This window comes from Enterococcus sp. AZ040, from assembly GCF_050499185.1.
GTDB classification, from domain to species: Bacteria; Bacillota; Bacilli; order Lactobacillales; family Enterococcaceae; genus Enterococcus_D; species Enterococcus_D entomosocium.
This window is the reverse complement of sequence record NZ_JBMHEW010000001.1, coordinates 1560001-1617671: the sequence shown is the minus strand read 5'-3', so window position 1 is coordinate 1617671 and position 57671 is coordinate 1560001. Positions and strand designations below refer to the sequence as shown.

54 protein-coding genes and 1 riboswitch (2 of these 55 only partly in view) are annotated in these 57671 nt (G+C 41.6%); of the genes, 14 read left to right on the top strand and 40 right to left on the bottom strand.

The genetic code is table 11. From position 1 onward, the window contains the following. On the top strand, positions 1 to 231 hold the 3' portion of the coding sequence (gene trpS / locus IGK63_RS07435) for a tryptophan--tRNA ligase (protein WP_275626131.1). It extends 777 nt beyond the left edge of the window; only the last 231 of its 1008 coding nucleotides appear in the window; the start codon falls outside the window, past its left edge; it ends in the stop codon at positions 229 to 231. A gap of 401 nt (positions 232 to 632) precedes the next feature. On the opposite strand, the gene pheT is transcribed toward trpS, so the two are convergent. The 6 genes from pheT to lepB all read right to left on the bottom strand — a co-directional run bounded on the left by pheT (position 633) and on the right by lepB (position 12808). Continuing rightward, positions 633 to 3053 carry a phenylalanine--tRNA ligase subunit beta gene (gene pheT, locus IGK63_RS07430; protein WP_016612124.1) on the bottom strand — a complete coding sequence of 807 codons (2421 nt, stop codon included), beginning with the start codon at positions 3051 to 3053 and terminating at the stop codon, positions 633 to 635. Further along, on the bottom strand, positions 3054 to 4100 hold the full coding sequence (gene pheS / locus IGK63_RS07425) for a phenylalanine--tRNA ligase subunit alpha (RefSeq protein WP_005236117.1): 1047 nt from the start codon (positions 4098 to 4100) through the stop codon (positions 3054 to 3056). Between the two features lie 359 nt (positions 4101 to 4459). Then, positions 4460 to 4780: a winged helix-turn-helix transcriptional regulator gene (locus IGK63_RS07420; protein ID WP_005226192.1), complete on the bottom strand. Its 321-nt coding sequence runs from the start codon at positions 4778 to 4780 to the stop codon at positions 4460 to 4462. Positions 4781 to 4847: 67 nt separating this feature from the next. Further along, entirely contained in the window at positions 4848 to 8525 is a 3678-nt protein-coding gene (gene addA / locus IGK63_RS07415) for a helicase-exonuclease AddAB subunit AddA (protein ID WP_422708702.1), read from the bottom strand. Next, positions 8518 to 12135: a PD-(D/E)XK nuclease family protein gene (locus IGK63_RS07410; RefSeq protein ID WP_016612122.1), complete on the bottom strand. Its 3618-nt coding sequence runs from the start codon at positions 12133 to 12135 to the stop codon at positions 8518 to 8520. The genes addA and IGK63_RS07410 overlap by 8 nt, the downstream gene beginning before the upstream one ends. Before the next feature lie 124 nt (positions 12136 to 12259). Next, positions 12260 to 12808 (bottom strand): signal peptidase I, encoded by a 549-nt coding sequence (gene lepB / locus IGK63_RS07405; protein ID WP_005236123.1) that lies wholly within the window; start codon positions 12806 to 12808, stop codon positions 12260 to 12262. Positions 12809 to 13023: 215 nt separating this feature from the next. Between lepB and IGK63_RS07400 the strand changes: the two genes are divergently transcribed. Together IGK63_RS07400 and IGK63_RS07395 are read left to right on the top strand one after the other, a co-directional pair. Then, entirely contained in the window at positions 13024 to 14475 is a 1452-nt protein-coding gene (locus tag IGK63_RS07400) for an NAD-dependent succinate-semialdehyde dehydrogenase (protein ID WP_005236125.1), read from the top strand. Positions 14476 to 14588: 113 nt separating this feature from the next. Continuing rightward, positions 14589 to 15185 carry a nitroreductase family protein gene (locus IGK63_RS07395; RefSeq protein ID WP_034872000.1) on the top strand — a complete coding sequence of 199 codons (597 nt, stop codon included), beginning with the start codon at positions 14589 to 14591 and terminating at the stop codon, positions 15183 to 15185. A gap of 68 nt (positions 15186 to 15253) precedes the next feature. Here IGK63_RS07395 and IGK63_RS07390 read toward each other — a convergent pair whose 3' ends face one another. Continuing rightward, the gene (locus tag IGK63_RS07390) at positions 15254 to 15748 is read right to left on the bottom strand and encodes a hypothetical protein (RefSeq protein WP_005236128.1); all 495 of its coding nucleotides are present in this window, start codon (positions 15746 to 15748) and stop codon (positions 15254 to 15256) included. Between the two features lie 137 nt (positions 15749 to 15885). Between IGK63_RS07390 and IGK63_RS07385 the strand changes: the two genes are divergently transcribed. After that, entirely contained in the window at positions 15886 to 16413 is a 528-nt protein-coding gene (locus IGK63_RS07385; RefSeq protein ID WP_008381929.1) for an HdeD family acid-resistance protein, read from the top strand. Positions 16414 to 16533: 120 nt separating this feature from the next. Beyond that, positions 16534 to 16977 (top strand): hypothetical protein, encoded by a 444-nt coding sequence (locus IGK63_RS07380; RefSeq protein ID WP_008381931.1) that lies wholly within the window; start codon positions 16534 to 16536, stop codon positions 16975 to 16977. A 31-nt stretch (positions 16978 to 17008) separates the two neighbouring features. Here IGK63_RS07380 and IGK63_RS07375 read toward each other — a convergent pair whose 3' ends face one another. Then, the gene (locus IGK63_RS07375) at positions 17009 to 18943 is read right to left on the bottom strand and encodes a heavy metal translocating P-type ATPase (RefSeq protein ID WP_429972469.1); all 1935 of its coding nucleotides are present in this window, start codon (positions 18941 to 18943) and stop codon (positions 17009 to 17011) included. Between the two features lie 184 nt (positions 18944 to 19127). Here IGK63_RS07375 and rsxC point away from each other — a divergent pair, with 184 nt between their 5' ends. From rsxC to IGK63_RS07360, 3 genes are read left to right on the top strand one after another with little or no spacing between them, the layout of a single operon-like run. Beyond that, entirely contained in the window at positions 19128 to 20465 is a 1338-nt protein-coding gene (rsxC, locus tag IGK63_RS07370) for an electron transport complex subunit RsxC (RefSeq protein WP_008381935.1), read from the top strand. Beyond that, positions 20458 to 21528 (top strand): RnfABCDGE type electron transport complex subunit D, encoded by a 1071-nt coding sequence (locus IGK63_RS07365; protein WP_016612117.1) that lies wholly within the window; start codon positions 20458 to 20460, stop codon positions 21526 to 21528. Before rsxC ends, IGK63_RS07365 begins: the two co-directional genes overlap by 8 nt. Positions 21529 to 21551: 23 nt before the next feature. Next, a complete protein-coding gene (locus tag IGK63_RS07360) occupies positions 21552 to 22124 on the top strand; it encodes a hypothetical protein (RefSeq protein ID WP_008381938.1) in 573 nt (190 codons plus the stop codon). Positions 22125 to 22160: 36 nt separating this feature from the next. On the opposite strand, the gene IGK63_RS07355 is transcribed toward IGK63_RS07360, so the two are convergent. Next, the gene (locus IGK63_RS07355) at positions 22161 to 22358 is read right to left on the bottom strand and encodes a hypothetical protein (protein WP_005236143.1); all 198 of its coding nucleotides are present in this window, start codon (positions 22356 to 22358) and stop codon (positions 22161 to 22163) included. Positions 22359 to 22493: 135 nt separating this feature from the next. On the opposite strand from IGK63_RS07355, the gene IGK63_RS07350 reads away from it, so the two are divergent. Further along, entirely contained in the window at positions 22494 to 22766 is a 273-nt protein-coding gene (locus tag IGK63_RS07350; RefSeq protein ID WP_005226206.1) for a hypothetical protein, read from the top strand. An 89-nt stretch (positions 22767 to 22855) separates the two neighbouring features. On the opposite strand, the gene IGK63_RS07345 is transcribed toward IGK63_RS07350, so the two are convergent. The 3 genes from IGK63_RS07345 to IGK63_RS07335 form a co-directional block, all read right to left on the bottom strand. Beyond that, positions 22856 to 23227, bottom strand: a complete 372-nt coding sequence (locus tag IGK63_RS07345; protein WP_005236147.1) for a hypothetical protein — start codon at positions 23225 to 23227, stop codon at positions 22856 to 22858. A gap of 173 nt (positions 23228 to 23400) precedes the next feature. Then, a complete protein-coding gene (locus tag IGK63_RS07340; protein ID WP_016612116.1) occupies positions 23401 to 23946 on the bottom strand; it encodes an ECF transporter S component in 546 nt (181 codons plus the stop codon). After that, positions 23930 to 24349, bottom strand: a complete 420-nt coding sequence (locus IGK63_RS07335) for a DUF4430 domain-containing protein (protein ID WP_016612115.1) — start codon at positions 24347 to 24349, stop codon at positions 23930 to 23932. The genes IGK63_RS07340 and IGK63_RS07335 overlap by 17 nt, the downstream gene beginning before the upstream one ends. Positions 24350 to 24514: 165 nt before the next feature. Here IGK63_RS07335 and IGK63_RS07330 point away from each other — a divergent pair, with 165 nt between their 5' ends. Together IGK63_RS07330 and IGK63_RS07325 are read left to right on the top strand one after the other, a co-directional pair. Then, positions 24515 to 25915, top strand: coding sequence for a C69 family dipeptidase (locus tag IGK63_RS07330; protein WP_005236152.1), 1401 nt, complete (start codon positions 24515 to 24517; stop codon positions 25913 to 25915). Between the two features lie 185 nt (positions 25916 to 26100). Next, a complete protein-coding gene (locus IGK63_RS07325; RefSeq protein WP_005236154.1) occupies positions 26101 to 26271 on the top strand; it encodes a hypothetical protein in 171 nt (56 codons plus the stop codon). Positions 26272 to 26334: 63 nt separating this feature from the next. Here the strand turns inward: IGK63_RS07325 and IGK63_RS07320 are convergent, their stop codons facing one another. From IGK63_RS07320 to IGK63_RS07305, 4 genes are all read right to left on the bottom strand, one after another. Then, the gene (locus IGK63_RS07320; protein WP_008381945.1) at positions 26335 to 27495 is read right to left on the bottom strand and encodes a MalY/PatB family protein; all 1161 of its coding nucleotides are present in this window, start codon (positions 27493 to 27495) and stop codon (positions 26335 to 26337) included. Between the two features lie 30 nt (positions 27496 to 27525). Further along, positions 27526 to 29088: a maltose/glucose-specific PTS transporter subunit IIBC gene (malX, locus tag IGK63_RS07315; RefSeq protein ID WP_034871995.1), complete on the bottom strand. Its 1563-nt coding sequence runs from the start codon at positions 29086 to 29088 to the stop codon at positions 27526 to 27528. A gap of 103 nt (positions 29089 to 29191) precedes the next feature. Then, positions 29192 to 29974 carry a MurR/RpiR family transcriptional regulator gene (locus IGK63_RS07310; RefSeq protein WP_016612108.1) on the bottom strand — a complete coding sequence of 261 codons (783 nt, stop codon included), beginning with the start codon at positions 29972 to 29974 and terminating at the stop codon, positions 29192 to 29194. A gap of 170 nt (positions 29975 to 30144) precedes the next feature. After that, positions 30145 to 30327: a hypothetical protein gene (locus tag IGK63_RS07305; protein ID WP_016612107.1), complete on the bottom strand. Its 183-nt coding sequence runs from the start codon at positions 30325 to 30327 to the stop codon at positions 30145 to 30147. Positions 30328 to 30491: 164 nt separating this feature from the next. Here IGK63_RS07305 and IGK63_RS07300 point away from each other — a divergent pair, with 164 nt between their 5' ends. Next, positions 30492 to 31157: an NAD(P)H-dependent oxidoreductase gene (locus IGK63_RS07300; RefSeq protein ID WP_016612106.1), complete on the top strand. Its 666-nt coding sequence runs from the start codon at positions 30492 to 30494 to the stop codon at positions 31155 to 31157. Further along, positions 31157 to 31330 (top strand): hypothetical protein, encoded by a 174-nt coding sequence (locus IGK63_RS07295; RefSeq protein ID WP_016612105.1) that lies wholly within the window; start codon positions 31157 to 31159, stop codon positions 31328 to 31330. The genes IGK63_RS07300 and IGK63_RS07295 overlap by 1 nt, the downstream gene beginning before the upstream one ends. Before the next feature lie 98 nt (positions 31331 to 31428). On the opposite strand, the gene dat is transcribed toward IGK63_RS07295, so the two are convergent. The 20 genes from dat to IGK63_RS07195 form a co-directional block, all read right to left on the bottom strand. Further along, a complete protein-coding gene (dat, locus tag IGK63_RS07290; RefSeq protein ID WP_008381954.1) occupies positions 31429 to 32283 on the bottom strand; it encodes a D-amino-acid transaminase in 855 nt (284 codons plus the stop codon). A 129-nt stretch (positions 32284 to 32412) separates the two neighbouring features. Beyond that, positions 32413 to 33513, bottom strand: coding sequence for an AI-2E family transporter (locus tag IGK63_RS07285; RefSeq protein ID WP_008381956.1), 1101 nt, complete (start codon positions 33511 to 33513; stop codon positions 32413 to 32415). 161 nt (positions 33514 to 33674) lie between these two features. After that, complete coding sequence (locus IGK63_RS07280; RefSeq protein ID WP_008381958.1) at positions 33675 to 34103, bottom strand: hypothetical protein; 429 nt, start codon at positions 34101 to 34103, stop codon at positions 33675 to 33677. A gap of 73 nt (positions 34104 to 34176) precedes the next feature. Next, positions 34177 to 34593, bottom strand: coding sequence for a GNAT family N-acetyltransferase (locus IGK63_RS07275; RefSeq protein ID WP_016612103.1), 417 nt, complete (start codon positions 34591 to 34593; stop codon positions 34177 to 34179). Between the two features lie 200 nt (positions 34594 to 34793). Further along, entirely contained in the window at positions 34794 to 35717 is a 924-nt protein-coding gene (locus tag IGK63_RS07270; RefSeq protein ID WP_008381960.1) for an LCP family protein, read from the bottom strand. A gap of 1 nt (position 35718) precedes the next feature. After that, a complete protein-coding gene (locus tag IGK63_RS07265; RefSeq protein ID WP_016612101.1) occupies positions 35719 to 36372 on the bottom strand; it encodes a phosphatase PAP2 family protein in 654 nt (217 codons plus the stop codon). Then, positions 36369 to 37562, bottom strand: coding sequence for an FtsW/RodA/SpoVE family cell cycle protein (locus IGK63_RS07260; RefSeq protein ID WP_008381962.1), 1194 nt, complete (start codon positions 37560 to 37562; stop codon positions 36369 to 36371). The genes IGK63_RS07265 and IGK63_RS07260 overlap by 4 nt, the downstream gene beginning before the upstream one ends. After that, positions 37540 to 38694 carry an FtsW/RodA/SpoVE family cell cycle protein gene (locus IGK63_RS07255; protein WP_008381965.1) on the bottom strand — a complete coding sequence of 385 codons (1155 nt, stop codon included), beginning with the start codon at positions 38692 to 38694 and terminating at the stop codon, positions 37540 to 37542. Before IGK63_RS07255 ends, IGK63_RS07260 begins: the two co-directional genes overlap by 23 nt. A gap of 126 nt (positions 38695 to 38820) precedes the next feature. Next, positions 38821 to 38996: riboswitch (M-box (ykoK) riboswitch) on the bottom strand. A 288-nt stretch (positions 38997 to 39284) separates the two neighbouring features. Further along, complete coding sequence (locus IGK63_RS07250) at positions 39285 to 41180, bottom strand: endonuclease MutS2 (protein WP_429972468.1); 1896 nt, start codon at positions 41178 to 41180, stop codon at positions 39285 to 39287. Between the two features lie 359 nt (positions 41181 to 41539). Continuing rightward, complete coding sequence (ahpF, locus tag IGK63_RS07245) at positions 41540 to 43069, bottom strand: alkyl hydroperoxide reductase subunit F (protein ID WP_008381970.1); 1530 nt, start codon at positions 43067 to 43069, stop codon at positions 41540 to 41542. A gap of 9 nt (positions 43070 to 43078) precedes the next feature. Beyond that, the gene (gene ahpC / locus IGK63_RS07240; RefSeq protein ID WP_005226227.1) at positions 43079 to 43642 is read right to left on the bottom strand and encodes an alkyl hydroperoxide reductase subunit C; all 564 of its coding nucleotides are present in this window, start codon (positions 43640 to 43642) and stop codon (positions 43079 to 43081) included. A 308-nt stretch (positions 43643 to 43950) separates the two neighbouring features. Next, a complete protein-coding gene (locus IGK63_RS07235) occupies positions 43951 to 44154 on the bottom strand; it encodes a hypothetical protein (protein ID WP_034871989.1) in 204 nt (67 codons plus the stop codon). A gap of 152 nt (positions 44155 to 44306) precedes the next feature. Next, positions 44307 to 45266: a permease prefix domain 1-containing protein gene (locus IGK63_RS07230; RefSeq protein WP_008381974.1), complete on the bottom strand. Its 960-nt coding sequence runs from the start codon at positions 45264 to 45266 to the stop codon at positions 44307 to 44309. Next, positions 45263 to 45595 carry a PadR family transcriptional regulator gene (locus IGK63_RS07225; protein ID WP_016612097.1) on the bottom strand — a complete coding sequence of 111 codons (333 nt, stop codon included), beginning with the start codon at positions 45593 to 45595 and terminating at the stop codon, positions 45263 to 45265. Before IGK63_RS07225 ends, IGK63_RS07230 begins: the two co-directional genes overlap by 4 nt. Before the next feature lie 185 nt (positions 45596 to 45780). Continuing rightward, positions 45781 to 46752, bottom strand: coding sequence for a siderophore ABC transporter substrate-binding protein (locus IGK63_RS07220; RefSeq protein ID WP_034871987.1), 972 nt, complete (start codon positions 46750 to 46752; stop codon positions 45781 to 45783). A 25-nt stretch (positions 46753 to 46777) separates the two neighbouring features. Further along, positions 46778 to 47536: an ABC transporter ATP-binding protein gene (locus tag IGK63_RS07215; protein ID WP_008381979.1), complete on the bottom strand. Its 759-nt coding sequence runs from the start codon at positions 47534 to 47536 to the stop codon at positions 46778 to 46780. Next, a complete protein-coding gene (locus tag IGK63_RS07210; protein WP_016612095.1) occupies positions 47533 to 48477 on the bottom strand; it encodes an iron chelate uptake ABC transporter family permease subunit in 945 nt (314 codons plus the stop codon). Before IGK63_RS07210 ends, IGK63_RS07215 begins: the two co-directional genes overlap by 4 nt. After that, positions 48474 to 49424, bottom strand: coding sequence for an ABC transporter permease (locus IGK63_RS07205; protein WP_008381981.1), 951 nt, complete (start codon positions 49422 to 49424; stop codon positions 48474 to 48476). The genes IGK63_RS07210 and IGK63_RS07205 overlap by 4 nt, the downstream gene beginning before the upstream one ends. 635 nt (positions 49425 to 50059) lie before the next feature. Then, complete coding sequence (locus IGK63_RS07200; protein ID WP_016612094.1) at positions 50060 to 51424, bottom strand: FAD-dependent oxidoreductase; 1365 nt, start codon at positions 51422 to 51424, stop codon at positions 50060 to 50062. Then, positions 51421 to 52890 (bottom strand): helix-turn-helix domain-containing protein, encoded by a 1470-nt coding sequence (locus tag IGK63_RS07195; protein WP_034871985.1) that lies wholly within the window; start codon positions 52888 to 52890, stop codon positions 51421 to 51423. Before IGK63_RS07195 ends, IGK63_RS07200 begins: the two co-directional genes overlap by 4 nt. Before the next feature lie 162 nt (positions 52891 to 53052). Between IGK63_RS07195 and IGK63_RS07190 the strand changes: the two genes are divergently transcribed. Continuing rightward, positions 53053 to 54156 (top strand): SLC13 family permease, encoded by a 1104-nt coding sequence (locus IGK63_RS07190; protein ID WP_016612092.1) that lies wholly within the window; start codon positions 53053 to 53055, stop codon positions 54154 to 54156. Between the two features lie 131 nt (positions 54157 to 54287). Here the strand turns inward: IGK63_RS07190 and IGK63_RS07185 are convergent, their stop codons facing one another. From IGK63_RS07185 to IGK63_RS07170, 4 genes are all read right to left on the bottom strand, one after another. Further along, positions 54288 to 55001 (bottom strand): class I SAM-dependent methyltransferase, encoded by a 714-nt coding sequence (locus IGK63_RS07185; protein ID WP_429972467.1) that lies wholly within the window; start codon positions 54999 to 55001, stop codon positions 54288 to 54290. Continuing rightward, positions 55002 to 56009 carry a zinc-binding alcohol dehydrogenase family protein gene (locus tag IGK63_RS07180; protein WP_016612090.1) on the bottom strand — a complete coding sequence of 336 codons (1008 nt, stop codon included), beginning with the start codon at positions 56007 to 56009 and terminating at the stop codon, positions 55002 to 55004. It abuts the gene before it with no gap. Positions 56010 to 56081: 72 nt separating this feature from the next. Continuing rightward, positions 56082 to 57137, bottom strand: coding sequence for a hypothetical protein (locus tag IGK63_RS07175; RefSeq protein ID WP_185932227.1), 1056 nt, complete (start codon positions 57135 to 57137; stop codon positions 56082 to 56084). After that, on the bottom strand, positions 57106 to 57671 hold the 3' portion of the coding sequence (locus tag IGK63_RS07170; protein ID WP_005236214.1) for a hypothetical protein. It continues 349 nt past the right edge of the window; only the last 566 of its 915 coding nucleotides appear in the window; its start codon lies beyond the right edge, outside the window — the gene reads right to left on this strand; its stop codon occupies positions 57106 to 57108. Before IGK63_RS07170 ends, IGK63_RS07175 begins: the two co-directional genes overlap by 32 nt.

Genomic DNA, 57671 nt, shown 5'->3' with positions numbered 1-57671 from the left:
TTAAAAGAACATTACACCCGTGGTGGATTAGGCGATGTCAAAATCAAACGCTATTTGATCGATGTTCTGGAAGCCGAATTTGCACCCATTCGTGAGCGCCGTGAAGCTTTTGCCAAAGATCCCGGTGAAGTGATGAACTTACTAAAACTTGGTAGTGAAAAAGCTGAACAAGTTGCCGCTCAGACGCTAGCTGAAGTCAAAAATGCAATGGGCATCAATTACTTTACTTAAAAAAACAAGCCTTTACGGCTTGTTTTTTTGTTTACAAATCGGAATGAATTCTTTCATGCAAAACCTATGTACAAACTCTGTGTTAGATTTCACGAGAACACTTCCTCCCAAGACTGACACTTTGTGTATTTTGATTTAATGCTGTTTCTTGCGCAAAAATCGAGGAGCTGTCCTAAAAAATAACTTCATAAAACGCTGATTAGAAAATGCATTTTTTCAGCCTAGCCAGTGTTTAAAAAAGGTTGTACCAAAAAAGCTGGAATGCCTTCTATAGAGAAATCTTTTAAGGCTTTCACTCAACTCCTAACATTCTTGTGTCATCTGAGCATCTATTATAATAGTAGAAAACGTTCCCCACCCAACTTCTTTGTATGGTGGAGAACGTTTTTCTACTTATTTGATTAGCGGATTTCTGCTTGAACGTTTTCTTCTAAGTTACGAGTAATTTTCGCTATTGCGTGATTGATCTCTTCATCCGTCAGGGTAGCTTCCGGATTGCTAAAGGTCAGACTGTACCCTAGAGATTTTTTACCTGCTTCAATGTTTTTCCCTTGATAAACATCGAATAAACGAATATCACTTAAGAAGCGACCTGCACTTTCACGAATGATTTCCATCACGGATTGGTTATCGATCGTTTCATCGAGCAAGAGTGCCATATCTCGGGTCACTGATGGGAACTTAGAAACTGGTTGATAGACCAATTGTTCTGTTTTAGCTGCTAACAACTGATCTAAGTTCAATTCAGCAACATAGGTTTCACTCACTTCGTAGGCTTTGGCGATCGATGGATGGACTTGTCCCAAGAAGCCGATTTCTAGGTCATCTAGTAAGATCATTGCCGTACGCCCAGGATGCATCTCTTTGATATCTGCCGTTTTTTGATAACGAATACGGTCGGTTAATACCAACGAATCAAAAAGATTTTCTAAAATGCCTTTCAAATGGAAGAAATCAACTTTTTGAGCTTGGGTTTGCCAGTCTTTCTCATGGATATTTCCTGTCAATGCTAGCCCTAAGTGATTGACTTCTGTTGGCAGTTCGTGTTTACTGTCGCCCGTTTGATAGAAGACGCGACCAATTTCATATAAAGCAACACGATTGTTTTTACGTGCCAAATTGTACGCAACGTCGTCTAACAAACCTGAAATCAGATTCAAGCGCAAGACGGCACGCTCTTCGGTCATTGGCCAATCCAATCGAGTCACTTGGCTCGATTTATCCGTAAATTGTTGCGCCTTCTCTTCCGTTGTCAAAGCATAGCTGATGGCTTCACTGACCCCGTTGCCTTCCAAAAGAGTCCGAACTTCTCTAGTCAGACGTTGCGCTTTGGTTAAATGACCGGCAACCGTTTCTCCTTGCGGTAAAGTCGATGGCAAACGATCATAACCGTAAATACGCGCCACTTCTTCAATGATATCTGCTTCGATAGTAATATCCCAACGACGAGGTGGGACTGAAACAATATAGCTGTCTGCTTCTTGACGATGACCAAAGCCTAATGCATCAAAGATTTCTTGCACTTCTTCATCAGTGATTTCTGTGCCTAAATAGCTATTGATCCGTGCTAAAGTAATCGCAACCTCCACAGGTTCTTCTGCTACTTGGGAACCTATTACTGCCTCTTTTAAGACCGTTCCGCCAGCAAGTTCCGCAATCAGTGCTGCTGCTGCATCACAAGCTTTTGCAACCGTTGCTTGGTTGATCCCTTTTTCAAAACGAGCGGATGATTCGCTTCTTAAATTGAATTTTTTCGAAGTCAAACGAATCGCTAATGGATCGAACAAGGCCGCTTCTAAAGCGACTGTGGTCGTCGTTTCCGTGATTTCAGAATCAAGACCTCCCATGACGCCTGCGAGCGCAACTGGTGTCGTTCCGTTGGTGATAACGATGTCTTCTGGGGAAAGCTGACGAGTTTCTCCATCTAAGGTAACCAGGCTTTCATTTTCTTTGCCGCGACGTACCAGTATTTCCTTGCTGTCTAGCTTTTGATAATCAAAAGCATGCAATGGTTGACCAAATAACAGTAAGATATAATTCGTCACGTCCACGACATTATTGATTGGACGAATGCCTTCATTCATCAAGCGATTTTGCAGCCATTGTGGACTTGGGGCGATCGTTACGCCATCAATGATTCGAATTTGGTAGGCGGGTGCATCCGTTGCTTCAGTGACCTTCACCTGAATTTTATCGGCAGCAGCTACTTCACTTTCGGTAAGCGCAATTTCAGGAAACTTCGGTGTTTGCCGATAGATTGCACCAACTTCATAAGCAACCCCCCGCATGCTCAACGCATCCGCACGATTCGGAGTGATCGATAATTCGATAATGTGATCATCCATATCAAGATAAGGAAAAACTGGTGTTCCTACTTCTGCTTCTGCTGGTAAATAATAGATTCCTTCTGCGTATTCTTTGGGAATCACGCTATCTGCATATCCCAACTCTTGCAACGAACAAATCATGCCGTTGGAAACTTCTCCCCGCATCTTGCCCTTTTTGATTTTTACGTTGCCCGCGATTCGAGAGCCTGGTAATGCCACGATGACTTTGATGCCGCTTTTGACATTCGGCGCACCACAAACGATCTGTGAGTCTTCATCCTCGCCAATATTTACTTGGCAAATTGATAGATGATCAGAATCTGGATGTGGTCGGCAGTCGGTCACTTCTCCGACAACGATTTTTTTTAAACCCTCTTCAGGCACGTCAATACCTTCGACTTCGATCCCCGTCACTGACATTTTATCCGCCAGCTCTTTGGGTGTGATCTCAGACAGATCAAGGTATTCATTTAACCATTTGTATGATACTAACATTTATTGTTCCCCCTTGAACTGGCGAATGAAACGCACATCATTTTGATAGAATTGGCGAATGTCGTTCACGCCGTAGCGCAGCATTGCCACTCGATCAGGACCTAAACCAAAAGCAAATCCTGAATATTGGGTTGGATCGATCCCTGACATTTCTAAGACGTTAGGATGCACCATTCCAGCACCGAGGATCTCGATCCAGCCAGTTTGTTTACAAACATTACAACCGGCACCACCGCACTTGAAGCAGCTGACATCGACTTCGACCGATGGTTCTGTGAAAGGGAAATAGCTTGGTCGCAAGCGAATTTGGCGATCTTCCCCAAACATTTTTTGCATCATGACTTCTAAGGTTCCTTTTAAGTCACCCATCGTAATATTCTTATCGATTACCAAACCTTCAATTTGATGGAATTGGTGGCTATGGGTCGCATCATCTGTGTCACGACGGAAAACTTTCCCGGGTGAGATCATCCGCAGCGGCCCTTTAGAAAAATCATGAGTCTCCATTGTTCTCGCTTGCACTGGTGACGTATGGGTTCGAATCAGCACTTCCTCTGAAATATAAAAAGTATCTTGCATGTCTCTGGCTGGATGATCCTTTGGCAGATTCATCCGTTCGAAGTTGTAATGATCTTTTTCCACTTCGTAACCTTCGACTACTTGGTAGCCCATACCAACAAAGATATCTTCGATTTCTTCCATGATTTGCGTTAGCACATGGCGTGTTCCTCGGTCCATCTTTTTACCAGGCAACGTCACGTCGATGGATTCTTCAGCAAGAGCTTTTTCCAAGTTTGCTGCTTCGATAGACGTCTTGGCTTCTTCAATCGCTTCTGTCAAGATATCACGAATCTCGTTGGCATAGCTCCCCACCTTCGGCCGTTCTTCCGCAGAAAGATCTTTCATTCCCCGCAGAACTTCTGTTATGGGACCTTTTTTTCCAAGCACTTCCACTCGAATCTGATTTAAGTCATTCATGGTTGGACTTTCTTTGATTTTAAGCAATGTCGTTTCCTTCAATGCTTCTAATTTCTCTTGTAAAGACATGTATTTCCTCCTTCTATGCTGTGAATAGTGTAAGAATAAAAAGACTGGATTGACTGAATAAAGTGAGTATCATTCGTATAAAGACAAAAAAAGACATCATCCCTTAAAAAAAGGAACGACGTCTCGTGTTACCATCCTCATTCGCGAAAAAAACCGCGCACTCACTTCGGCTAACGACAGCAAAACTGCCGACTGACTGTAATCAGCAAGCTCCAGAAGTGAAATTCATTTTTCGAATACAGGACTTGCTTTCAGTCTGTGACAAGTCTCCCTTTTTCTGATTCAGCCAAATTACTAGTTTCTATCAACGCTTTTTATCTATTCATTTAAGCTTAGTTTACCTAATTTCCGGTGAGAAATCAACTGCATTCTTCCTCACGCACCCAGGTTTCTGCCCAACGCTTCACACTCATCATACTCTTTTCAAGAGCAATACCTCTTGGCGTCAAGCAGTAAAGATTGTTTTCTTTGCAGACAATTTCTTCCCGCTCTAATTCTTTCAAGCGTTCGACTAACACCCGATCACTCACTTGAGGAATCTTGTTTGCTAACTCAACAAATCTTTGTTTGCCGTCTTCAAGAAGGACATCAATGATCAAGCCGTTCCACTTTTTGCCTAAAATAGAAAAAGCTTTTTCAAATTTAGGACAAAGGGCATAATCCGATTCTACTTTTATCATTCTCCATCACCTCTTTTACCTATTATAGCATATGACTTACGAATTGTAAGAAACTAGGATCGATCAGCTAGAATGCCACGATCATTTTAGGTTTTAACAGCACTAAATAGGTCTGTTTCACTGGTTTGCTCAATGCTTTCTCCAATGCTTGGCAGTAGAGTTTCAATTGACCATAATATCGTTCGCGCATTTTCTTTTCAATCTGAGCCTGACTGCCGAAAACATCATCTGTTTTAAAGTCATATAAAATGATTTCATCCGCCAATTCAATATAGCCGTCGATAATACCATGGATCAAAAGCGGCGCATCTGGTTCGTCAAACCCTTCAAAGATCGTATCAGCCTCTTTTAGCATCGAAAACGGCTGCTCCCGCTTCACCACATCAGAGGATCGGTTCAGCAGTTCACCTAGTTCAGTTTGATAAAACCACAAAATGCTCGATCGGTCAATTTTTTTGGCGATTTCTTCAGAAAAAAATTGCTTTTTCACGAGTTCAGCAATCAGGAGCTCCAAAGTATCTTGTGTTGGCGTCATTCCTAATGGGATCATTTGCAAAACCGTATGTGTTGCTGTCCCGATACTGCTGGCGAGAGGCTTCGTTTCTTGCAGAAATTTTGGTTTCGCCAATTCATCCTGTACGTAGCGATACTGCTGAGGATTCGTCTTCTCGGAAACCGACCGCCATTCCAACAAAGTGGTCTGTTGATCATCGGGATCGTTATAGAGTCTTTTCAATTCTGATACAGATTGATAACTAGTCGTTTGGGTCGCTTTTTGATAAGGATAGCGATATGCTAGGCGTTTCAAAAGATCATCGATATTGCTATCTGGCGCAAGCAATCGTTTAGACTCCTCGACTGGCGCAAGGGTCTCTTGGACTTGTTGCGTGATCGTTTCTTGATTCCACCATGACAGACGAAAATGAGCAGGATGATCGATCGTCCGCTTGCGCTCTGACGCTTCAGAGAATACTGCTTCCATATCTGGATGGCGCATCAGGGTCCGTCCGACCCAATCCATCAAGCTCCCCCGGGCAACAAGCCGTAATGCAGGATCAAGAACCATCTCGGCTTGTGTCAGGCCAGATTGCCAAGTCTTAAAGGCATCCGCTTGATTTTTATAGGAGCCCACTAAGAAAAGCTTCTGCTCTGCTCGTGTCAATGCTACGTATAATTTTCGCATTTCTTCTGACAAGGCTTTTTTCAAACGAACTTGCTTGATGGCTTGAAACGGCAGTGTCTCAAATTTAAGGTTTTCTGCTGGATTCACATATTGGATCCCAGCCCCCAGCTGTTCTTCAAAGATATAGCGTTTTTGAAAATCTTGGTAGTTAAAGAATTTTGTAGTATCCAGTAAGAACACAACAGGGAATTCCAAGCCTTTACTTGCATGGACGGTCATCACTCGAACGGCATCTTCTACAGGAGTACCCACAGGCTCCGCCAAATCTTTGTTTTTTTCTTGCATTTTTTCGATGAAGCGAATGAATTGGTACAAACCACGGAAACTGCTCTTTTCGTATTTTTCGGCTCTGTGGATCAATGCCACTAAATTTGCATAACGCTGCTGTCCTGCAGGAAGTCCCACAACATAATCCAAGTAAGCAGTATCTTCATAGATTTGCCATAATAAGGTCGGGATCGGTAATCTGCGTGCTTCTTCGCGCCATTGATTTAGTTTGGCTAAAAACCCATCCACCGTTTGCCACAAGGGTGACTCTTCTTGTTGAACATGATAATCCAATACTGCATCATAGTAGTCGCTGGAACGATTTGCTAAACGGATCTCAGCCAATTGATCTTCTGTTAGGCCGACGATTGGCGAACGCAAGACCGCCACAAGGGGGATATCTTGGTACGGATTGTCAATGATTTGCAGCAAAGAAACGACGGTTTGGATTTCCGTTGCCTGAAAATAGTTTTGAGCATCATTCACCGCCATCGGAATCCCAAACTGCTTAAAGACATCTAAAATGACAAGATTGTTTTTACGTGTAGGGGTCAATAAGACGATATCGTTGTAAGTGATTGGTCGATTTGCTTTGGCTTTTTTGTCATAGATCATGAAGTTTGATTCAATCAACTCTCGAATCTTCAATGCAGTAATCTGCATTTCACCCTCTGTTTTGTCATCGATCAATTGTTCTTCGGATTCATGCTCTTTTTCATATAACAAGAGCTCTGTGGCAAAGGCGTCGCTTTCTGGAAAATGAGGAAAACCGGTAATCAAGGCTGCCGCCTCATCATAAGGGATTTGTCCAACCCGTTCATCCATCAGCTGTTGAAAAACTAGATTCGTAAAATCCAATACGTCGGAGCGAGAACGGAAATTTTCTGCTAAGACGATTCTCCGCCCACCATTCTCCGTTTCAAATGCCAAGTATTTTTCGATAAATAGCGTCGGATCTGCTAGTCGAAACGAATAGATCGACTGCTTTACATCCCCCACCATAAACATGTTGCCGGGGTTATGATCGACTTGTCTCACCCAATATAAAATTGCCTCTTGCAGCCGATTGACGTCTTGATATTCATCGACTAAAACTTCTTCAAAGCGATCACGATAATAGGTCGACGCTTCACTTCCACTACCGTCTCCTTGTAAAATCTGCAAGGTGAAATGTTCCAAATCATTAAAGTCTAAACGGCCTTTTGAAAGTTTCCTTTCTTGGAATGCTTTCATAAACGCTTCGGTCATAGCTGCCATTTTTTCAACGACAGGTGCGGACCGATGAAGCAGCTCCATCATTTCAGCCGGTGGGTATGGAAAGGCCGCTTTCAATTGCTCAACCAATTTTTTCGCATCATCTCGCAAAGGTTTAATTTCTTGAGAGAGTTCCTTTTGTTCTGGTTTGCGAAAAGCTGGGTAGCGAGCAAAACGCAACACTTGGATTTGCTCATAGAAGCCATCGACATCGTCTGCATCAAGCAGAGCCTTTAAGGTTTCCACCATTCCTAATTCGGTATCGATCAATAGTGCCGCTTTTTCCATCGCTTCATCAGAGCGGGCATAGTCTTGCGCCGCCTGCAGCAAATGCGCCGCTGTCTTCAAGTTTTCTTGCAAAGTCGGCTTGATTTGCGATTGGTACAGGGTATTTTCAGCAAAGGTTTCTTTGCCGATATAGTGATCACTTAGATGAGCTAACCAGTTTACTGGATCCGGATTTGCTCGGGCAAAGTCATAAAGAGACAGGATCAGATCCCCGACGCCTTCATCAGAACGATCACTAGAAAAATTTTCTGTCAAACGAAAGAAGGCTTCATCATTGGCTTCATATTGTTGATCTCTCAGCTGTGTCCAGATTTCTTCTTTCATCAATAAAATTTCGGTTTCATCAGTCATCATGCGGAAATTTGGATCTAAATCGATCAAATAATAAAAACGCCGAATCACAGTTAAACAAAACGCATGCAAGGTAGAAATGTTAGCTGTCGGCAATAGCTGCAACTGACGGACGAAGTGCTGACGCTTTTGCTCGTCACTTTCTTGATTGATGGCCTGCTGCAATGCCGCTTGAATCCGTTCTTTCATTTCTCGAGCAGCTGCTTCGGTAAAGGTCACGATCAGTAAAGAATCGATCGTCGTTCCTGCTTTTAGCTTTTCAATCACTCGCCGAACCAAAACGGTGGTTTTGCCTGAACCCGCTGAAGCGGAAACGAGGATATTATCCCCTTTATCAAAAATGGCTTGCCATTGGGTATCCGTAAAGGTTTCATTTTGCGGTTTTAAAGGGATCTTACTCATCTTCTTCCTCCCTTAAGCGATGGATAATCTCATCTTTAGATAAGTTTTCTAAACGGTGGTACTCATTTTCTTTCAACAATACATCAAAGTCACAGATGCTGCGAAACGGACAAAACTCACACGCCCTTTTTTTGTCTTTTAATTTATAAGACGGGTTTAAGGCGATTTCACCGCTCAACAGCTTCTCACCACTTTGTTGCATATTTTTCCGATTGTGTTTTCTTAATAGTTCAAGCTCTTCTTCTGTATAAAACTTGTTTTTCGCCTGTGTTGTTTTTTGATAATTGCCGTTTTTGTCTTTCCGAACAGGAAATACCGGCGAATTTTTGCTGGCTTCAACTTCCTCATCGAGTAACGGGAAAACAGCCGGTTCGTCAATAAACAACCCGTCATACTTGAAACGTTTTAAACGTTCTTCTTCACTGGCTTCTTGTCCGTCCAAAAGCGGATTATGCACATGCAGATAATATGCCCCCGCTGGTCGAACCTTTGGCGAACCAACCAGTTGGACAGCATCCGTCAATGCGACGTCGAGATACGTGATCAACTGCATCGCAAGTCCGTAGTAGGCTTCAGAAAGGTCAAAATCTCGGCTGCTAGATTTATAGTCAACAACGGAAAGCCATTGTTCTTCTTCCGTTTTCGCCGTATCGACACGATCAATCTTCCCCCGCACATGTAGTTTCCCGCCAGAACTTAATGGTAATTCGATCCCGTTAATCCCATTTGAGCCAGCGATCTGGCCGAACAGCACCTCCGTCTTTTCAGGACTAAAATGCATTTTTTGTCCTTGTTTCGCTAATGCCCACGCTACTCGCTGAATCGTCTTGCCTAATTGATACCGAATAAAATTCATCCGAGCAGAACTCGTCAGTAAGCGATAACGGCTTTCGCCAAAAATTTCCTGCAAAACGACTTCCACAAATTGCACGCGTTGGTCAGCAGTTAACTGGGTCAAGGAAATATTTTCAGCAATTAGGACTTTGACAAAGCGGTCCAACGCATCATGGAAAAACTCACCGGTCATTGCTGGATTTAAGCCATAAACTTCCCGTTCTTTTAACCGTAATCCGTAGCTGACGAAATACTTGTATTCACACTGATAGAACGTCTCCATCTGAGAAATGGAGCTGTAGATCGACGGGCCATATAGCGCCGCAGCTTGTGCTTGAGACAAAGGAATCGGAATATTTTGATGGGTTTGGCTTTCAAATACTTGGGCAGCTAAATCTGTCCATTCCGAACGTAACAGCGCTTGTTTCAGTTGCTCCCACACTCGAGGCAAATTCTCTTTGTTTTTTTGCGCTTGCTGACTGAGATTATTGATTTGGTAGATCAGGCCACGATAACTGCCAACATAGTCTCTCGGGTCACTGACTAGCGTCAAGATCCCCCGCTCTTGCAGTGGTACATCCAAATGCTTGACCACGCGGTCTAAATAAGGCGACATCTTGATGTTTTGCTGTGTATCAAAATTAACGGCATAGGACAGTGATAAGTGCTCTGTCGCTGAAAGCAAGACAGAATAAAAGGCAAATGGTTCTTTGACACTGCCTTCCACCACTGTATCTCTAAGGTATTTTTCACCATTAAATAACTGATTGAAATGCTGACGTTCTTCATTCGTCAACAATGTTTTATTTTCCATTTTTCTTGGCAAAGCCGTTTCATTCAATCCCGGTGCAAATGTGATCTTCGCTTGTTTCGGACGTGCCAAATCAAGGCGGTTGATGTTGACTTGGTCGATCGCTGTTGGGATCTTTCCGAATGTGACATTTTCTAAGCCAGTCAATAAGACATCTTCAAAGAGCGCAAAATCAAAGGGCTCATCTCCATAGATCGTGGCATACTCATCCAGCAGATCCATTAAAGCTTGCCATGCTTGTTCATGATTGCGGGCTTGATCTAATTTTCCTTGTTGGATTGCCTGGTCTCGCCAATGCCTCAGCTGTTGCTCGACACCCGCATTCAGTAAAAAGCGATACAGCAGTTCTACGGCATCTCGATTTGTTCTAGCTGCTGTCAGCCAATCGAGTGTATCCACGACATCTTGCTTGAAAGCCCTGCGAAGCTGATTGGTGTACGCCGTCAAATCCACTTTGTCCACTGCTTCTTCTTCCGATTGTAAATACTCGATCAGTTCCCAATCTTCGTTTCTCGTCCAACTCGCTCCTTGGAAATCATGAGCCAGCGCTTTGTTCTCGGTAATATCCACCAACTTACGAAACTGGTCACGCCCAACAAGCCAATCTGCTTCGGAGCGATAGGCTGCCGGTAAGTAAAGTTCCGTTCTAAGCAACCGTAAAATATCATTTAAGCGAAAGCCATAGGATTGACAAGCAAAAAAAGCATTCAAAAACTCAACCAATGGATGTTGCGCCATCATCTGCTCTTCATCGATATAAAAAGGAATCTCAAACTCAGTAAAAATTTTAGGAATATACTGATGATAGACTTCTGGTTCGGCGATCAGTAATTGGATATCACGATACCGTAATGTTGGGTACCGTTTCTTATCACTCATCATCCCGCGGATCGACGCTGCGATTTGACGAATCTCTTCTTCGGGATTCCCAACTTTCCAGACAGCCAAGAAGTCTTTGACGGACGTCTGCTGATGATAATTGGCTTGTGATTGGGTCTGCCGCCAAAAAGTTTCTACTTCCTTGTATGCCTGCGGGATCGATCCCTCGTCTTCTTTGTCCACCTCTTGGTTGACGGAAAGTTTCTGATCTAAGTAAATGTTCACTTGATTGTCACGAGCAGAACTGATCAACTGATAATAGGTCCGTCCTGCTTCGTAAAATAAATTCAATGGCGTGGGCATCTCTTGTGGGTACCCGCGATCCAAAATAAGATCAATCACTACATGACTTCTCATCATCAGTACTTGAATCAACTGTTGCTCTTGTGTTGAAAAAGCGGAGAAACCGCTGATAATAAATAAGGCGTGGGAAAGATCTGGCGCTTTGTTCAAAGAAACAGTGGTTGGCATTGCATGATCCACCGAGGAATCGCCCAGCAAGGAACCTTCCAGAAAGCGTGTCAGTAAGGTGATCGGTTGTTCGACTTGCAAGGCACGCTCTAGAAGTTCTTGTTCAAATCGTTGAAAAATTATCGCTAATTCACTGTATTTTTTTTCTTCGTCTTGGGTTGCGCTTGGTGCAGCACCACCTGCTAATAAATCTTCGATCCCCAATCGACTTGTATGCATTTCTTGATAGAAAGCCAACAATTGTTGGATAAAACCCGCTTTGTTGATCTCACCACGGTATAAGACGAGTTCTTCTTCTAGTTCCAAAAGCAGCTTACGCATGATCATGGAGGCACCATTTTCAGTGATGGCATTTTGAGAAAGCAAGCCGGTTTGCTGCAGATAAAACCAAGCCAAACGGTGAAAACTATACACTTGCGCGCGAATAGAAGCAAAATCTTCTACGCGATCCTCTTTCAGTAATTGAAGGATCTCGCGCTCTCGTTCAAATTTGTTGTAGTTAGGTACCAGGAAAAATACTTCTTGATGGTCTTTTTCTAACCAGCTTTTTGCATTTTCTATCACTGCTTGATCATGACGACAACGGCCATCGCCAAGAATAAATCGTAAACTCATGAAAGGACTCCTTCTCTCCATCGTCTTTTAAAAAAATCCACTAAAAAATCAGCGACACGCTTTTTCGAATGCGTCTTTATTTTTAAGAGACTCTCCTTAAAAACAAAATAACAATCGCAGAATTTCATTCTTTGCCTACCATACCAAAATCGGCAATTGGCCAGAAAACAAATTTTACATCCCCCAAAATTGTTGATTCATCGATCAGACCTAATTGACGACTATCTTTGGAAATTCGACGGTTATCCCCTAACACTAAAATTTGACCTTCAGGAATGACTTCAACACCAAATAACCCCATATCAAAATCACTAGTCAACGGAAAGCCATCTGCGACAGCTGCTTTGAATTCATCCAAGTAGGGTTCATCATATGCTTGTCCATTGATATAAAGGGTATCGTTTTGATAGGAAACCTGGTCGCCAGGTAATCCGATTACGCGTTTGATATAGTTTTTGCCTGCTTCATCCGGTGCTTCAAACGTTATGATATCGAAACGTTCGATCTCGGTATTTTTCAAAGCAATCACCCGCTCACCATCATGTAATGTGGGGTCCATCGAATCTCCTTTTACGATCACAGGGGTAAAGACATACTGTCTTAATAACAAGAGGAATAAAGTAAAGATCACGACAAATCCTACTGTTTTTAAAAGCTCTTTTACTTGTTGCACGCGTCCCTCACTCCTTGAATGTTTTAACTATATTTCCCAAGAATCGAACAAACATTCTTATTTTTCTATTCTACCATAAAATGAAAGGAGCAGGACATCTCCTCTCTGGTTCTTTATGAAAATTTGGGGAATTATTGGACTTGCGTATGAATTGTCATCTTATCTAATCCGTGCTACGGTTGAAATAGAACCCATTATTGAAAGGAAGTGCCAAAATGAACCAACAGTTACCACAAGTGCCCACGAAGTTATTGATTGACGGAAAATGGCTTGAAGGAACAAAAGAGTCGGTTTCGGTTACCAATCCTGCCACTAATGAAGAACTGGTAAAAGTCAGCCAAGGAGGCATCGATGAAACAAAGCAAGCGATCGATGCCGCCGCGAAAGCCTTCACAGATTGGTCAAAACGTTCGCCTCGAGAGCGAGCCGATTTGATGAACAAGATTGCTGATTTAATGGAACAAGAAAGCGACCGTTTGGCAAAAATTATGAGCATGGAACAAGGAAAACCATTAAAGGAGGCAGAGGCAGAAATCCAATCCAACGTAGACAATTTCCGTTGGAATGCCGCCGAAGCACAACGGGTCTACGGCGAAGTGATTCCAGCTCCTGCACACAATCATTGGCTGGTGCGAAAAGAAGCCATCGGTGTTGTTGGTGCGATCACGCCTTGGAACTTTCCTTCCAATATGATTGCTCGAAAAATCGCTCCTGCCATGGCAGTTGGCTGTACCCTTGTTATGAAACCATCTAAAGAAACACCCCTATCAGCATTGGCTTTAGGTGAACTTTTTCAACAAGCGGGCCTTCCTGACGGAGTCGTCAATATCGTCTTAGGGGATTCTTCTGAAATCGGGAAAGAGTTGACTGAGAACAAACAAGTTAAAAAAATCACCTTTACCGGCTCCACGAAAGTTGGGATGAAATTATACGAACAAGCTGCACCAACTCTGAAAAAAGTTTCATTGGAGTTAGGCGGCCATGCCCCGTTTCTTGTTTTTGCTGATGCTGATTTAGATTTAGCTGCTGAAAAATTAATTGCAGCAAAATTCCGCAACAACGGTCAGGTCTGTACATCCCCCAATCGAATTTTTGTCGAAGAATCCATCAAAGAAGCCTTTACTAAAAAGCTATTAGGGCAAATGGAAGCCGTAACTGTTGGTAATGGTTTAGAGAACCCCACCGTTGGTCCTTTGATCAATCAAGCAGGCGTTAAAAAAATCATCGACCAGCTGGAAGATGCGGTAAATAAAGGGGCTAAAGTCTTATTCGGTGGGAAGAAGCTTACTGAAGGTGAATATGAAAAAGGCAACTTCTTTGCACCAACGGTCATCGACGGCATCACTCCTGACATGACTATTTACTATGAAGAAACCTTTGGACCCGTGATTCCATTGATCTCATTTACGGATCGACAAGCAGTCATCGCCGCGGCAAATGATACGGAATTTGGATTAGCCTCTTACTTCTTTTCAACGAATCTGCAAACAATCTCGGATGTAGCCCAAAACCTCCAATATGGGATGGTTGGGGTCAATGACATTGCGATCTCAAACCCAGCGGCTCCCTTCGGCGGCGTCAAACATTCCGGTTTTGGTCGTGAAAACGGCAAATATGGTCCTGAAGAATACGTGACTGTCAAATTTATCGCCATTGATGCCCAGTAAGAAAAAAAGTCAGGCGCGTTTGCCTGACTTTTTTCTTACAAAGCATTTTGTTTTACTAACATTAAGTAAGAATGTATACTTCATTCTATGACAATAGAAAAGGTGGGAATACTATGACAAAATTTCTTGATACGATCAAACAGCGCCGTTCAATCTATGGATTAGGCAAAGATGTTTCACTCTCAGATACAGAAATCGAAGCCATCGTGAAAGAAGCAGTAAAAAACAGCCCAACTGCTTTTAACGCACAATCGCCACGTGCCGTGATTTTATTTGGCGATGCCCACGAAAAATTATGGACGTTAACGGAGGCTGCTTTAGAACCATTGACACCACCGGAGGCGTTTGAAGCAACGAAACAAAAACTTGCTGGCTTTAAAGCAGGTTATGGAACCGTTCTATTCTTTATTCACACAGATACCGTTAAGAACTTGCAAGACCAATTTGCCCTTTATGCAGATAACTTCCCGGTCTGGGCAGAACAATCGAATGGGATTGCCCAAGCGAATGTTTGGGTAGCTTTAGAAGAAGCCGGATTAGGCGCCAACTTACAACATTATAATCCAGTAATTGATGATGCTGTTGTAGCTGAATGGTCAATTCCTGAAAATTGGCAGCTGCGGGCCCAATTAGTTTTTGGTTCAAAACAAAGCGAACCAAATGAAAAAGAATTTTTAAATGATGACGAACGTTTCCGCGTTTTCCATTAAAAACGATTCCCGATTTTTAAACAAAAGACCCTTGATTACGGCCACATACGGCAGCAATCAAGGGTCTTTTAGTCATTTTTTCCTTGATCATGATCGACCAGAATATCGATCGGTGTTCCTTCATTCAAGTGCTCCGACAAAAATACCACCAATTCAGCTAACGGTTGTTTGAATTTCATTAATGGTCCCCGCATCCCTTTTCGAAAATAGTTCATCTTGATGGGCTGCCCTTCCTTTTCTTGAAATAATACGACCCGATCAATGTCTTGGTACAGTACCCCTTTAATACTCATTGGATGGACAATAATTCGATCTAGGGCTAACCCGCGGCTGTCTAGCACAAAGCTTAAAAAGACAAAACCTGAAACGATTCCTCGCACCTGATTATCCAATTGGTCATCCATCATCAACATGGATAGGATAATCATTACTGAAAAGATCGTAATAGCGATTTTGCTTAGTTTGCGCTCAACAGCAATAAAGTGAATCTCTTTGCGTACCACCAATAAATAGAGGTACAAAACGATCGTAAAGGCACACATCAATAGCGTTAACCCACTCATAAAACTCTCCGTTCTGTTTTCTTTTCCCTATTTTACCAAAAAATGATCTGTTACAAAAGGCTTAGCCTATTTCCTAGGTTTTTTGATATCTATTTTCACCAGAATTCGGTACAATAAGAAAAAAAGGAGGAATTATCATGAATGCATTTTTTGATAAATTACAACGCTATGACTTGCTTCGTGCCGTCGTATATATCGTCTTCGGCTTCATTATCTTGATTGCACCACGATCTGTCTTCAACACGATCGTTTATCTCGTTGCCGGATACATCGCATGTCTAGGGATCATCAGCTTGTATACGAGCTACAAAGAAAAACAAAAGGGCTATCGCAATGTGCAGTCGGTCTCTGGTATCTTACTGTTGATTGCTGCAGCTGCGATTTTAGTTTTTGCCAAAGGATTACTTGCCATCGTGCCATTTTTCTTAGGGATCATGATCACCATCAGCGGATGCACCCGCTTAATGGCAAGCTTTAACCAAAAACGCATTGGCTTACCTTACATCACGAGCTTAATCATCAGTCTTTTGATTATTGCTGCTGGACTCGTTCTCGTATTGAATCCATTCGCCACTTGGCTACTGTTCTTCCAAATTTTTGGCGGTATCTTGATTTTCATGGGGGCATCCGACGCTATTAATCATTTTCAACGAAAAAGAGCCTAATAAATGAGAATGTTTTAAAATTTTCTACGAATCTAACATCTACATGTAGACTTTTCCCGCTATTCCTTTTAAAATAGGAGATATCAAACAGTCAGTCCATTGAGAGGCGGGAGGTGCGACATGAAGAAAATCAAGCAAGAAGCAAAACATCCAAATGATGTGCCGGTAATTTTTTTGACCGATGCAACTGGCAAAGTCGTACGAAAAATCTCGATCAATGAGTGGCGTGCGTTAAAAGCGAATCCAGAACAAATCGAAGAACTCGATATCAAATTGTATCGTGAAGCGATCAGTTTCTATCTTCAAGAAGACTATGCGAAAGCAAAAGATCTCTTGCACTTCTTGATCAATAAAACGGACTATAGTCATTACGAATATGTTGAACGATTAGCCAATATCTATCGCATCGAAAATCGTCCTGCTAAAGAAAAAGTCCTATTGCTGACTGCTTATCATGCAATCAAACCGTTAGAATCCTCTGAAGGAATTCTAAGAAGGATCGAAAATCGATTACAAAAAATCGATGCCTTTGATTTTCCAACTTCGACACAATTCAGTCATTAAAAAAGCAGCTATCTTTCGATAGCCGCTTTTTTTATGCTTCTGGCAGTTTACGCAAAAGACGTAACCCGTTAAACAATACGATCAATGTACTGCCTTCATGGGCAAATACCCCCAACCCAATGTTCATCATGCCGAATAGATTCAAGCCGACTAATAACGCGACGATAAACATGGAGAAAAAAATATTTTGCCAAATGATCCGATCCATCTTCTTCGCTAAGCGATAGGCATATGCAAAACGCGAAAGATCATTCTTCATGATCACTGCGTCTCCTACTTCAATCGCAACATCTGACCCTTCCCCCATCGCAAAGCCGATGTCTGCTTGAACAAGTGCAGGGGCATCATTGATACCATCACCCACCATGGCGGTTTGTCCGTATGCTTCTTGGAGTGCTCGTACCGCTTCCGCTTTGTTCTCAGGCAAAACATTGGCAGCCACTTGGTCAACCTTTAAGCGCTGACCGATTGCTTCACCAGCAGAAGCACTGTCTCCGGTGATCATAACAGTATGGATACCTTCATTTTTCAAATAATGAATCACAGAAGCTGCCTGTTCGTTCGGCTCATCCATCAATGCGATGATCGCCGTAACCTCTTCGTTGATGGAAAACACGACCATTGTTTTTCCTTGCGCTTCCAATTGACGGTACTGTTGCTCCATCAAACCTGTTAACTGGGTGTTTTCGGTTCTTTTTCCTAATCGATAGGTTTTTGTTCCTGCGACGGCACCTAAACCGGAACCAATCTCGTTTGTGACAGTCAACTGTTCGATTTCTCGTATTTTCTCTGTCTTCTCGAAATAAGAAACGATCGCATCTGCTAATGGGTGGTTGGCTTGCTTTTCCATCGAAACGATGACCGCTGCTGCCTCTGCTCGATCGATCGTATCAGCGAAAACGGCTTCCGTGACTGTAGGTTTTCCGACGGTCAAAGTTCCCGTTTTGTCAAAAGCCACCGCTTTGATCTGAGCGAAATTGGTCAAGTAATTGCTCCCTTTAAAAAGAATCCCTTTTTTCGCTAGATTCGAGATCGCCGATAAACTAGCAGGGACGGCGCTTGCCGCTAGAGCACAAGGAGAAGCCGCAATCATCATTACGATCCCACGATAAAAACTTGTATACCAATCCCAACCAAAGAGAAACGGTGCAGTCAAAATGAACAAAGGGACTGCAACGAAAACAACTGTTACATAGATTGGTTCGATTTTTTTGATTCGTGTTTCGGTCGGTGATTGATTTGATTGCGCCGCTTCCACCACTGAAAGAATTTTTGAGAAGACTGTTTCAGAGCTGTCTTTCGTGACTTCCATCAAAAATGTGCCGTTTCCATTAATCGTACTCCCATAGACTTCGTCTCCTGTAGTCTTTTCTCGAGGAATACTTTCCCCATTGATCGAAGCTTCATTGATGGCACTCGTTCCAGAAAGGATTACGCCATCTGTTGCTAACTGATCACCAGGTAGCACTTGCAAAATATCTCCTTTTTTTATCTCAGAAGCGGCAATTTTTTTGGTTTTCCCATCCGGACCCATCAAACGGGCTTCCGTGGGATTCAATTTGAGAAGATTGGTGATTTCTCTTCGACTTTGTCCCTCGGCGTATTCTTCTAAGAAGTGAGCGCCTGCAAAAATCAAAATCAACAAAGTTGCTTCATTAAAATTTCCTATGACCATGGAACCAATCGCTGCCAACAACATCAAAAGATGTACATTCGGTGTGAATCGCCGATTGGCTCTGGTACTCTTTATGGTATCCTCGATTCCTTCCCACGAAATATGATAACCTGCTAATAAAACCGCAGCAAAATAAAACCCTTCTTTCACCCATTGGTTCGGAACAAAAAGTGCCAGTATAAAGAGCAGTAAGCCTACAAAATAAATGTTACGTGGGAGAGTCCCATGATCGTGAGTATGAGAATGCCCCTCCATTTTTGTGTGATCATGTTGACAAGTATGTTCAGCCATCATTAAAACCTCCTCTAGTCCATTTGTCATATGAACGATCAATCATATTTATAGACTTATTATATATGAATAAACAATCATATGTCAACCGAAAGAAGTTTTTCTTGTGAAATGTAAGCGTTTTGGGTTTTGTGATTCCTTATGGCATGCTAGAATAAACTTAGGAGAGAAAGGAGTGTTGGTTATGAGAACATTTACTGGCGGTATTTCACTAAGTCCCCCATTAAAAATGTTAAAAGAAAAATTAATGATCGAACAAGATGAAATTCTTACCTTTTCACCCACGATGGTCTTTATCCCTTTAGCACAACATATTGGTGCTCCGGTGGAACCGATTGTTTCCGTTGGTGATTACGTCAAGCAAGGGCAAGTGATCGCTGAGTCTGATGCGTTTGTATCTGCCAAAATTCATGCATCTGTTTCGGGTAAAATCGTCGACATGGTCGATTGGCCGAATCAAAACAATGAAGAAGGAAAAACCATCATCATTGAAAATGATTATGCTTATCAAAATGATTTTTTGTCAGCCCCCTTCGACTGGCAATCTGCTGCTAACGAAACCATCCTCAACAAAATCCGTCAAGGCGGCGTCGCCGGCAAAGGCGGTGCAACGTTTCCCACCCATGTCAAATTCAGTATTGATGAAACCAAAAAAATCCATACTTTGATCTTAAATGGTTCTGAATGTGAACCGTTCTTACGCAGTGATGCTTTCTTAATGCAAAAAGAAGCCCAGAAAATCATTCACGGTGCAAAGATTGCCCAAAAGTTACTGGATGGTCCAAAAATCATAATAGGCATCGAAGATGACAAACCAAGAGCCATTTCAGCCATGCAAGCCGCAAGTGCAGAGGATGACACGATAGAAGTCGTTACTGTCCCAACTGTTTATCCAACCGGTGGTGAAAAGCAGTTAGTAGAGTTATTGACCGATCAAGAGGTGCCGTTAGGTGGTTTGACTGCCGATATCGGTATCGTCTTGATCAATGTTGCCACCAGCTTTGCCATCGGCGAAGCGGTCTGTTATGACAAACCGTTGATTGAACGCTATACAACCGTTACCGGCGATGTTCAAAATCCCTGCATCGTCAAAAATCCGTTAGGAACACTCGCAGGAGAATTGATCGACTTTGCCGGCGGCTTTCAAGGAGCCCCCAGCAAATTGATTCTTGGTGGACCAATGATGGGAAAATCCGTCAAAACCTTGAAAGTTCCGGTCACCAAAGGCAGCAACGGCATCGTTGTTTTTAATGAAGAAACCGATTGGCTCTATGCCGAAAACCCCTGTATTCGCTGCAACAAATGTGTCGAAGCTTGTCCAATGCGCCTCATGCCAATGGAGATCGATCAGTTTTATCGAGCGGGGGATTATCAAAAGTGTGAAGAATTATTGGCAGAAGCATGTATCAATTGTGGTGCCTGTACCTTCGTCTGCCCAGCTAAACGTTCCTTAGCTGCCAATATCACTGCCGCAAAAGGCAAAGTTGCCCAGTTGCAAAAGGAGGCGAAGGAAAGTGCCTGATTATTACAAGGATTCCGATAGCGAACGTCTCTTTCAGCAAAGGAAAAATCAAGAAACACCCCCAAGCCCCCATATTCGCAGCAATGACGAGACCATTAAAATCATGGGGTGTGTGGTATTAGCCTTGCTGCCAGCAGTTTTATTCTCTGGCTACCTTTTTGGATTGAAAGTTTATGGCTTGTTTTTCATTGCACTAGCCACGGCGTTTGCTGCCGACGGACTTTGGTCCTATCTTGTCAAACGGCCGTTTCGCTTCGATTTAAGCATCGTCGTGACGGCCTTGCTTTTAACGATGAACCTCCCACCAACCGCACCTTGGTATTTTCCCGTGATTGGGGTGGCGTTTGCCGTAATCATCGTCAAAGAATTTTTTGGCGGTATTGGTTATAATTTTCTAAATCCAGCCCTCGGCGGTCGAGCCCTGTTGATTGGCTTGTTTTATAACCAAATGTTTCTAATCAGTTGGCCTGATCCACCTTTTGGCAGCATCGCACCTGATGTCGTTTCGCAGGCTACAGCGAACGATGTTGTTTCTGGTGCCACACCATTAGCTGTCATGAAAGCAGGAGAAACGTTGAGTGGCTCTGAACTAGTGGATGCCTTTTTAGGATTTACCGGAGGACGAATCGGTGAAACCAGTGCCTTACTTTTACTGTTGGGTGGGATTTTTCTCGTTTACAAGAAAATCATCTCCCCTCGTATCCCACTGATTATCTTTGCGACGATCGGGCTCTTTGCTTTTATCCTTGGTCCAGAAGGACTTTTTACTGGCAGTTGGCAAACGGTCATCGGTCATATCATCAGTGGTGGTGCCATGTTGGGTGCGATTTATATGGCGACTGATTATTCTTCGACACCAGGAACAAAAGCAGGAGAAAATCTTTTTGCCTTAGGCGTTGGCCTCCTCGTTGTGCTCTTCCGTTTCTTTGGTTTTACAAATGAAGGCATGAGCTATGCCATCTTGATCATGAATTGTTTCACCCCACTTATTGATCGCTTCTTCCGCCTTCGCATATTAGGGGAAGGAAAAAAGACCCCGTTCAACCTTAAAATCATGAGCTAAATCGTAAAAAAGGAGGGTTCCTTATGATGATCGCCAATCGGCTAGTGGTCTTTCTAGTCATTCTACTCACAAATTACGCCTGTCAAAATTTGGCACCGACCGTCAAAGAGAAAAAACCGAACGTGACGACACGGGTGGTTTTCCTCTCAGGGATCATTGCGGTCGCTTACTTGTTCAGTGGGTTAAGCTTTTATCTTTTACTTCAAAATCGTTTCGTCTATGGCAATCAAGTGGTCACCAACTTGGTAAGTGCTGCCATCATCGCCTTGATTGCGGGGGGCTTGTGTTTACTGATCGTTCCTGCAAAAAAACGTTTCTTGACGACTGATCTAAAAAAAACGCTCCTAGTCAATGTTCTCTTGCTGACGATCGCCACCGTGACCCAATTTCCCTATACCGATTATTTAACCAATTTATTTGTTGCTGTAGGCATGTATTTCCTCTTTTCTTGTGCTTTGTCAGGGGTTCATACACGGAATCAAATTGCCACGATTCCGCCAATTCTAAAAGGTTTACCGCTGGATATCGTAACACTTTTTCTATTCTATCTAAGCTTTTCCTTTCTCAATGGTGTCTTCTTCAATTATTTATTCTAAACAAAAAGCAAGTCCCGCTTTGGCAGCGGAACTTGCTTATTTTTTGCGGAATAACTCTCTGAAGGAACCGATCAAAAAACCAGTCGAAAAAGCATTTTGTGCTTTTTGCTCTTTTTCAGCAGCGATTTTTTGTCGGGTTCGCAGCCCCTTATTGGCATTTTTGGACTTCTTCCCTTCACGGAGTTCTTTCGAAGCCTTTTGAAACTCATTTGAGAAACGATTATACCCAACCATGTCGTTTCCCTCCTTTCTTTGTGCTTGACCTATAATAACGAGGATTTATTATAGGAATTGCCTTTCTGATGCAAATCAGGTAACATAACAGACAGAAAGATGATTTATCCCAGGTTTATCAGAAAGGAAGATCCCATGAACGAAACCCACACTGGATTGTTAGTCAATAGCCGCGTTTTTCAAGAAACGCCAATGATGCTGACAGGTATCCAACTTTTAGAAGACCACAAAATCGTAAATTGCATTATTAAGGATCGCTACTTAGCCAGCTATGTCTTACGCCTTCCATTAAATAAATACCAATTAGAAGTTGAAGGAAAATGGAACAAGCGGGAACAGTTAGTGATCAAACATATGAAGATCAAGAATATCGATGAATTTATTAAAATCGTCGGTACGCCAGAATAACAGGACTCACGAAAAGCAAGTGCAGACAACTGCCCTTGCTTTTTTTCTGAAAAAATCCAGCTGATTTTTCCCGCGTGTTCCTCCGATGTTTATCGCGACATTCTGGTAAACCGATCGATCAAGGCTTTTTGCTCCTCTTTGATACCGATCGCCAACGGTTTGATCATTAATTTGACAGTGGACGAAGGTGTCTGAATCTGAACTTTTTTATTTACCACACCGCCTAGTTGTAATTTTGTGATCTCATGGATCATAATTGTCTGCATCCCTTTTTCATGAAATTGCAGATCTAACTGAATCAAGTGGATTTTTTCTTCGTCAACCACCACGATAAAATACTTTGGTGTTGGCAGGGCAATCATTTTGGCTTCCTCGGCATAACCAGCCAGTTTTCCATGGAACTTCGCACGGTAGCTTTCTAAATCATCTTTTTTCACGATCCATTTCATCAAAAGCCACATCCTTCCTTAGATACCTTAAGGATACCTGCAGAAAACGCTTTTGCACAACAATATGCCTGCTTGTTTCCTCACATAGCCCCATTCAACACGTTTGATCATCAAAGACTTTTCCTCTAGACATAGACGTTTTTGTCACCACGACTGCTGAGTCAAGCAAAAAGACAGCGAGGCGCTTAGTGCCCTTCGCTGTCTTTATTTGGATAGTAGTGTTGGAAAAGTCGCAGAAAAATCGGTGCCAGCATCAAATAAAAGATGCCATTCCCCGCTGCATGCAACGCATCAAAGCTCACTCCTTGAAAATAGTAAGCCCAAAAGCTAGGAAACCCATAAAGCTTGACACTGATCCAAGATATCACAAAGCCATACGCAAAACCTGCAAATACACTATAAATGACTTGTAAATACAACTTTTTCATAAACAGTTTGCTTTTTGATAATAGATACATTCCAAAAATTACGACGGCATAGCTAATCAATTGGGCAATCGTCCATACCCCCATTCCCATGTAAAAATTGGTAATCAGCATCGAGAGCAGACAAACGATCAATCCACGACTAAGACCTAAATGGATGGTTACTAATAAAAAGATCACCGTCATTGGTTGAACATTGGGTAAAGGTTGAAAAAGTGTCCTGCCGACGACGGCTGCTGCTACAAGCAACCCTAAATAAGCAATTTCTTTTCCAGCAAATACAAGTGGTTTATTCGAATTTTTCATAGGTGAAAACCACTTTATCGTTGTTTCCTAAAAAGGTATCATCTGCCCCAGTCGTAATCATTTCATCATTGATCGTATATGTCCAATAATAGCCAGCTTTTTCATCTTGGGCTAAACCGTCGATGCTGGTGATCATCCCTTGATTTTCTTCCAAGTCAAAGTTCTCTTTCATGATAGTCATCAAAGAAACCCCTTCTTTAAAAGTGACCGTTTTGGTTTCGATCTCCTGGTCTTGCTCTTCACTTTTATTATTGAAGCTGATTTGGGCAGTGCGCTCTTCGGCATTTTGTTGGACTGACGAAGAGTCACTAGAGGAGTTACCCGCATCCATCGATGGTTTGGCACATCCGGCAAAAACCAGACTTAGTAAAAAAATATAACTAAAAATTACTGTTTTCTTCATAATAATGGCTCCTTTGATTTTTTTTACAACACCTTATTGTACTAAAAATAAATAAAAAAGGCGAAATTTTTTTGTTCCCCTCTATAGAAAGCATTGTAAATCCATGTGACTATGGGTATACTAGCTTCAATCATTCGTAAGAAGAAATGAAGGAGTGTTGGAAAGATGGATAGAAAAAAAGCGTCCTGTACCACTTTACTAGTAGGAAAAAAAGCATCGATTGACGGCTCGACCATGATTGCCCGTAATGAAGATTCAGGGAGCGGTTCGGAACCGCAAAAATTCGTCGTCATCACTCCAGAACAGCAAGGAAATGAATTTTACGCCGTTTTAAGCGGCTGTCGAATCCGTTTACCTAAGGATCCCTTACGTTATACTTCGACACCTGAAGCAGATGAATCCCAAGGAGTCTGGGCAGCTTCAGGAATCAATGAAGTAAATATCGCCATGACTGCGACAGAAACGATTACGACCAATTCACGCGTTTTGGCCATTGATCCATATGTGGAAGATGGTATCGGGGAAGCTGATTTCGTCAGCATTGTACTGCCTTACATTCATTCCGCTAAAGAAGGTGTTCTTCGCCTAGGGGAACTCTTAGAAACCTATGGGACCTACGAAGCCAACGGGATCGCGTTTTCTGATGCCGAGGAAATTTGGTATATGGAAACCATCGGTGGACATCACTGGGCAGCTGTTCGCATACCAGATGATGCCTATGTCGTGGCACCCAATCGCTTAAACATTGATCACTTCGATTTCGCCTCAGAAATGACGTTGTGTTCGCAGGATCTCGAACAGTTGATTGAAGACTATCAATTAAATCCTGATTTTGAAGGCATTAATCTACGCCATATTTTTGGCAGCTCCTCAGAAAAAGATACCCGTTACAACAACCCGCGGGCATGGTACATTCAAAAACACTTTAGCGGAACAGTTGCTGAACCGATCGATCAAGAGCTCCCGTTTGTATGCTACCCAAAACAAAAGCTATCCGTGGAAGATGTAAAATGGGCATTGAGCTCCCACTTCCAAAATACGCCTTTTGACCCTTACGGTACAGGGACCGAGACACAAAAAACACAATTTCGATCGATTGCTCTCAATCGCAACCAGCAAGTCCATATTTTGCAGATCCGCAACCACGTGCCTGCAGCAATCGCTGGCATTCATTGGCTCGCCTTTGGCCCCAATACCTTCAACGGCGTTGTGCCCTTTTATGCAGCTATCACTAAGACCCCACTTGGCTATTGTGATACGACAAAGACCTACGATCCAACAAATAGCTATTGGTTAGGACGCACCTTGGCGTTGATTGGGGACAGCGACTACGATCGCTATAGTGATCTTGCCAACCGTTTTGAAATGGAAACGATGGCGGCTTGTCGCCGCATCCAACAAGAAACTGATCGTAAAGCTTCCGCTGAAAAGGAGCCTACTCGTCTGCTTGAAGAAGCCAACGCTGAGATGGCCGAACTGTATTTAAAAAATGCAACAACGTTACTAGGAAAAATGGTGGAGTCTGGCAGTAATAAAATGGCCTTGCGTTTTTCTTTAGCCGATTAGTCAATCGTTGAAAATAAAAGGATTAACAAAAACTTTACATGGAATTGCAGCAATCTAAACATTGCTCTCCTATACTAAAGATACCAATTCGTTTTCTTTTTCCTTGCTGGTACAAATCAAGCAATTGATTTGTACTGGTCCCCCTATTGAAGACCAGTTGGGAAAAAACGTTGGGAGGAATGAGCATGACTGCAAGTATTTATCGGACTGTCACCAACGAAATTGTTAAAGGTGAAATCATCAAGAGCCAGAGTCAGCAAGATATGCTGATCATTCAAGACAAAAAAGGCTATTTCCATGTCGTTGAACCAATCCCCGCTACTACTACATCAACTCCCCACAGGACGAAAGACTAAAAAATCCACTGGCGATCAGAAAGAATACAGGATCTTTCTGATTGCTCAGTGGGTTCTTTTTTGTTATGTCAAACTCAATGTGAATCGGTTCAATCCATCAATGAGTTTTTCTCGCGAACAGCCAACGTTTAGGCGTAAAAAATTTCTCCCTTCATTCCCATAGATTTCCCCTGACATAATCGCGACTTTTCCCTTACGAATCATTCGTTGCTGCAATTCCACCATCGTTAAATCCAGTGCTGTACAATCAATCCACATAAGATACGTGGCTTCGCTTTTCGTGACCACGAGTTCTGGATGATATTCCTGTAAATAAGCAATCACATAAGCAATGTTATCATCCAGATAGTCATTGAGCTGATCCACCCACTTACTTTCATTATCGTAGGCAGCAATCGTTGCGGTCATGCCAAAAATACTGGTGGAGCTCAACCCATCGGCTTCTTTTAACTGAGTTAAGAAGCGATCACGCAATTTGGAGTCAGGAATGATTCCATAAGAATAAATCAACCCTGGGAAATTAAACGTTTTGCTACCCGAAGTAACAAGGGCTACTTTTTTTTGCAACAAATCAATGATTGGTTGATGCCTTTGTCCTTTTCTTACAATATCCATATGAATCTCATCAGAGATGATAAATACATCATGGGTTTTCGCCAATTCGATCATTCGTTGCAACTCATCTTTTTGCCAGACTCTCCCAGTTGGGTTATGAGGACTACATAAGAGAAGAACTTTGTTTTCAGGCTGTGCCATCAATCTTGTTAGCTCTTCAAAATCAATGCGATACGAGTTGGCATCATAGATGAGTGCATTAGGTACGATTTTTCTTTTGTTCTCTTTGATCATTTTATAAAACGCATCATACGCTGGCGTCTGAATAATGATCCCATCTCCTGGATTGCTGAGTAAGGTGACGAGTAGTTTGATGCTATACATGACGGAAGGACTGTAGACCAGCCAATCGCTGTCGATCCTACTTTTAAAGCGTTCAGAATACCATTTGCAGACCGCTTGCTTGAATTCATTATGATTCCAACGTGTATACCCAAATACCGGGTGCTGCATCCGCTTGATAAGTGCCGCTTCAACTGCAGCTGGCACCTTGAAATCCGTATCGGAAATCGTAAATGGCAACAAGTTTTTTTCACCAAAACGGTCTTCCACATAATCCCACTGGGTACAATGGGTTCCTTTACGATTGATTGGCTCATCAAAAAACATTTTCTTCACTCCTACTACTTGACAATTTTGCTAAAGAATCGCATCAAGTTGATTTCTGACTGTTGTTACTTTCGTTCCAATGATTACTTGAACGTTCGTATCATCTAAGTGAACGACCCCAAGCGCACCTAGTTTTTTTAGCCGTTCATCATCAACCAATGTACCATCGTTTAGAACGAGGCGTAGCCGTGTAATGCAATTGTCTAAAGAATCAATATTGCTTGCTCCCCCTAAAGCTGCCAAAATACCATGGGCATCGTAGCCACTCTTTCCAGAATAGGTCATTTCCTCTTCCAACTCATTCGTTTGATCGTTGTTCTCTTCTCTACCAGGTGTCTTCAAGTTCTTGCGAAGGATCACTGTTTTAAAAACAAAGTAATACAGGGCAAACCAGCAAGCTCCTACGATCAGAACGAGCCACCATTTTGTATATGCGCCTTGCATCACGCCAAAGATAAGAAAATCAAGCACGCCCCCATCGGTATTTCCAATCGTGACACCCAATAGACTCATTACCATAAATCCAGCACCTGTCATGATGACATGAAAAATCCATAATAAAGGGCTGATGAATAAGAATAAAAATTCGATTGGTTCAGTAATTCCTGTCACAAAAGTTGCAATGACGCCTGAAATCAACAAGCCTTTTATCTTTGAACGATTCTCAGGTTTTGCCGTCTGGTACATAGCTAATGCTGCTGCCGGTAAGCCAAACATAAAGGTTGGCATTTTCCCTTGAGACAAGAACGCCGTTGCACTTGGTGAGATGCTTAAACCGTTTTGTAATTCCGCATAAAAAATATTTAACGCCCCAAAGACTTGCTGACCATCGATCAGCTGACTTCCCCCTGCTTCGGTAAAGCGAATCATGGAAACCAAAATATGGTGTAACCCAAATGGCAGTAATAAGCGCTCACCTGAACCAAATAAGAACGGACCGAAAGGACCAGCTTGTTGGATCAAATGTCCGATTCCTGTGATGATCATAGCAAACAATGGCCAAATCATCGGAATGATCACCCCGACCACAGCTAAAGTAAGCGAGGTGATGATTGGAACAAACCGGGCTCCTGAAAAGAAGGCAAAACTATCTGGCAATTGAAAATGGTAGAAGCGCGTATGCAATTTATAAACGATCAATCCTGCGATAATACCACCTAGAACACCCATTGATAATGTTTGAATGCCAAAAACGATCTCTTGTCCTGCTTCTCGAAGTTGATCTGCAGTAGCTAATTGATTCGTTTCTTGTAAATAAAAATTGATGGATAAATGCATCACGACATAGCCCACAAAGCCTGAAAATGCCGCAACTCCCTTCTCTTTTCGTGCTAGACCTAAAGGAATCGCCATCGCAAACATGACGGGTAAGTAACTAAAGGCAAACCCACCGATCGTTGACATGAAACGAAAAACCACTTGGAGCCAAGGAGCACCTAAAAATGGGAAAACGTCGATCGTTGAAGAAGATGAAAATGAACTACCAATCCCTAAAAATAAACCCATGAATGCGAGTAAAGCGACTGGCAACATAAATGTTTTCCCAAGTCCTTGAAAAATTTCCATCCAGCTTGCTTTCTTTCCTTTTTGCATATCATTTCCTCCTAACACTTTTATCTCTTAAAATGTAAACGATATCAAGAAGGCTTACAATACAGTTACCAAAACAAGAATGACCATTCACAAAATGGAATGGTCATTCAGGATCAAGTCCTGGTTCGATTTGATTGGCGTATTGAATAATTAAAATATCCAGTAACGCTGCTAAAGAGATCCGTGGGCTCAAATCGACTTCATGATGATAAATCGTTGTCATTTCAACAGAAAAAGAGAAGGTGGCAAGCTTTTCCAACGTGCTTGTTGATTGACCAATACAGGCTAAAATCGGCACACCTCTTTGTTTCAACCGGTTAGCATAATTTAGCATCCCGATTGTTTCCCCACTATGACTAATAAAAATAGCCATATCTTTTTTTGATAGTTGATTAGCGATGGTTGTCAATTCATCCCAATCCGTTGAATCGCCAACCGTTTTTCCTAAGAACCGCAACTTTCGACTCGCAGATAATGCAACCGGCGCACTTTGCCCTAAAGCAAAAAATTCGATTCGTTGTGCTTGCTGCAACATTTCCACAGCGCGCTGAAAGTCAGCCTCTTCAATCATTGATAAGGATGTCGTCAGCTGGTCAATCATTTGCTTGATCAGTGGGGATAAGCCAAGAGAAGCTTGAGTAGATGATTTTCTTTCAAGAGTTTGATAATTCTTCAGTGAAAATTTGAATTCTTGAAAACCGGTAAAGCCAAGCTTTTTTGCCATTCTGCTGATCGTCGCTTGACTGGTGTACGTTTGGGAAGCTAACTCATCGGCCGTCATTTCTGAAACTTTCTCGGGCGCCCTTAAACAATAGTTAAGGACCGTTCTTTCTACTCGGTTCAGCTCTGGAATTTTGTATTGGATTCGTTTATATAAATGATTCATCACCTGCTTCTCCTCTCTACTATTGCTTCATTCTTCCGTCTCCACTATGCTTCATTTACTCATTATACCTTCCCTCAACAAAAGTACAAACTGATGATGAATGGCTTGAAATAAAAAAAAGGACTCACCCTTTGAGGAGTGAGCCATCTTTGTTATTTTCTTTGCATCGGTCATCTGTAGACAGTCACTTCAGTAAACTCTTGCCCGTTGCCGTAATCATTTTCTTTCGTATGACGCTTTCCATCAATTCGTTGTTTGCAATTGGCAAGTCCATTTTCGACATAGTTCACTGTATTTGCAACGATCCTTATTATAGTTGCTAGACCTTTCATCAAGGGATCATTTGATTCCATCCTCTATTCCCCCATTTCTATCACGCTTAAGCCGCTACTGGCTTTTTCTTATAACAAGTATAAAAGAAGTACCTTAAACGAAACTAAAAGAGAAGAACTTCGACAAAAAGAAAAGCAGACTAGTTTCTCTTTTTGGTAAAATATGGTAAATGTAATAGGAAAGGATGATCAGTCTCATGATAAAAACTTTAGTGGTAGCCAGCCATCCGGATTTCCACAATTCGCTTTCCCAACGATTCTTTAGTGAAAGTGCGAAGCTTCCTAACGTCACCATGCATTTCCTTGATGATCTTTCTGATTTTTCTCTCGCCAATGAACGGATGCTGTTGCAAACATGCGATCGTTTGATTCTACAATTCCCCCTATATTGGTACAGCGTTCCAGCAAAAATGAAAGCTTGGATCGATACGGTTTGGGAAAAATGTGCCCCTGCATTGGTGGGCAAGGAAATCAGTTTCGCCGTTTCTACCGGCGTTGCCGCCAAAGAATTTCAGCTAGGCGGCCGAGAAAATACGACCTTCAATGAAATTTTGCACCCACTGGTACTCATGGCAAAAAAACACCAAATGACGGTACTCCCCATCGTTGTCCTCGATCAACTGATGTATAAATCAGAACAAGAGAAACGAGCCTTTGTCATTGCCTATCAGCAACTTTTATCAATGCCGGCTCCCTTTACATTTGATCAAAAGCAACAATGGTTTAGCGAAAAGCTGGCGCGTTTGGTTTCTGAAAAACCGCAGCTTGCTCCTTTGCTATCCTTGTTGCAGGAAAACCATGAAACGTTGATCGAATTAGATGACGCTTTAACTGAATTGGAGGTGCTGTGATGGATCACGAATGGCTGAAGCCACTGATAGAGCAGTCAATAAAAGAAACAGCTGACTATCACGAAAAAGCATTTTTGCAAGAACTAGACAAGTTGCTTCATCAGCAAGAAATTCGAATCGAATTGAAACAAGGAGAACTTGACGGAAAATTGTGGAATCCTAGTGAATGGTAAAATCTGCACTTGTATCCAAGAAAAAACTTTGGTCCACCTAGCTATAAAACATGCTGGGTGGGCCAAAGTTTTTTTGAATCGTTTCTTTTGCTTGTTAACTAGGATTCGCACATACTCTTTGTAGCAGCGATATAGGCTGCTTGCAAACGTTTCGTGATCGAACCCAATGTACCATTGCCAACTGATTTCCCATCTACTTTGACGATAGGCACAATTTCCCAGACAGAATTGGTCAAAAAACATTCTTGCGCGTTGTTTAGTGCCTCAACAGGGACAGGTTCTTCTCGATAAGGAATTTCTAATTGCTGACACAACTGTAGCACCTTCATTTTCGTGATACCTGGTAATACCAAGCGTCCATCCGGATGTGTATAGACGATACCATCAATGACAAACCAGAGATTTGATGCCGAAGCTTCCGTGAAACATCCATCTCGTTGCAGGAGTGCATCATCGAACCCCGCTTCGATCGCTTGATCTAGCGCTAACAGATTTCCTAACAAGCTCAATGATTTGATATCACAATGCAACCAACGCTCATCTGGAAGAACGGTCGCAGATAGCCCTGCATGCTGCATTTCCAGAGGTCGTTCAAAGGGGATCACATTTGCGGTCACGACTCCTTTGACTGCTCCAGCAGACGGAAACTCGTGATTGCGGGGAGAGGCGATTCCTCTGGTGATTTGAAGATAGATCTCTCCTTCTGTGATTCCTTCGGTTTTAACCAGTAACTTAAGGTTTTCAGTTAATTGGGGAATTGTATAAGGCAACGTCAGTTTAATTTTTTGCGCACTACTTTCTAAGCGAGTCATATGCTCCCCTAACATAAAGCAGCGACCATTATAGATTCGAATCACTTCATAGATTCCGTCACCATACTGATAACCGCGATCTTCAATGTCAATTTTCACCGCTTCTCGATCAACGATTTGATCGTTCCATAAAACCTTCATTTCCTCACTCCTATCGTCCTTCTCGTTTCAATAAGTATAGCATTTGTCTTTAGGCCTTGCTACGTAGTGCTTAAAAACAAAAAAACCTGCTGATGGAGACCGCTCCAACAGCAAGGTAGAACATTTTCGTTATAATGAATCTTTATCAATTACAGATCGTTCTAATTTTCGTTCTTGAAAAAAACGCAACAATGTACCAGACATTGCCATCACGATCGAATACACTGGCAGTGCCACAATCATGCCTACAAATCCAAGCAAGTTGCCGGCAATCAATAATAAGAAAACCGCAATGATTGGATGGATATGCAATACTTTTTTCATCACTAATGGTGAAACAAGATATGATTCACCTAACTGAATGATCGTGATTCCGACAATCAGAAAAATAGCTGTTCGAATGTCTTGACTTAACGCAAATAAAAAGGCTGGTGCTGCTCCGATAAAGGGGCCGAAATAAGGAATAATGTCCAGAACGCCGCAAATTAATCCTAATAGTAAGGCATTTTGTAAGCCTAGCAAAGAAAAAATGAAATAGCTTGAAACCGCAACATAAGAACAAACCAGCAATTTCCCACCGATGTACGCTGACGCTGCTTGATGAAAATCACTACAAAGTTGTCGCATTAAGCCTTGATAGTTTTTCGGTGTCTTACTTGCCAAAAAATCAGGAACTTTCTCACCGTCTTTAAACATATACACTAATAACAGTGGGATCGTAAACAAGACGATCGCTGAATGAGAAACGATGGAGATCAAACTCGTCAGACTATTGGTTGCCCCGGTAATAAACTGTAAGGCAAAGTTGCTAGCTTGGGAAATATCAATCGAATCAATAAAAGGACCAAATAATTCTTCTAAATAAGAATGATCAATAGTATCGATCACCAAATTGATGATGATGGGAATTTGATTGATAAAACGCCCCATCTCATAGGCTAATGCTGGTCCAATCACCTGAACGATCAAATACGCTGCAAAAACGATCAGCAGCAATGTCGAATATAGCGCAATGCTTTTCTTTTTCGTTCTTTTTTTTACCCAATTAAAGAAAGGTAAAAAGATGTAAAAAATAAAAATTGAAATCAATACTGGTAAAAAGACACTAGAAAAGATGGCTTCCAGTGGTCGAAAGACAAACAGTATATTTGAATAGATCCAGACCGCGATCCCTAAGAGACAGACGATCACTAGACCTGCAAAAATTTTTGATTTTTTAAGAAACTCCAATAATAAATCCTCCTGATTCTAGAAAGTAATTCAACTTCTTTCAGTTTAGCATAATTTTAAAAACGAAGGATGATTTCAAGAAGAATTTTTCAAAAATCCATGTTTTTCATAGCAAACTTTCAATTAATTTAATTTTTTTCATCTCTATATCTCGAATCTAATCAATTTTGATGAGCTGAAAACGGCAACGGAATATGCAACCGTCTGACAAAGTAGACTGCTGAAGCAAACTGGAGCAACCCTAGCAAAAAGAAAATCACATGCAAGACATTCCATTCTTGTAATAAGATGACCTGCACGATGATCCAGACAACTAAACTCATGCCTAAAAGCATTACCCCGTGGTACCCTTTGTTAAGCCGCAAGAGGAAAACAACAATCAGATTACCCAAACCTAAGATAGCGAACAAAAACAAGCCGGGAATTAAGAAGGTCGTGAAGGGTGTTCCTTGCAGCATGGCCGCTTCCAAACCAGCAAATGTCTCCCCTTTGCTTAACGGCTCAATGCTTTTAAACGCCAATAGACTTCCTCCACAAGCGCCAACACCAATAAAGAGACACAAAAAAAGTAACGCAAAGCGCATCTTCATTTTTCTCCACTCCTTCTTAAAACCCAACGCAACTAAAAAAATATTCTCAGTGACACATCGATTTTCTTATTCCTTATTCGCTTTTTGCTGAATAGATAAATGCGGCAATTTGCTGCTCTTCCAAAGAGGAAAAGCCACACGCCTCATAAAAATGACGCGTTTTTTCTGTGTTGTCCGTAATCAAAACCTTTTGCCGTATTGATGGATGATTCGCCAGCATTTTTTTGAGTAATCGCTGACCAATTTTTTGACCTTGAAACTCAGATGCTACTAATAGATCTTGAATATAAAGAATGGTTTGTCCATCGGTTATGCAACGGATAAGCCCCACTAGCTGCTCTTCAACATAGGCCGTGATCACCTCTGAGTGGGCTAACGCTTTTAAAAGACGCTCGGGATCTTTAGTATAGGCGCTCCAGCCAACTCCCTCATACAAAGCGAGTACTTGATTTGAATCAGATGGTAATTGGTCTTTAAAGACGATCTTCATACTTTTCCTCCTTGTAATAACTTAGCGATAGGGTGGAACAATAGAAATAGAGTTGACAGCTCTTTTCCAAACAAACTCTTGTTATTAAGCCGTAATGCATTGCTTGACTAAAGAGTATCCTGAGGAAAAGCGGCTGTCAACTCTAATTACGAAATACTTGAAGAACAAAATTGAACTGGTTCTGTTTCTAAGCCAGGACGTTAATCAATCAACAACTCATTTTTTAAACGTTGGCTCGTCGTCTGTTGCTCTTCAGGCGTTACTTCTTGATAGGAAATTCCATATTCTCCTCTGAAGCCATCGCCGGTGAACCCACTGCCAGCCATTTGGTAAGACTCGACAGTCCCTAATGCTGATTGATATTGGATAAATAATTGACTCATTTGCGAAAAAGTTAGATCGGTTTCGCCATTTTCTCCAATGATCGTTAGCAGATCCTGAATCCGCATCACGCTGGAAAGTGAAACTAACTCTTTTGCCAGAATCTCAGTCACTTCTCTCTGACGGCGCTGACGGCCATAGTCACCTTCTGGATCATCCTTTCGCATACGAGTATACTGAAGCGCCTCCCAGCCATCTAAATCGAGGATCCCCTCTGGGTAATCGATTTTCTCAGCAGTAAAAGCAAATTCATTTTCAACCGTGATGCCACCAATTGCATCAACAAGATCTGCCATCCCATCCATGTTTAAGGAGAAATAATGATGGATCGGTATATCAAGATATTGTTCGACGGTTTCAATCATCATCTTTGCCCCACCAAAAGAATGGGCATGATTGATTTTATCATGGTACCCTTGTCCCACGATTTCCACATAAGCATCTCTAGGAATACTCGTGAGGGTGGTTTTTCTTGTGGCAGGGTTCAACGTTGCTACCATAATGGTGTTGGCGCGAAAATCGGTTTTGCGACGAGAGTCATTGGCGATCCCTAACAAAAGAAGGCTTAGAGGCTCGGCATTTTCGATGACTTCCGCCTCTTCTCGTCCTTCGATTGGACGATGGATCGAGTGGGCAACATCCTCTACTTGAAAATACACCCTAACCGCATAGACAGTTCCTGCTGAGATAATTCCGGTCAGCAATATCAGGAAAATGATTATTAGTTTTTTTGCTGTACTCAATTTATCTCCCCCTAAGTACATATTTTTTGATTGAAAAGACGAAAGCATAGGTGATATAACTGATCCCACTTGCCAATAAAATACTTGCTAGCAAGTCGCTGGGATAGTGAACCCCAAATAGCAACCGACTCATCATAATTAGCAACAAATAGATCAATCCTAGAAATAGGGCCATGTTTTGGATAAAGTGACGCTTGCCTCTTTTGGCAGGAACTGTTTGCCCCAAGAAAAAGAGGAGAGAAATAATCAACGTGGTCGCTAATAATGTATGTCCACTCGGAAAACTTGCTGATGCCCGTTCCATACTGTCAGCAAAATCCGGTCTCGGTCGATCAACTGCTTTCTTGATCACTTGACCAACACCACTGATCACAATCATATTCCCCATCAACCAAAGACTTTCTAACCGCTGCTTGCGGATAAATAAAAAACTTGCTAACAGGAAATGAACGAAAGCTATGGGAATGATCGTGGCCGTACTGGCAAGTGGGAGAAAAAGCGATTCCACAGCAGGTGTCCGCCATTGAGGCAACTGGGAAAAAAGGTTGTCGATGCTTTGGAACCAGCGTGGTTCTAATGCAACGAGGAAAAACAGCCATGCAAAACAGCTGCAGAGTATTCCGCCTATCACTCCTTTTTTTGCTGTTTTACTCATGTTAAGCCCCTACTTTCTTTTAATGTATACGACCTATTTTTGGCTTTTATCGGAAATTTGTCTAACCCAAAGATAATTCCCATAGCAATGCTGATCGCAATCAGAGAGGTTCCTCCTTGACTTAAGAATGGTAAGGGGATGCCGGTTAAAGGCAGCAAACCGATCGCCGCTCCGATGTTTTCAAAAATTTGAAAAACCAAACCAAACACATAGGTAATCGCAATATAGACCGATGCTTTGTTATTTGTTTTTAAAGCAGCAAAAATGATTTGATAGATCAGATAGAAATAAAGGAAGATGACTAAAGTACTTCCTAAAAAGCCATACGTTTCTCCAATGACTGTAAAGATCATATCTGACTCCCGAACCGGCACATACACCGTTGTATGGGTATCAGGTGCCCCCAATAAGCCGCCAGAACCAATCGCCCACATACTGCGGACTTGTTGGAAAGCGATGGAATCTTGGTACGCGAGTGGATCTGCCCAGGCTCTCACCCGATCCAATTGATATTGTGAAAAGTGAAGGCGAAACAACACACGATTGCCCCATTCCGTGAATACGAGTAGCAACAAAATAGCACCAAGAGCGGCAATCAAACCGATCACGACGGTCAGTATTTTCCAATGAACACCGGAAATGATGAATAAGGCACCTAACATCACGATAAACACCAAACTCGTTCCAAAGTCCCGCTGCATAAACATCAATAAAAATGTGGGTAAGCTGTATAGCAGGATCTTAGTAACATAGATCAAATCGGATTTGATTGTTCGTTCTGCTTTACGTTTCTCATAGACTAAAGTGAGATAGACCATAAAGAGCATAAAGGCCACTTTCATAAACTCAGAAGGCTGAATCGTAAACGCACCAAATCTGATCCACCGTTTGGTGTGCGTTTGTTCAAACATCGTTTGATCGTAAAACCAATGAAGAGAGGCCATCAAACCAAGTGATAGTAAGTACAAAAGACCAGAAAAGCGGAGGAGTAAATTCGTAGGAATCAAACTCGTTACAAAAAGAGCAATCGCCGAAAGGATACAAAAGAGGATCTGCCGAAAAACAATCCCTGAAGGATCATTGCCATCCATCACAGAAGCCTGATGTTGTACCCAGATACTTAACAAAAACAGCAGGAAAATCGGCAGCAATAAAGCATAGTTTGCTTCATGTCGTTTGAGGAACTTCATTAAGTATACCCTCCTCTCGTTCTAGTTTCAGGCATAAACTGAAGGCAAATGAAAGAATAAAGTAACTGGAGCCACCATAACTAATGAATGGCAAAGGTACCCCCGTCATCGGCATCAACCCTAAAATACTGGCAATATTGATACTTGTTTGTAATAACAGCAACGTGCTGGTTCCCAATAATATTAAGCCAATCTGAGGATTTGCGATTGCCGCTGATCGTATAAACAGACGTAAAATGATTACGAATAATAAAGCGATGACAAAAATGCCGAAAATCAACCCTAATTCCTCTACTAAAACGGAGAAAATAAAATCAGTCTCTGCTACTGGTAAAAAGCCTTTCTTGGTGATGCTATTTCCTAAACCAAGGCCCGTAAGACCACCATTGAACAAAGCATAGTAGGAATGGATCATTTGGAATCCTTGATTATATGGGTCGGAAAATGGATCTCCCACTAATCGAATTCGGTTATACACATGCATAAACATGTGGGGCAATAAATCATTGTTTCCTAAAAAGAGGATCAACATAGCAACCAAGAACAGACTGATTAATAACCCGCCAAACAAAAGAGCCGTGAGTTTAACGGGTACCTGAACCGTGGTAATCATGATAAAAGCCAAGAAAAGTAAAATCATCACGCCGGCTACTTTTGGTTGAATGAGGATCAACACACAGCACAAAAATAAAACGAAAAGCGGACGTTTCATTTCCTGCAAGGTAGTTTTTGCTGATTGAAAGTAATGAGCAAGGTATAAGACCATGCCCACATTCACGATCTCTGAGGGCTGAAATTGTATCCCTACAATCGAGACCCATCGTTGCGCTCCATTGACAGAAACACCGAAAAACGGCAAACGTGCCAATAGTAAAGTAAAGACGCCAAATGCCAACAGACCGATCGCTAAATATTTACTGAGCAGAATCTCACGCCGTGTTCGCTGAATAATGAAAAGGAGCACCCAGCTGAGTAACAGAAAGACAAGCTGACGCATAAATAAGCTTGCTGGCGGCTGATCTCTCGTTAATAAACGATAAGAACTTGCACTATAAATCATTAAAAGACCGATAAGGCTCAATAGCAAATAAGCTATGATCAGCAGCCAATCGATCTTCTTTTTTTCTATCATTGCTTCCACTCCTCTTGCCTTGGAGTAGGTGTTCAGACGGTACCAGTTATTATGCCCTTTGAGCTTAGTCATCCATCAAAGAGAAAAGCAAAAAAGTCTCACTTCTCTTAGGACGTCAGACTTTGCTAGCAATCTCATCGTCCGAGTTTTAGCACTATACAACGTAAAGAAAGTTGTTCCCTTTCTTAGCTATTTTATGAAAAGCCTTAATCCGACAATTCCTGTTTTACACATTGGCGTCTTTCGACGTTTCTGCGCAATAGCTTATGTTTGTATAGGAGCCTCACCTAACAAGGTTATATGTTATTTTCAATCCACTATGAATGGTACCCTTCCTCGTATAAAGATACAACCCATTCTTTGTTATTTTTATTTTTCTTTAACTTTTCTTAAAGAATTTAGATATTTCGAGTAATTTCCGATATTTAAAGAAAAATCAATGGAAATCATTCGACCATCACTGGATTCCCTTCGATCATACACGTTATTAAAAAACGGTCATTTTCAAAAAAAGACAGCTCTTTTTCTAAAACTCGAAAAAGAGCTGCTTTCTTGATTTTATACTCCCGCTCTAAATATATCTGTGCCGATCAATCCAATGATCGTTTGGCCTGACGCTCTTGCGCTGCTTTTCGTAACTGCTTTTGCGCTTTTTTAGACCCACGTTCAATATCTCGGGTAAATTTACGTTGGGCAAAATCGGAAAATAATTGATCTAGATCATAGCCGGCTGGATAGAGTGCTTCTCGTTTGGTGAGCAGTTGCAATCGCCGAGCAGCAACAACGAAACATTGTTTCTCAATATAAATCTTCGCTTGTCCCTGTTCCAAGTATTCATAAAAGACTCCCCGTTTTTCATGCTCTGCTGAAAAGACCTGGTCTCCCTTTTGAAAAATGTGCTCAGACTTTGTTTCCTGAGGATCGGTTCGTTTTCTGGACGTCTCAAAAGGCTGCTTCTCAAAAGAATAAGATTTATTCTTTAAATAGTCCTTTGCCGTTTGCACGACCTCAGCAGGAATCGCCATTTTTTCGGCGATCCAAAACGCATTACTTTCACCGACCACATTGGTCAACAAGCGGTATTTCGGCGTCAGGGTCTTGGCATCAAAAGCCATCGCCGCTGTTTCAAAATCTTGGTGATCAAGAGCAAACTGCTTGATTTCACCATAATGAGTCGTGGCGATCATTAACGCCCCCGATCGATAGATCGATTCCATAATGGCGATCGCTAAAGCTGCTCCTTCATTTGGTTCAGTCCCGCTGCCAATTTCATCTAACAAAACGATACTGTTCCGGCTGGCATTCGTCATGATCTGTGCAATATTCGACATGTGTCCAGAAAAGGTACTTAAAGAATTTTCTAGACTTTGCTGATCCCCGATATCCATCCAAAGACTTTTTAAAAACGGCACGCTGCTGTTGCCATTATGCGCTGGAAACAAGCCGTAATGTGCCATCGCACAAACGAGTCCGACGGTTTTTAAGACAACCGTCTTACCACCAGCATTCGGCCCTGTGATGACCATACATCGGTTCTCTTCTCCTAGTTTTAAAGATAGAGGAACAGCATCAGTGCCCAGTAAAGGATGCCGGACTTGATCAAGAAGCAAAACTTCTTCTTCAGTGATTGCTATCGGTTGACCATTGATTTCCCGACAATACTTTCCGCGAGCAAAAATAATATCTAGTACCACTAAAATATCAAGACAGGCAAATACTGCATTCATTTGTTCGGCGATTGCCCCGGTCAATTCTGATAAAACTTGGTATTGGGCGGCCGTTTCTTCCGCCTGTGCCAAAATCAATCGATCATTCAGACGGGCAGCTGCCTCTGGTTCAATAAAAACAGTCGCGCGTTTATTAGAACGTTCGATGATCGTCCCTTTAATTTGCTGTTGAAATTCGGCACGTACCGGCAGCGTATAACGGTCGTTCTTTTTGATCACACGGTTTTCTTGCAGATAGCGACTTTCTTTAAAAAACTTTGCAAAAACTTTTTTTAAATCGGCCTCATATTTCTCGATTGTGCCACGAATTTTCCGTAATTCTCGGCTGGCGTTACTATCTACCTGACCATTGCGAATTTTTTGGAAAATCATTTCGGCGATTTCAGAAAAGTCGGCCAACCCCTGAGCATAGTGATGCAATCTTGGGGCAATTGATTGATTTTTTTCAAACAATTGACGGATGATTCGAAAAGACCGTAAAAAGTCTCCGTATTCAATCAATTCCTGTGGCTCCAATACAAAGCCTTTTTCAATCTTCTCCGTATGATGTAAGACATGCTGCAGCCCCATGAAAGGGACTTGACGTCCGGCGTCTAATAGCGCCATCGCTTCAGTTGTCTCAGACACTCGTTTTTGGGCGGAATGGATCGTAGCTGCTGGTTTTTCATTGGCAAAACGTGCTTTACCATAATCGCTGATTATTTTTTTACTTACTTGTTCTTTAATTTGTTCAAATTCAGTTGCTTGAGGTATCTTCATGAGTGATCCTTTCTTGTGCCTGAGGATCCCGGTAACATCCCCGTCCAAAAAAGTGTACAAAAAAAGCGATAGTCTCCCATCACCTGATTCATCAATAACGATTTTTATCGGTATCTACAGGCACAACAAATAAACAGTCTGTTTTTGCTTATTTGTCTTAATTAGCTGATTAGATACCTACGACACTCATTAATATACCTCTTTCTTTTTTGAACGAGTTTTTTTCATTGTAATATAGAAACTGTCCTTCTGTCAACTTCCTTCAAATCTCCTTCCCCTCAAAGAAAAAACGTCTCAGAAGCTGCTAGAAGCTCCTGAGACGTTTCTGATCTAGATCAAATAATAAGCTACTTACCTACTTACGAGCGAATCAGGTAATCAAACGCACCTAATGCAGCAGTGGCACCTGAACCCATTGAAGTGATGATCTGTTTGTATACACTATCGGTACAATCTCCCGCTGCAAAGACCCCTTCAATGTTGGTTGCGCCATGTTTGTCCACCACGATCTCATTGCGTTCATTTAAGACGACACGATCTTTTAACCATTCAGTATTCGGCATCAAGCCAATCAAAATGAAGACACCCTCCACAGCTAAAGTGAATTCACCATTCGTTTCACGATCAACGTAGGTCAATTGTTCGACATGATCGGATCCAACAATTTCCTTCGTTGCCGCATTCGTAATAACAGTCACATTATCTAACGTGTTCAAACGGTTTTGTAGCACAAGGTCCGCTTTTAGTTCTGGTAAAAATTCAAGAACATAGACATGTTTCGCCATGCCAGCTAAATCGATTGCTGCTTCGATCCCAGAGTTTCCGCCACCAATGACGGCAACTTCTTTCCCAGCAAATAACGGACCGTCACAATGCGGACAATAGGCAACACCTTTATTTTTGAATTCTTTTTCTCCCGGAACATTGATGTTGCGCCAGCGAGCGCCAGTTGCTAAAATGGCCGTTTTGGTTTTTAATACTGCACCATTTTCTAATTCAACTTCGATGACGTCATTGCGGCGAATATCTTTCGCACGCTGACCTTTCATCACGTCTACATTGTATTCGTTGATGTGCTCTTCTACCTGACGCATTAATTTTGGACCTTCGGTATAAGGGGTACCGATCATATTTTCGATCCCCAGGGTTTCCATTACTTGTCCACCCATTGTTTCGACAACCATCCCAGTATTGATGCCTTTACGCGCTGCATAAATCGCTGCGCTTCCGCCTGCAGGTCCGCCACCGACAACTAATACATCGAAAAGCTCTTTTTCAGCAAAGTCATCTTTACTCGTCGGACCAGCTGCTTTTTCCAACAACTGTTCGATCGTTTGTCGGCCGCTTGCAAATTCTTCACCGTCTAAAAAGACGGTTGGCACAGCCATAATTTTTTTCTTGTCAATTTCTTCTTTGAACATCCCACCTTCGATCATGGTGTGGCTGATGGAAGGATTTAGCACTGCCATGATATTTAACGCTTGAACAACATCAGGACAGTTATGGCAGGTCAAACTGACATAGGTTTCAAAATGTAATGGCTTATCGATCGCTTTGATACGCTTTTGTAGTGCTTCGTCAATTTTCGGCGGACGACCGCTTACTTGAAGCAACGCTAAAATAAATGAAGTGAACTCATGTCCTAACGGTAAACCAGCAAAAGCGATGCCGCTTTCTTCACCGGGACGATTGATCGAAAAGCTTGGTGTCCGTTCACTTGCTACAGCTTGAATCGTGATTTTTGACGACATTTCTGCGATTTCTTCTAAGAATTCACGTACTTTCGTTGAAGAATCATCCTCACCTAAAGTCGCCGCAAAAACAACCTCTGATTCTAGCATCGCTAGATATTGCGTCAGTTGGTCTTTGATTGCCTTATCTAATGCCATGAGAGCCTCCTAAATCTTGCCTACAAGGTCTAAGCTTGGCGTTAAAGTTTCTTCGCCTTCTTTCCATTTTGCAGGACATACTTCACCTGGATGGGTACGGACATATTGTGCGGCACGGATTTTATCGATCAAACCACTAGCATCACGACCGATACCATCCGCATTGATTTCAACCGTTTGTACCACACCATCCGGATCGATGATAAATGTACCACGTTGAGACAAACCTGATGCTTCGTCTAATACATCAAAGATTTCTGAGATCACATGAGAAGGATCAGCAATCATGATATATTCGATTTTATTGATTGCATCAGAGTGGTCATGCCACGCTTTATGTGTGTAGTGGGTATCAGTTGATACAGAATAAACTTCTGCGCCTAATTCTTTTAATGATGCATATTGGTCTTGCAAATCCTCAAGTTCTGTCGGACAAACAAATGAGAAATCTGCAGGATAAAAACAAACAACGTTCCATTTTCCTTTAAAATCTTCTGATGAAACATCGATAAATTTTCCATTGTGGTAAGCTTTCGCTTCGAATGAACCAATCTCTTTTCCAATTAATGACATATCATTTCCTCCAATTAGAATAATTATTTGAGAATAATCTCTATTAATTATTAGTATATCTAACTACAAAATGCAATAGTTTATTCAGAAATAGTCAAAAAAAATGTTATCATCCTCAGAAATGAGCATATTTATTTTTTATCGAAAGCAAATGGAGTATAGTAATAAGTTTGGCTAATCATTTCTAAGCAAAGTTCCTACCTGTTATATTCTCAATTACATCTCCTATTCTCAATTAAACAAAAAAAGATTGCCTCTTCCTATGATTCCTCGCAAAGTAAGGTGAGTCATAGAAAAAGACAATTTTTTTATTTAGTATTGAAATAGTTGAACAATCCACCGATCGTTCGCTCCCTCAACGTGATCCGCTTGCCGTCTAGAAAAACTTCTTCGACTGGGTAATGGTCTTGAAAAGGTGGGACTTCCAAGTATTGGCTCGCAAGAAAGCGCTCCGGGGATTCAACTGTTGTTACTTCTTTGCTGCCATTTTTCAGATAATGAATTTCTAACATATCCATTGCCTCTTTTCTTGTATTCTGAACTTTTAAAAAAGCATTGAGAGGATCTTATTTCTCGCTGTTCTTTTTGCTTGGTTCAGTTACAAGCCGTATTATAGTCTTCCTTTTTTTAAAAGTAAAGAAACCACTCTCGGTTGAAACATCTCTTATTTTTTGGCTTTTGTCTGACCGATAAAGTAGTCCTCTAAGACACCACCAATCACAAAAATGACCCAAGAGTATGCCCATGCATGAAACATGAAGGACCAAAGCATATAAACGACCAAAATCACTGGCCAGTAGACTGTTCGAAAAAAGGTAACTCTACCAGCGGATTCGCCATATTTATGACGTGTTGCTCGATCACCAAGATTCTCTTCGTCACGAATAAAATACGTCTCAGTTGCCAGCTTCGCAAAGCCTGTACGAATAATACTTACATAAATAATAAAGAACACACCCACTGCAACTGTCAAGAAAAACAAGGAAATACCAAACTCAACAGAATAATAAAACAATTCACTTAAAAGTACAGGCGCAATTGATAAAATACAGGCACCAATTCCTAAAACAAGACCAATACGAAAACTTTTTTCATAATTTGCTAGTTGCTGAGCGGCTTCTCGTTTGGCATCCCTTTTGATTGGTCGATCATCTAACTGCTTACGAGCACCGGAAAAGTGCAAACTGCTAGAGATGATAAAACCAACCCCGATGGCGATGAAAAGAAACATCACCATTATTCCAAAGGTCTCAGCATAAACACTAACAAAGAGCATTAGGGCTGCTAGGGAGGCGATACAAAAGCCGATTCCTATCGACAACGAAAAAGCAAAGTGCCGCACAGTTCCCCAATAATCAAACGCATCGTCTTCTGTGATGGCATCGGACCAATCATCAATCGGCTCTTCTTCTTTTGAAACATCTAACTCTTGCAGCAGTTCATCCACCGAACCAAACTCGCTGATCACCGCACCGATGGCTTCATGCTCACTTTTCCCTTGGTGAATCAGTTCCAAGTAATGGTCTTCCATAATCGCTAAAAGATCTTCTTTTGCCTTCTTCGTTTCCGGTGTGATGGGTACTGATAAAAATAAGCTGTCTAGATAGTCATGAATGGTTTTCATTTGTCTCCTCCTTGTAAGAACTGGTCAACGACGATCTTCGTCTGCTGCCACTCCAATAGTTTCTCCGAAAGGCTTGCTTTTCCGTCTGCAGTTATCTGGTAATAGGTCCGCTTTTTGCCATGTGTCACTTCTCCGGGATACGAACGGATCAATCCTTGTTTTTCTAACCGAGTAAAGGCGGAATACAACGTCGTTTCTTTGATCACATATAAAGCATCTGTTCCTTCACGAATACGCTTGGATATTTCATATCCATAAGAGTCTTCTTTCGAAAGAATGGATAAAATGATTGCGTCGTTATAGCCGCGAATTCCGTCACTCGAGATCACGCAATCGCCTCCTAAATTACTTCATCTGTCGTACTAATTATAAATCAATTACTACGACAGGTAAAGTAAAGCTGGATAACTTGTCAAAAATCAGTCGCAGGTCCTAGAAACAGTTTGAATAAAAAGACACGCTTTCTCAGTAAACTGATAAGCGTGTCCCTTATTACTTAATTTTTTTCACCTATTTATTCAACGGCTGGCTTGACATCATCCATCATCAATTGGATCGACTCCAATCCGGAACCAGCTAAATACCAAACCGCAGCATCCAATTCAATCACTTGATCGTTTTGCCCTGCATTTGTTTCTTGAACAATTTCATTTGCAACAAATTCACTTTCGCTTTCATTGCCACCGATCGCTTTTGTCCGATCGATCACGAAAATGACATCAGGATTTTTTTCAAGCAAGTACTCATAAGAAATACTTTGTCCATGTGTCGACGCCTCTAATTCCTCATCTACTGCTGGGAAACCAAACGTGTCATACAAGATACTGTAACGAGAACCTGGACCAAAAGCAGAAAGATTGCCTTCATTTACCATAACAACCAAGGCTTTCTCGTCAGCATTTTGCGATTGCTCCTTCAAGGTATCAATCTGACCTTGTAACGATGCTAGTTGTTCTTGCGCTTCCTCTTCCTTACCAAAAATTTGACCAATGGTCGTAATGTTGGCTTCGATCGATGCCCAAGTATCACTATTGTCAACGCTTAAGAAAACGGTTGGCGCGATTGCAGACAATTCCTCTTGGAAATCACGTTGTCGACCAGAAATAATGATTAGGTCTGGCTGCAGTTGATTGATTTTTTCTAAATCAGGCTCTTTGATTCCCCCTGCTGATTCAACATCCGCATACGCTGATAAATAATCTGGCAAATTGCTGGTTGCGGCAGCAACGATTCGATCCCCAAGGCCAAGTGCATCCATCGTATCTAATGCACTGTTGTCAAAGACAACAACTTTTTCCGGCGCATAAGGAACAGTGACAGTCCCATTGCTGTCCGTAATCTCGACTTCTGTCGGCGTTTGTGTACTTTCTTCTACTTGGGTTTGAGCTGTACCCGTTGAATCTGTTGTCCCTGTATTATTCGAGCCGCAAGCGGTCAACCCCGCTAATACGAAAATACTCATAAAACTTACTGCTATTTTTTTCATTTTTTCCTCCTTTGAAACATATTTTTTATTGGAAGGTGTAGCAAAATTGCCGCCCATCCACTTGTACCAGTTTGATTGGAATCTCATACAATGATTCTAATAGTTGTTCTTGAATCACTGCCTCTGTGTCAGCCGCTTTAAAAATCTGACCATCTTTCATCGCGACGATGTGATCGGCATACCGTGCTGCAAAATTAATGTCGTGCAAAACGATCACAACAGTTTTCTGATAGTCTTCCACCAAGGTTGTCAATAGCTTCATCAGCTGGTTGGCGTGTTTTAAATCTAAATTGTTTAACGGTTCGTCCAAGAGTAGATAATCTGTATCTTGGGCTAAAATCATCGCCAAGTAAACTCGTTGTAACTGACCACCAGAAAGTTCATGAATCGATTGATCACTATATTCGGTTAGAGATAACTTAGACAAAGCGTCATCAATGATCCCATCATCTGCTGCCGATTGTCGCCCCCGGTTATACGGATAGCGACCAAATGCCACCAGTTCTCTTACAGTCAGATTGACGGCATAGCGATTGCTTTGCTGCAAAAAAGCCATTTTTTTTGCTAGCTCTTTGGACTTCCATTGACGAATCTCCGTTCCATCCAGATAAATATCACCGGTGCGTTGATCCAACATCCGACTGACTAAAGAAAGCAAGGTACTTTTTCCGGCACCATTGGGCCCGATGAAGGCAATCATTTTCTGTTCCGGCAACGCTATGGAACATTCCGTCAAAACTTGTGTTTTTGCATAATTCTTGGATACATTTTTGGTTTCGATCATGATTTTTTCCTTTCCAGCAGCAATTTGCTTATAAAGAAGATACCGCCTAATAATTGGATCACGGTGCCGATGGTCGTTTGCCATTGAAAGACCTGTTCCACTAGGAATTGACCTCCTACCAACAGGAGAAAACCAATCAAACTCCCACCGAAAAACAACCAGCCGTGACGATAAGTTGGGAAAAGCTGATAGGTGATCGTTGCCACCACAAAGCCTAGAAAAACTGCTGGACCAACTAAAGCAGTGGCGGTGCCTGTCAGTAAAGCAATCAAAAATAAGACACCTTTATGAAGCCATTGAACAGATACACCTAAACTTTTGGCTTGCCCACTTCCTAAATGGAGCAAATTCAATTCTGGAATCAGCAGAACCAGACAGATACTCCCTAGCAAAATGATCGCGGCAGCAATCAGTAGATGCTGGGTATTGATATTGCCAAAGCTGGCAAACAAACGACCTTGTAGTAAATCATATTCATTTGGATCCATCAACACTTGCAGAAAGGTGCTGAGACTAGCGAACATCGTGCCACAGACCATCCCTGCCATCAATAACAAAAACAACCCAGCGACTGCTTTTTGATAGAAAAAGCCAATTAAGAAGCTACCTAGAACGGCAGTTAAGCCGACAGAAAACAAAAACATCGTTGCTGTTTCTTGGCTCAGCATCTGAATTCCGCCGATAAAAAAGAAACAAAGGGTTTGAACAAGAACATACAGTTGGTCCAAGCCTAAAATTCCAGGGGTCAGATAGCGATTGCTTGTCAATGTCTGTAAGGTGATGGTACTAAAGGAGATGGCGATTGCAACTAAGGCAAAAGCCAAGATTCGGCGTCCCCTTAATGCAAAAGCAAATGACCAGTTTCCATAGGTGTTATAGGTCAGATAGGCACCACATGCACAAAGGATCAGAAACAACAAAAGAAAGAGTTTTTTCTTCATCGAAATTTCCTCCCCAGAAGCAAAATCAAGAAACAGCAGCCACCCAGTACGCCGGCAACAACACTGACTGGCATTTCATAAGGTGCGATGACGATTCTCGCCAATACATCACACAATAGCAAGAACGCGCTTCCGGCAAAGCTGATCAAAAGCAGATTGTTTTTCAAATGATCCCCAAAAACCATGCCGATCATATTTGGGATAACGATCCCTAAAAAAGGAATTTGCCCCACAGTCAATAAAACGATACTGCTAGCAAACGCCACCAGCGCAAATACAGCAAAACGCAAGAACAAGTAATTGATTCCCAGACTCTTAGCCGCACTTTCTCCTAAACCGGCGATCGTGATCTCATAAGCCAAGAAATACAATAGACCGAAAACGGGAATCGTCAAATACAAAAGTTCATACTGTCCAACCATAATGGTGGCAAAATTTCCTTGCAGCCAAGAAGAAACGTTTTGAACCAATTGGAAGCGATAGGCTAAGAAGCTACTGATAGCGCCGATGATATTACCGAACATCACCCCTGTTAAAGGCAGCATCATTGGATCTTTCTTTGGTAGAAATTGGCTTAAAAATAAAAAGAACAACACACCTGCGTAGGCAAACACAAATGCTGCTGTAGTGCGAATCAAATTTGAGGCATTTGGTAGAAAGAGCATAACCAGCAAAATTCCTAAACGGGCGCTATCCGTCAGTCCAATCGACTCCGAGGCCACAAATTTATTTTGCATCATGTGTTGCATAATTTTTCCACAGATACTAATGATCCCACCTGCAATGATCAAACTGATCGTCCGTGGAAGCCTAACTTTTACCAAAACAAGCCAATGATTCGGATCACCCTGCTGTAAACCTGATAAAGACAATTCATGGGTGCCTGCCAACAAGGAGCAACCCACTAGAAGAACAAAGATCAGCAGTAATCCGATTTTTTTAAACATGCCCCGCCCTCCTTATTGAGAATGATTCTCACTCTCTTTAATAGGGTAACGTATTTCACTTAAAATCACAAGAATTTTTTTAAAAAAATCCCTTTCCTATCGCAATTTCGAAAAAATGAGTGTGTAAAGAAAAGGATTATGTGATGTTTTTCTCTTATATCCTTGCGAGAAAACTTATTTTTATCTCAATATTGTCTATTTTATTGCTTTAATTATAAAATGCTCGCTCATACTATATTCATTTTATGAGGATCATTCAATAACAGATCACTTAGATTTGCAATTATTTTTATCTATTGAAACCCTTGTAAAGCCAGCACTTACTGATGCAATGGTGATGTAAATTTTCAGATAAAAGCAAATGACGCGCCGTCTCCTCCACCTAAACACCATTCGTCTATCGATAAGAATTTGTGAGTAAAAACAGTTTAGTCGTGGAACGAGTTTTATAGTTTTCGTTTTGAGTTTCTTCTTCCATAAAATCATGATACCAGTTGAATTCAATCTCCGACAAAAGCCTACCTATTTTCAATACGCGATACCAGTCACTGATTGTAATCGATAGTCTTTCCCGATTATCTGTAATTAAAAAAAATAAACCTACGATCATCGCAGGTTTATCAAGAGTTATTATTTTACTTTAACAAGCCATCAAGGGCTAATTGATTCAAAAAGTGCAAAGGGAAAGAAATGGTTGGATTGAAAAAGTAATCCATTGTCGCTAGTTGGTGCAAGGTCGTCTTGCTATTGATCAAGGTTGAGATCGTATTGATGATCTCCAAACTTCCACGATCACTCGTAATGATTTGTCCCCCCATAATCACTTTCGTTTGCTGATCAAAAATCAGTTTTAACGTTACTTCAAAATCCTCATCTGTCGCGAAAAATGTCCGAGAATGAAATGTCTGCGTCACTGAATCTACTTCAAAGCCGTAATACGGTGCCTCGGTCTCATTAATACCTGAACTGCTGACGAAATAGCCAAACAGTTTACTAACGACGGTCCGTTGCATTTTTGGAAAAGGAATTTTCGTCGTTCCCCGTTCATTTGCCAATAAATTGGTGGCAGCAACGATCCCCGTCCGATAAGCATTAGTCACTAAAGGGATATACAAAGAGCTATCCGAATGATTGAAAGGAATCGAAACCAGGTCACCAATTGCATAAATCGCTGGGTCAGACGTTTGTAAATATTCATTTGTAAATACCGTGCCATCGAGATTTAGTTTTAAAAAGTCTTCAACCAATGCGACATTCGGTCGCGGATTTACGGCATAAACGACCACGTCAGCTCGAATCTTGGTTCCGTTTGAAAGCTCGATTCCCTGATATTCACCCTTCTCGTCTTTGATCGTATGGGCGACATTGCTGTTAAGATAGATTTGTAAGTTCTCTGGAAAGCGCGCCATCAAAATTTCAGCAATTTCTTGATCAAAATAACGGAACAAAAGGGTATCCATTCGATCAATCAAATGAACGGCTTTTTGCTGGCCACTTAAAGATTCCGCCAATTCAAACCCAATCAGACCCGCCCCAACGATCGCCACGGTTTGCGCACTTTCGATTTTTTCTAACGCTTGCTTTGATTGACCAATGGTTTTGTAGGTCGTTATATGTGCTTCGACATCTGAGGCAAACTCCGAACGGAAAGTACTCGATCCCATCGCCAAAATCAAGCCATCATAACTCACTTCGTCTTCTTGCTGAAAAGATTCCGTTGATGTGACAAAATGAACCGTTTGTTCTTGCGGAAAGATTTTTGTGACTTCACTGTTTAACATCACATTGATTCCTTCAGAAAGAAGCTTACTCGCAGTTGCCGTTCGGGAATCTTCCAATCGTTGAATGTAGCCTTCCAGCACTAAATTCAAACTGCTAGCAACATAACCCAGAACGCTTGATTTTTCAATAATTATCACATCGACTTTTGGGTCAACTTTTTTTAAATGACGGGCAGCAGCAATTCCTGCATGAGAGCCTCCAATAATCACTATTCTCATATCTTTTCCAACTCGCTTTCAAGGTTCTCATTGCGTATTTCATCCACGATTTGATGAAGCCGCTCTTCTTCAAATGGGGTTGCCCCACCTGTTAAAATCAATCGTTTTTTATAACGATAGCCTTCCGAGATCTCAGAATGATCAACGATCAATAAATCATAATCCTTCTCCTTCGTCCCCTCAAAATGAATATTCGGATAGCCAGCCAATTCTTTGATCAAAAAACGCCGCAAAAAGCCACTGCGTAATCGTGATTGAGTCAACAAAATGCCGACCGTAAATGCTTTTTCCTGGTTTACTTGAATCCATTGACGGATCAAAAGCAATTCATTGGTCAAATGCTGCTTTTTCTCAAGAGAAAAGGACTGGTTTACGTTTTTCTCCAACTGTTCGATTGCTTGCTGTGCCACTTCAATCAAGCTCTCATTCGCAACACTTTGCGGCTGAAATTCAGCAAAGGCAATAATACCGCCATGAATATACAACGCTTGGATCGTCACACTCGTCAAGAAGACGCATAATTCCGTAGAAGTTTCTGTAGTCTTTCTCTCACTATCACCAATTGCCTGCAGCAGCTCCCCATTTAACGCATCGATCTCTTGGAAGAAAAGTGATTTTTGCAAGGAGTCATCCAGTGAAGGGCGAATCAAGCCTTCAGCTAATAAAAATAAATAGAAATAAACCGTTTCATAATCGCTCCAGGATACGGCAAAACGACTGAGATAGCGTCCTAATATATTCCGCAAAAGCTGGAACATCGCTTCATTTTCCAATGACTTCAACAATGGATACGATGCTTCATGCTGCTGCGAGCCACGATAATCAAAACGGGCTTCCATAATACCTAACCACAGCCCGACTTTCCAGCGTTCGGATTGACTAAACGTTGTCTGTAGCTGTTTTTCGATTACTCGAATCAAATTGTTGATGGCTGGTGCATTCAAGCGAGCGATCAATTCTTCATTGGGATAACTTTGTGAAAAAAACTGATAATAGAAAAAGCGAATCTGTTTTTCATCCCCAAGCAATTTTTTATTTTTTAATTGGATGTCGAATTCTTTCAATAACTGATTGATGGCTTTGAATCGACGAAACAATGAAGCTTCACTCAACATCAGTTCTAACATCATTTTCGTCGTTGACTCATCTCGATGAAAAAACAAATACGACAATATCTGAAAATCGATTGCTTCTGAAAGATACGCATAAAAGAATTTTTTTAGTGAGAAATCAAGCGGAAGTGTTAACTGTACTTGATCATTTTCTAGATAAGTCAATGCCGCATCCTCATGGAAAGCGACTAAATTTTGATGAAGATTTTGAAGTTCTTTTTGCAAAGTGGGTGCGGAAATGGATAATGTTTTTGCAAGTTTCTTGTAAGAGATTTCTGAGCCGTTCTGAAAAAAAACAGCTAAAATTTGAAAATGAACCTGCTGATTTTTTTCAAGCAGCTGCATAACATTCATTTTTGAACCTCCTTCACCTTTCACATACTAATTTCCCAATTAATGGGTCGTTTGTCAACTATAAAAATTGCCTGAATGCCTTTGAGTTATATGGAAAAAGCGTTATTTATTGTTCCTAAAGCGCGGGAATGGTAAAATTCTTGAGAAGAAAGGTGGTGAACTATGGGAAAACGAATGTTAGCATTTTTTCGAACGGATCGATTATTTTCGATTTCCCTGTTACTAGCACTCATTGCGTGTTTTTTCGGCACCTTCCGTTGGTCATTTATTGACTTTAAAGTGATTTTATCACTGTTTGGGTTGATGTTAGTAATCAATGGGTTAGAAGAAGCTGGTCTTTTACGAGCATTTGGACAAAAATTAGTGGAAAAAAGTCGCAATCTGCGTGACTTGATCCGTTCAATCGTCTTGCTAAGCTTCTTCAGTTCGATGTTTTTAACAAACGACGTGGCTATCTTAACATTATTGCCCATCTACTTACTCTTAACGAGGAAAGAACAACAGCGCACCAGTGTCTTATTAGGCGCTGTCTATTTGATCGTGGCAGCCAATTTAGGAAGCAGCCTGTTTCCATTTGGAAATCCGCAAAATCTATTTTTATTTTCTTACTATCAGATTTCGCTGCCACAATTCATGTGGACTACCGGCACCTTTGTGGGACTTTCTTTGCTATTACTCCTTGTTTCGATCCAGCTCATCCCAAAGACTCCATTGGAAATCGCCCTGCAAGAAGAGCCCTTTGAAAAAAATCCAGCGCTGCTCAATGCAGGATTATTTGTCCTTATGATTCTTGGTATTTTTAGTGTTCTCCCTATTTCAATCGGCGTGCTTGTCGTCGCAGCCGTGGTTTGGTTTAGCAACAAACGATTATTCGCAAAAGTTGATTATCGGTTACTACTTACCTTCCTCTGCTTCTTCTTGATCGTTGGGAATATTCAAGACCAACCTCTGGTCACCGATCACATTCGACCATATTTTCAAGAAACACATCGCGCTTTTTTAGGTAGTATTTTACTCTCCCAAGGAATATCTAACGTTCCTGCAGCGATTTTGATTGCTCCTTTCACCGATTTAGAAAAAGCCGTTCTTTTGGGCGTCAATGTGGGTGGTTTGGGTACATTGATTGCTTCTTTGGCGAATTTGATTGGGTACAAATTACTGAAACAAGCCAGACCCAAAGAAGCGGGAATGTTTCAAAAGCTATTTTTTATCGTTAACGTCGTTTTTTTACTGTTATTAGGCAGTATCGTCTACCTTTTATTGTAGTAAATTCACTGTAAAACGAGATACCAGCATAAGATGTTTCCAGTCAGCAGTCAACAGAACCCTACTTGCTGTACCTGTTTCTTGATCTTATGTCAGAATCTCGTTTTTTGATGTCTATTGTGTGATTTCTCCTAGGCTAAGAGAAGCTCAAAGGTGATTTTCGTTTGGCTTTCGACAGTCAATGCCTCACCAAAGACATGTTGAACCATTTCTTGCCGGTGTTCCAATGAATACTCCTCCTCAAAATAAAGATGAAATAATTCTTGATCGATCTCTTCCTTCAAAATATACTCGAATTGCCGACTCTGCCAATCGATCGCTTCTTCTGTAAACCACTTCTTGTAACAAGTATTTAGGTTCAGATCGTTCTTCGCTGAATGATTTTTTTCATAAGGCTGAAACACGTTCTCTTCTTCTGCGATCATTCTTAGAATAATTAATTGATGGGCCTTTCTTTGAAACTGAAGCAAGGTTTCTTTGTCTCTGACTGCTGGATTCATTGCCATAAAAATACAGGGCCAGTGCTGGTCTGCAGATAAAAAGTCTTTTTGGCTCTGCTGAACCAGATGGAGCTTGCTCATCGGATCTTCCATCGTCTCTTCGATGATTTTTAACATTTCTTTTGAAAAATCAATTGCGTAATACTCATCTACATAAGGATAAAAAGCTGAAATGTAGCGACCAGTGCCCGCAGCAAAGTCAACGAAGGTCGATATCGGAAACACTTTCTGCTCCACCAAAAAAGCTGCTGCCTCTTCGGCGATTTTCAATTGGGATTCTCTTTGAATTTGCGCATATTCTTGCGCGAATTCATCCCAAAACAGCATCGCTTCCTCTTCTTCCATCTAGCGGACGCCTCCCGTGATCACTGTTTTTCCTTTTGTTCCTTGCTCAACCGCTTTTGTAGCGTGCTTTAAGGTCTCGATGGTAATTCCTCCATCAAACGTTTGGACCGCAGTCGTATGGATCTTTTTGTCAGCGAGCAACGAGGCGATCCGTTGCAAAATGCCCCCTTGTGTTTCAATCATCAACTGAGCATCTGTTTTTGTGAACATATACTCCCAATAAAAATCGATGCCGAGGTTTTTAAATGGATTTAAATCTAGCGCTTCTTTCGTATTCACGATCATTCCGACTTTGCCAAATGGCAAGATTGCTTTCGTTAATTGTGGCAAATAGGCCGAGGCGTCATAAAAAAGTGCCACGGCTGAAAAAGGTTCAGTGATTTGTTCAGCTAACGGCAAGCGGTGATTAAGTACCTGATCCACTTGATTGTCTTTAAGCCACTGATCGTTCTTAGGACTCGCAGTGCCATAGACTGTCAATCCTGCCCATTTTGCTAGTTGCGCCGCAATCGAGCCAACACCACCGCTGGCATTGACCAATAAAATTGATCCTTCATTCGCGTTTTCTTCAGGCACATACCCCAATTTTTCAAAAAGCAATTCCCACGCTGTAATACTCGTTAATGGCATAGCTGCAAGATCACCGTCAGAAAAGCCGGCTGGCGCCTTTGCTGCGATTCGAAAATCAACGACTTGAAACCTTTGATTCGCGCCAGATCGTTGTGTGGTTCCAGCATAAAACACCCGATCACCAACGGCAAAGCCATTAACTGCTGAACCAATTTCCTGTACTATACCTACTGCATCATATCCCTGGATATGGAATTTCTCACTTAAAGTGGTTGTTTGGCGGCGTTTCGTGTCAATTGGATTCACAGAAACAGCTTGCACTTCCACCAATAGATCGTTTGCCTGACAAGTTGGCATTGGAAATTCCTTTTCAATAAATACTTCTGGATCATCTAAGGGTCGTCCTTCATAAAAACCTAGTGCTTTATTTATCATCATACTGCTCCTTCCAAAAAAAAGTGCTGAATAGTTATAAAAACCATTCTAGCACTTTTAACCAATTTAGAACATTTATTCTTCACCTTGAACGACAAGCGGAACCAAAAACGGATAACTTGTGAAGAAATCCAATAAAGATCGCTTCCATTGATCCGAGTCAATCGTGAGTAACGTTGATTCTGTGTACAAATGAATCGTCAAACGCTGATTTTTATCAAGCAGAACAAGGATCTCGCCTTTGTTTTCTGTGATAAAATCATATGACTGATTTTCCATCGTGATGATGAAAATTTGGTCAAGGACTTCCGCTGCAACAGGAAAATCTGTTTCCATATCGACAGCTAAGGTTTGAGTATTGTCGATCAAACTTGGCGAGACAGTAAAATCCAATTCTTTTAAATGAGCCAGTATCAAATTTACATCGTAATTAAACAGTGAAAGTTGATTGACTGAGAAAATATTATCGGCATGCCATTGACTGATCAGATGTAAAATCTGTTCATCGTTGACCACCACGGACTGGGAATTTGAATTGATTGTCAACAACGGCAAATAGTTTGATTGGTAACTTGAATTGACCGGATTTAACTTAAAACTAAACTCTAGTTCTTTTGTTTCTGTTAAACGAAAGCGGACATTGAAGTGCTTTGTCTTCCAGGTATCGTAATTGTCGGTAGCTGTTAAATGAATCACTTTTAATGGTTTCAAGAATTCATAGGCATAGTACTCAAGCAAGGTTTTTTTTGCAATGACAGAGATTTCTTGTTCTGTTAAGATCAAATGACGATAATGGTTGAGCAACCCGGAGAAATCAGCCTCCATGATTGATTTTCGCAATTTTAAATCAGCTAGCTCATTTTCGGCTTGTTCAATAAGGGACTCGATGCGCTGATGATCTTGTGCTTTTACAGCATAGTAATCATCTTCATATTCCGCTTCCTCTTCCACTAATTTGAAAGAATCATCCTCTACATTGTTTTCTACTAAAGAGCGATCATCAACTGTGGTAGACGCATTGGTTGCTGAATTTTCGTCGACCTCATTGACTTCTTCTGGTTGAACTTCTAGAGTCTCTTCCTGATCCATCAGTTGTGGTTCAAGAGGATTTTTCTGTGTTTCTTTCGTCAATTTCAATCAGCTCCTTTCCCGTATACTGAGCTAAGAAAGCCAATAATTTAGTATTGAATTCTTCAAAAGAACCAAAAAAAGTATCAATTTGTCGGAATTCTTTTTCTACGATTGCTTTCTTTAAACGCAATGTTTGATATTGCTGCTGCAGGCGTTCTTTTTCAGCAAAAACCTCTTCATTATTATTTGAATATCTTTCCCATTCTCTACGTTTGGCTTCTAGAGCTTTCCGGTCAGAAGTCAAACGCTCTAGTTCTTCATCGATTTTTGTCCGATTGAAAAAGCCCTTTGATTCCGTCAATTCATTTTCGGCTTCCGTTAGTTTATCGATCTGATTTTGGATTTCCTTCACTTCTGATAACGCAGTGATCCGTTTGGCTTCCAGCTTGTCCATCTGCTGTTCGATTGCTGTCAGCATCTCACGATTGCCTCGTTGGAACTTTTCCCATTCTTCATCTATCTCAGGGATAACAAAAATTTCGGGAATACTCGCATCGATACCAATCGTCGGTCGCTCATGATAATAGGTTCCTA

Coding starts and splice junctions, on each gene's coding strand:
- pheT (WP_016612124.1), bottom strand. CDS start 3,053: ATGTTAGTATCATACAAATGGTTAAATGAATACCTTGATCTGTCTGAG.
- pheS (WP_005236117.1), bottom strand. CDS start 4,100: ATGTCTTTACAAGAGAAATTAGAAGCATTGAAGGAAACGACATTGCTT.
- IGK63_RS07420 (WP_005226192.1), bottom strand. CDS start 4,780: ATGATAAAAGTAGAATCGGATTATGCCCTTTGTCCTAAATTTGAAAAA.
- addA (WP_422708702.1), bottom strand. CDS start 8,525: ATGAGTAAGATCCCTTTAAAACCGCAAAATGAAACCTTTACGGATACC.
- IGK63_RS07410 (WP_016612122.1), bottom strand. CDS start 12,135: ATGAGTTTACGATTTATTCTTGGCGATGGCCGTTGTCGTCATGATCAA.
- IGK63_RS07400 (WP_005236125.1), top strand. CDS start 13,024: ATGAACCAACAGTTACCACAAGTGCCCACGAAGTTATTGATTGACGGA.
- IGK63_RS07395 (WP_034872000.1), top strand. CDS start 14,589: ATGACAAAATTTCTTGATACGATCAAACAGCGCCGTTCAATCTATGGA.
- IGK63_RS07390 (WP_005236128.1), bottom strand. CDS start 15,748: ATGAGTGGGTTAACGCTATTGATGTGTGCCTTTACGATCGTTTTGTAC.
- IGK63_RS07385 (WP_008381929.1), top strand. CDS start 15,886: ATGAATGCATTTTTTGATAAATTACAACGCTATGACTTGCTTCGTGCC.
- IGK63_RS07380 (WP_008381931.1), top strand. CDS start 16,534: ATGAAGAAAATCAAGCAAGAAGCAAAACATCCAAATGATGTGCCGGTA.
- IGK63_RS07375 (WP_429972469.1), bottom strand. CDS start 18,943: ATGGCTGAACATACTTGTCAACATGATCACACAAAAATGGAGGGGCAT.
- rsxC (WP_008381935.1), top strand. CDS start 19,128: ATGAGAACATTTACTGGCGGTATTTCACTAAGTCCCCCATTAAAAATG.
- IGK63_RS07360 (WP_008381938.1), top strand. CDS start 21,552: ATGATGATCGCCAATCGGCTAGTGGTCTTTCTAGTCATTCTACTCACA.
- IGK63_RS07355 (WP_005236143.1), bottom strand. CDS start 22,358: ATGGTTGGGTATAATCGTTTCTCAAATGAGTTTCAAAAGGCTTCGAAA.
- IGK63_RS07350 (WP_005226206.1), top strand. CDS start 22,494: ATGAACGAAACCCACACTGGATTGTTAGTCAATAGCCGCGTTTTTCAA.
- IGK63_RS07345 (WP_005236147.1), bottom strand. CDS start 23,227: ATGTGGCTTTTGATGAAATGGATCGTGAAAAAAGATGATTTAGAAAGC.
- IGK63_RS07340 (WP_016612116.1), bottom strand. CDS start 23,946: ATGAAAAATTCGAATAAACCACTTGTATTTGCTGGAAAAGAAATTGCT.
- IGK63_RS07335 (WP_016612115.1), bottom strand. CDS start 24,349: ATGAAGAAAACAGTAATTTTTAGTTATATTTTTTTACTAAGTCTGGTT.
- IGK63_RS07330 (WP_005236152.1), top strand. CDS start 24,515: ATGGATAGAAAAAAAGCGTCCTGTACCACTTTACTAGTAGGAAAAAAA.
- IGK63_RS07325 (WP_005236154.1), top strand. CDS start 26,101: ATGACTGCAAGTATTTATCGGACTGTCACCAACGAAATTGTTAAAGGT.
- IGK63_RS07320 (WP_008381945.1), bottom strand. CDS start 27,495: ATGTTTTTTGATGAGCCAATCAATCGTAAAGGAACCCATTGTACCCAG.
- malX (WP_034871995.1), bottom strand. CDS start 29,088: ATGCAAAAAGGAAAGAAAGCAAGCTGGATGGAAATTTTTCAAGGACTT.
- IGK63_RS07310 (WP_016612108.1), bottom strand. CDS start 29,974: ATGAATCATTTATATAAACGAATCCAATACAAAATTCCAGAGCTGAAC.
- IGK63_RS07305 (WP_016612107.1), bottom strand. CDS start 30,327: ATGGAATCAAATGATCCCTTGATGAAAGGTCTAGCAACTATAATAAGG.
- IGK63_RS07300 (WP_016612106.1), top strand. CDS start 30,492: ATGATCAGTCTCATGATAAAAACTTTAGTGGTAGCCAGCCATCCGGAT.
- IGK63_RS07295 (WP_016612105.1), top strand. CDS start 31,157: ATGGATCACGAATGGCTGAAGCCACTGATAGAGCAGTCAATAAAAGAA.
- dat (WP_008381954.1), bottom strand. CDS start 32,283: ATGAAGGTTTTATGGAACGATCAAATCGTTGATCGAGAAGCGGTGAAA.
- IGK63_RS07280 (WP_008381958.1), bottom strand. CDS start 34,103: ATGAAGATGCGCTTTGCGTTACTTTTTTTGTGTCTCTTTATTGGTGTT.
- IGK63_RS07275 (WP_016612103.1), bottom strand. CDS start 34,593: ATGAAGATCGTCTTTAAAGACCAATTACCATCTGATTCAAATCAAGTA.
- IGK63_RS07265 (WP_016612101.1), bottom strand. CDS start 36,372: ATGAGTAAAACAGCAAAAAAAGGAGTGATAGGCGGAATACTCTGCAGC.
- IGK63_RS07260 (WP_008381962.1), bottom strand. CDS start 37,562: ATGAAGTTCCTCAAACGACATGAAGCAAACTATGCTTTATTGCTGCCG.
- IGK63_RS07255 (WP_008381965.1), bottom strand. CDS start 38,694: ATGATAGAAAAAAAGAAGATCGATTGGCTGCTGATCATAGCTTATTTG.
- IGK63_RS07250 (WP_429972468.1), bottom strand. CDS start 41,180: ATGAAGATACCTCAAGCAACTGAATTTGAACAAATTAAAGAACAAGTA.
- ahpF (WP_008381970.1), bottom strand. CDS start 43,069: ATGGCATTAGATAAGGCAATCAAAGACCAACTGACGCAATATCTAGCG.
- ahpC (WP_005226227.1), bottom strand. CDS start 43,642: ATGTCATTAATTGGAAAAGAGATTGGTTCATTCGAAGCGAAAGCTTAC.
- IGK63_RS07235 (WP_034871989.1), bottom strand. CDS start 44,154: ATGTTAGAAATTCATTATCTGAAAAATGGCAGCAAAGAAGTAACAACA.
- IGK63_RS07230 (WP_008381974.1), bottom strand. CDS start 45,266: ATGAAAACCATTCATGACTATCTAGACAGCTTATTTTTATCAGTACCC.
- IGK63_RS07220 (WP_034871987.1), bottom strand. CDS start 46,752: ATGAAAAAAATAGCAGTAAGTTTTATGAGTATTTTCGTATTAGCGGGG.
- IGK63_RS07215 (WP_008381979.1), bottom strand. CDS start 47,536: ATGATCGAAACCAAAAATGTATCCAAGAATTATGCAAAAACACAAGTT.
- IGK63_RS07210 (WP_016612095.1), bottom strand. CDS start 48,477: ATGAAGAAAAAACTCTTTCTTTTGTTGTTTCTGATCCTTTGTGCATGT.
- IGK63_RS07205 (WP_008381981.1), bottom strand. CDS start 49,424: ATGTTTAAAAAAATCGGATTACTGCTGATCTTTGTTCTTCTAGTGGGT.
- IGK63_RS07200 (WP_016612094.1), bottom strand. CDS start 51,424: ATGAGAATAGTGATTATTGGAGGCTCTCATGCAGGAATTGCTGCTGCC.
- IGK63_RS07195 (WP_034871985.1), bottom strand. CDS start 52,890: ATGAATGTTATGCAGCTGCTTGAAAAAAATCAGCAGGTTCATTTTCAA.
- IGK63_RS07190 (WP_016612092.1), top strand. CDS start 53,053: ATGGGAAAACGAATGTTAGCATTTTTTCGAACGGATCGATTATTTTCG.
- IGK63_RS07185 (WP_429972467.1), bottom strand. CDS start 55,001: ATGGAAGAAGAGGAAGCGATGCTGTTTTGGGATGAATTCGCGCAAGAA.
- IGK63_RS07180 (WP_016612090.1), bottom strand. CDS start 56,009: ATGATGATAAATAAAGCACTAGGTTTTTATGAAGGACGACCCTTAGAT.